The sequence below is a fragment of the Pseudomonas sp. JV449 genome, from assembly GCF_032424295.1.
Taxonomy (GTDB): domain Bacteria; phylum Pseudomonadota; class Gammaproteobacteria; order Pseudomonadales; family Pseudomonadaceae; genus Aquipseudomonas; species Aquipseudomonas marginalis.
Map to the genome: position 1 here is coordinate 1 of NZ_VYKD01000032.1, position 57,671 is coordinate 57,671.

Below are 57,671 nucleotides of genomic sequence, written 5' to 3' on the forward strand. Positions count from 1 at the left end.
TGGCGCGGCGGTTGGCGAACAGATAGGCACAGTGCGGCTTCGCCGCACCGAACACCGCCACGACTCGTGGGAGCGCGGTTTCAGTGCCGGCGCGCATGTCCATGGGCTCGGTGGCGAGCCAGATGGAATCGACGGGGATCATCGCAGGAGGTCTCGTAGGAAAGCAGAACCCGCCGCTGCATTTTCTGCTGGCCAACTCACCACGACTACACCTTTTGGRTGCGGCACTTCGATTCGGATCGTGGCAGGAAGGGCCTGATGCATCGGCACCGGCGGCGAAGTCTTGACCGGGCGGAAGGCAGTTTAAAGTGCCAGGTTTTTCTGCGCATGCACCCGAATCCATTTATGGACGAGGTTTGCATTGAGGTTGTGGGTCAAGGCGACATTGGCAATTGAAGTGTCAGGATGGGCGCACTCAGTAATGACCTGGGCCTTGAAGGACTTGGAATAGGAACGGCGTTCTTGTGGCATGGGCGTCCGCTTAAAAAGGCTAAAAATGGTGTCCACTTAAATTTAGGTGGACACCATCGCCTTAACCGATGGCATCAGGAAGATGTGTTGCTCGGACGGTTACGGAGGGGGCTTGCGCCCGATAGGGCCGTCAAAAACACTGCAAAACCCCAGCCCCAAAAAAAACGGAGTCCGAGGACTCCGCTTTTTTCACACCAGCCGGATCAGGCCAGTTTTTTGTGGCGCACACGGTGCGGCTGGGCAGCCGCTTCGCCCAAACGCTTTTTACGGTCCGCTTCGTACTCGGTGTAGTTGCCTTCGAAGAACACCGCTTGCGAGTCGTCTTCGTACGCCAGGATGTGGGTCGCGACGCGGTCAAGGAACCACCGATCGTGAGAGATCACAATGGCGGCGCCCGGGAAGTCCAGCAGGGCTTCTTCCAGGGAACGCAGGGTTTCAACGTCGAGGTCGTTGGACGGTTCGTCGAGCAGCAGGACGTTGCCGCCCTCTTTCAGGGTCAGGGCCAGGTGTAAGCGACCGCGCTCACCACCGGACAGGTCCTTGACGAACTTCTGCTGGTCGCCGCCCTTGAAGTTGAAACGGCCGACGTAGGTGCGCGACGGGATTTCATAGTTGCCGATGCGGATCTGGTCGGAACCGTCGGAAATTTGCTGGAACACAGTCTTGCTGCCATCCAGGTCTTCGCGGCTCTGGTCCACGCAGGCCAGTTGCACGGTTTCGCCGATTTCGATGCTGCCCGAATCCGGCGTTTCCTTGCCCATCAGCATGCGGAACAGGGTGGATTTACCCGCACCGTTACCACCAATTACGCCGACGATCGCGCCTTTTGGCATGGAGAACGACAGGTTGTCGATCAGCACGCGGTCGCCATAGCCTTTGCACACGTTCTTGAACTCGATGACCTTGTCACCCAGGCGCGGGCCGGCCGGGATGTAGATCTCGTTGGTTTCGCTGCGCTTCTGGAATTCCTGCGACTGCATTTCTTCGAAGCGTTGCAGACGGGCCTTGGATTTGGACTGGCGGGCCTTGGCGCCTTTGCGCACCCACTCCAGTTCTTCCTTCATGGCTTTTTCGTGGGCCGATTGCTGCTTGGATTCGGCGGCCAGACGGTCGGACTTGGCTTCGAGCCAACCGGAGTAGTTGCCCTCGTAAGGGATACCGGCGCCACGGTCGAGCTCGAGGATCCAGCCGGCAACGTTGTCGAGGAAGTAGCGGTCGTGCGTGATCGCAACCACGGTGCCCGGGAAATCGTGCAGGAAGTGCTCCAGCCAGGCGACGGAGTCGGCGTCCAGGTGGTTGGTCGGTTCGTCGAGCAGCAGCATGTCGGGAGCGGACAGCAGCAGGCGGCACAGGGCCACGCGGCGTTTTTCACCACCGGACAGGAACTCGACCTTGGCGTCCCACGCCGGCAGGCGCAGCGCATCGGCGGCGACTTCCAGCTGGCGCTCCAGGTTGTGACCGTCGCCGGCCTGCAGGATGGCTTCGAGCTTGGCTTGTTCAGCGGCCAGCTTGTCGAAGTCGGCGTCCGGTTCAGCGTAGGCGGCGTAGACCTCGTCCAGGCGGGCCTGGGCGTCCTTGATCACGCTGACGGCCTCTTCGACCACTTCACGCACGGTCTTGGTCGGGTCCAGGATCGGCTCCTGGGGCAGGTAACCGATGTTCAGTTCCGGCATCGGGCGGGCTTCGCCTTCGAACTCGGTGTCGACGCCGGCCATGATTTTCAGCAGCGTGGACTTACCCGAACCGTTGAGGCCGAGCACGCCGATCTTGGCGCCGGGGAAGAAGGACAGCGAAATGTTTTTCAGGATTTCCCGCTTCGGAGGGACAACTTTTCCCAGCCGATGCATGGTGAAGACGTATTGAGCCATGGTGAACCTAGCGTCAGTGACTGATGAATTAAGCGGGCGAAGCCCGTGCCAGGCCATGCGCCGCGCGGGCCGTTGACTATCATCAATGCCAGCGAGCGGAAAAAGCCTGAATGTCTGGGGCTGGAACGCCCCCGCGTAACCGGCAAAGCTACCTGAATGCGCTTGGTCAGTCCAGCCAAGCGGGGCTGGCACTTTGCCACAAGTCAAGGCATGCTAGCCGCCCTTCGGGCGTCCGGCTTATAGTGCACGTCGCGCGCCAGTCCAGCCAAACCGCAGGATCACAGCTTGTCCAAAGTCACGCCGCCAACGCCCTTGCGCGCCGCTCATGTAGCGCCGGGAACGCCCCTGCACGGCACCCTCAAAGGCGCATTGGCGACGCTTGTCCTCCTGCTGCTCGCGTTATTGTTCTGGCAACTGCTGGACCAGTTGCAGCAAAACCAGAAAAACCAACAGCAATACACCATCGACTACAGCGCCGACCTGGCTGAACAGATCAGCCTGAGCATGGCCCTGAGCGCAAAAATTGCCCTGAACCTGCTACCGATGGTCGAGCCGCCGCGCGACATCGAACAGCAACAGGCCTTGACGCGCACGTTGCAGCGTTCGCTGCCGGAACTGCGCAGTATCGCCCTGCTCGCGCCCAGCGGCGCGATGATCAGCGACAGCGCCAATGACAGCCAGGACAGCGCCTGGCTGGAAGAGCTGGTGCAGCGCAGCCACGGCCAACCCTACTACCTGAGCAATAACAACGACGGCACCCTCATCTATCTGCTGCTGCACCAGCCCAGCGGCGGCTCAAGGATGTACTGGGCGCTGCGCCTGGCACCCGAGTACCTGGTCAACCTGACCCGCCAGGACAGCCAGGGCCAACGGCCGATGTGGGCCATCGAGAACCGCCTGAACCACCGTGTGGTCAGCCGCGACAGCGGCATGCCGGCGCAATGGGGCGACGCCCTGACCCCGGATGACCTGAATAAAAGCGTGCTGGTCACGCCCCTGAGCAAAAGCGACTGGCAGTTGCGCGGGATGTTCGACCGCGCAGCCGTGCTGGAACAACTGCTGCCGGCGTTTATCGGTAAATGCCTGCTGGGCCTGGCCTTCTCGCTGATCCCCGTGATCGTGTTGCTGAATATGCGTCGCCGCCAGCGCCAGGTGCATGAAGGCCGGCGTCGGTATCAGGATATTTTCGAAGGCACCGGCGTCGCCCTGTGCGTACTTGACCTGTCGGGCCTGAATGCATTCTTTGGCAAGGTGAACTTGCAGACCCGCGAGCAACTGCACGCCTGGCTGCAAAGCTCCCCCGAGGAATGCCGGCAGTTGCTCACCGAACTGCGCATCACCGAGATCAACCAGGTGGCGGTGAGCCTGCTCAGAGTGGGCTCCTGCGAGGAAGCGTGGGAGCGGCTGATCGATGATTGCCCGCGCAACACCACGTCCATCGGACATCAGATACTCGAAGCGGTCCTGACCCAACAGAATCAGCTTGAGTTGGAAATCCAGCTCAAGGATGTAGCCGGCAACGAACAATACCTTTGGATGGTGATGCGCCTGCCGGAACAGCAGGACGACTTCAAGGCGGTGATCCTCAGCATCAGCGACATCACCAGCCGCAAGCTGATCGAACTGTCGTTGGTGGAACGTGAAAGCTTCTGGTCGGATGTGGTGCGTACCGTGCCCGACCACTTGTATGTGCAGGACGTGATCAGCCAGCGGATGATCTTCAGCAACCACCATCTGGGCCACACCCTCGGCTATACCAAGGCCGAACTGCAGCAAATGGGCGAGTATTTCTGGGAAATCCTGCTGCACCCCGAAGACGCCGAGCATTACCACGATTTGCGCCAGCAGCAACGCCAGGCCGGCTACGCGACGCAGTTGCACTGCCAGTTGCGCTTTCGCCATCGCAACAACCAATGGCGGCGCTTTGATATCCGCGAGCAGGCCCTGGCGCGGGACAAGTCGGCGCAAGTCACGCGCATCATCGGTGTGGCCAAGGACATCACCGACCAGATCGAAGCCAGCGAGTCCCTGCGCGACAGCGAAAAGCGCTACCGCATGCTGGCCGAAAGCATCAGCGACGTGATCTGCTCCACCGACAGCCAACTGGCCCTCAACTACATCAGCCCGTCGGTCAACGCCGTGCTGGGTTACGACGTGGACTGGGTATTCAAGAACGGCTGGCAGTCGATCATCGCCAACCCCCAGCAACTGACCGGCATCTATAGCTTGCTGGAACAGGTCAGCCGGGCGCTGGGCGATCCCGACGCGCTGAACAGACTCCGCGATCAAGTGCAGACCCAATTGTTCCTGTTCGACTGCCTGCGCGCCGACGGCCGCAAGGTGCCGATCGAGCTGCGCCTGGTGCTGGTATGGGATGAGCACGGCGCCTTCGAAGGCGTCCTCGGCGTGGGCCGCGATATCAGCCAGCAACGCCGCGCGGAAAAAGACCTGCGCATGGCCGCCACCGTATTCGAACACTCCACGTCGGCGATCCTGATCACCGACCCGGCCGGTTATATCGTGCAGGCCAACGAGGCGTTCAGCCGGGTCAGCGGTTATGCGGTAAGCGATGTACTCGACCAGTTGCCGAACATGCTCACCGTCGACGAACAACAGGAAGCCCACCTGCGCTATGTGCTCAAGCAATTGCACCAGCACAGCACCTGGGAAGGCGAAGTGTGGCTCAAGCGCCGTAACGGCGAGCACTACCCGGCCTGGGTCGGCATTACGGCGGTGTTCGACGACGAAGGCGACCTGGCCAGTTATGTGTGTTTCTTCAGTGATATCAGCGAACGCAAGGCCAGCGAACAGCGCATCCACCGCCTGGCCTATTACGACGCCCTGACCCACCTGCCCAACCGCACGCTGTTCCAGGACCGCCTGCACACCGCGCTGCAATCAGCCGAACGGCAGAAGTCGTGGGTGGTGCTGATGTTCCTTGACCTTGACCGTTTCAAGCCGATCAACGACTCCCTGGGCCACGCGGCCGGCGACCGCATGCTCAAGGAAATGGCGACCCGCCTGCTCGGCTGCGTGGCCGAAGACGACACCGTGGCACGCATGGGCGGCGACGAGTTCACGTTGCTGCTGCAACCGCGGGTCAACCGCGAAATGGCGCTGAACCGCGCGATCCATGTGGCCGAGCAGATCCTCGCCAGCCTGGTGAAGCCCTTCGTGCTGGAGGGTCGCGAGTTCTTTGTAACCGCCAGTATCGGCATCGCACTCAGCCCCCAGGACGGCAACGAGCTGAGCCAGTTGATGAAAAACGCCGACACCGCGATGTATCACGCCAAGGAACGCGGCAAGAACAACTTCCAGTTCTACCAGGCCGATATGAACGCCAGCGCCCTGGAACGCCTGGAACTGGAGAGCGACCTGCGCCACGCCCTGGAGCAGGACGAATTCGTGCTCTATTACCAGCCGCAGTTCAGCGGCGACGGCAAACGCCTGACCGGCGCCGAGGCGTTGCTGCGCTGGCGCCACCCACGCCGTGGCCTGGTGCCGCCGGGGGACTTCATTCCGGTGCTTGAAGAGCTGGGCCTGGTGGTGGACGTGGGCGACTGGGTGATCAGCGAAGCCTGTCGCCAGCTCAAGACCTGGCACCAGAACAAGGTGCGAGTGCCGAAAGTCTCGGTAAACATCTCCGCGCGGCAGTTCTCCGACGGCCAACTGGGCACGCGCATCGCCACCATCCTCAAGGACACCGGCCTGCCGCCGGCGTGCCTGGAGCTGGAGCTGACCGAAAGTATCCTGATGCGCGAAGTCAACGAAGCCATGCACATCCTCGACAGCCTGAAAAACCTGGGCCTGAGCATCGCGGTGGACGACTTCGGCACCGGTTATTCGTCCCTCAACTACCTCAAGCAATTCCCCATCGACGTGCTGAAAATCGACCGCACCTTCGTCGATGGCCTGCCCTCCGGCGAACAGGATGCACAAATCGCCCGCGCCATTATCGCCATGGCCCACAGCCTCAACCTGGCGGTGATTGCCGAAGGTGTGGAAACCCATGAGCAGCTGGACTTCCTGCGCGAGCATGGTTGCGACGAGGTGCAGGGGTATCTGTTCGGGCGGCCGATGCCGGCACATCGGTTCGAGGCGCAGTTCAGCAATGATGCGCTGTTCATGTTCGATTGAGCGGTGTGATGAGGCCGGCACATTCACCACCCATCCCGAGATGAGCCCCGCTTGTCCGCGACATGATGTCCTTTCATATGCCATCTAAAACCCATTGAGTTAGAATGCCCTCCTTTTCTGCCCCCGATCCTTGAGGACCGCCATGTTCAGCCGTGATTTGACTATTGCCAAGTACGACGCCGATCTCTTCGCCGCCATGGAGCAAGAAGCCGTGCGCCAGGAAGAGCACATTGAGCTGATCGCTTCGGAAAACTACACCAGCCCTGCGGTGATGGAGGCTCAAGGTTCGGTTCTGACCAACAAGTACGCCGAAGGCTACCCAGGCAAGCGCTACTACGGTGGCTGCGAGTACGTCGACGTGGTTGAGCAACTGGCCATCGACCGTGCAAAAGAACTGTTCGGCGCCGATTACGCCAACGTCCAGCCACACGCCGGCTCCCAAGCCAACAGCGCCGTGTACCTGGCCCTGCTGCAAGGCGGCGACACCATCCTGGGCATGAGCCTGGCCCACGGTGGTCACCTGACCCACGGCGCCAGCGTTTCCTCCTCCGGCAAGCTGTACAACGCCGTTCAATACGGTATCGATGCCAACGGCCTGATCGACTACGACGAAGTCGAGCGCCTGGCGGTCGAGCACAAGCCAAAAATGATCGTGGCCGGTTTCTCTGCCTACTCGCAGATCCTCGACTTCCCACGCTTCCGCGCCATCGCCGACAAGGTGGGCGCCTACCTGTTCGTCGACATGGCTCACGTAGCCGGTCTGGTCGCCGCTGGCGTCTACCCGAACCCTGTGCCTTTCGCTGACGTGGTGACCACCACCACCCACAAGACCCTGCGCGGTCCACGTGGCGGCCTGATCCTGGCGCGCGCCAACGCCGAGATCGAGAAAAAGCTGAACTCCGCCGTATTCCCGGGCGCCCAGGGCGGCCCACTGGAGCACGTGATCGCTGCCAAGGCGATCTGCTTCAAGGAAGCCCTGCAGCCTGAGTTCAAGACCTACCAGCAACAAGTGGTGAAAAACGCCAAGGCCATGGCCGGCGTGTTCATCGAGCGCGGTTTTGACGTAGTGTCCGGCGGTACTGAAAACCACCTGTTCCTGCTGTCCCTGATCAAGCAGGACATTTCCGGTAAAGATGCTGACGCTGCCTTGGGCAAAGCTTTCATCACCGTGAACAAAAACTCCGTGCCGAACGACCCACGTTCGCCGTTCGTGACTTCCGGCCTGCGCTTCGGCACCCCGGCTGTGACCACTCGTGGCTTCAAGGAAGCAGAGTGCAAGGAACTGGCCGGCTGGATCTGCGACATCCTGGCGGACCTGAACAACGAAGCCGTGATCGACGCGGTGCGTGAGAAGGTCAAGGCCATCTGCAAAAAACTGCCGGTATACGGCGCGTAATACAAAGAAGCCCACTGTAGGAGCGAGCTTGCTCGCGAAAAACGTCAACGATAACGCGTGCATCTTGGGTGCACGCGTTGCCTGTGAGTTCTTCGCGAGCAAGCTCGCTCCTACAGGTGGGCTTTTTTATGCCTGATAGACCCGCTCAAAGCCTTCTCGGATCTTGTCCTCCGGCAACTCATCGGCAATAAACACGATCACACTCTCCCGCGCCTCACCCTCGGCCCACTCGGTATCCCAGTCGAAACCATAGAGCTTGAGCACGCCCTGGAACACCATGCGGCGGTCTTCGCCGGCAATATTGAGCACGCCCTTGTAGCGCAGCAGCTGCTTGCCATGGTCTTCCAGCAGTTCGTTCATGAACTCACTGAGCCGGTCGATATCCAGTGGCTGGTCGGTGCGCAGCACCAGGCTGGATATACGGTCGATGGACGGCGCCTTGCTCACCGGGCGCAGGCTCATGCCGGCGTTGAGATTGAAGCCGCGCACATCGAGCAGTTCGGCCAGATCAATCTTGCCGTGCTCGACCACGCGAATCGGCGCGCGGCGGTTGATGCGTGTGAGGCGTTCACTGAGTGCTTCGAAGGTAGCGTCATCCACCAGGTCTCGCTTGCTCACCAGCAGCCGGTCGGCAAAACCGATCTGCGCCTGGGCGATGGTCTGGGTCAGGTGATGCTCGGCGTGGGCGGCGTCCACCAGGGTGATGATGCCGTCGAGGATGTAGCGTTCGCGCAGCTCCTCATCGATGAAAAAGGTCTGGGCCACCGGCGCCGGGTCGGCCAGGCCGGTGCACTCGATCACCAGGCGGTCGAAGGCGATCTCACCGCTGTCCAGACGCTCGAGCAGCAGATACAGGGCCTTGGTCAGGTCGGTGTGGATGGTGCAGCACACGCAGCCGTTGGACAGGGTCATGACTTGCACCGGTTCTTCGCCCAGCAATTGGGTGTCGATACCGGCGTCGCTGAATTCGTTTTCGATCACGGCAATTTTCAGCCCGTGCTCGGCCTTGAGCAGATGGCGCAGCAAGGTGGTCTTGCCCGCGCCGAGAAAGCCGCTGAGAACGGTGACTGGAATGGGAGAGGACAAAAGAAATTCTCCTTAAAGGAACACAGAAACAAATGTGGGAGGGGGCTTGCATCCGATAGCAGTGTGTCAGGCACTGATCTGTCACTGACACGCCGCTATCGGGGCAAGCCCCCTCCCACAGGGAGTTGCGTTAAATCAACAGCACTTGGGCCCACCCTTGCCGCCGTAACGGGCCTCCTGGCGTTCCCGGAAGAACGCCTTGTAGTCCATCATCGGCTTGTCCGGGTGCTTGGTTTGCATATGCTCGACGTACGTGTCGTAGTCGGGCATGCCGACCATCAGGCGCGCGGCCTGACCGAGGTATTTACCGAGGCGACTGATGTCATTGAACATGCTTGCAATCCTCGGTTAGGCGTCCGGTACTGCCTGGAACGGGGCTTCTTTATCCGTACGCTCTTTGTTGCCCCAGGCGGCGATGCCGACCTTGAGCGCATAGAACAGGATGCTGAACACCACGAACAGGAACAGCACAGTCAGCGTTGCGTTGGTGTAGGCGTTCCAGATCACGTGCTGCATCTGGTCCACGCTCTTGGCCGGGGCCAGGATCTGGCCGTTTGCCAGGGCATCACTGTACTTCTTCGCCAGCGACAGGAAGCCGATCGCCGGGTTGGCGTCGAACAGCTTGATGAAGCCCGCGGTGGTGGTGCAGATCAGCAGCCAGACCGCCGGCAGCATGGTCACCCAGATGTAGCGCTGGCGCTTCATTTTGATCAGCACAACAGTGGCGAGCATCAGCGCGATACCGGCCAGCATCTGGTTGGAGATACCGAACAGCGGCCACAAGGTGTTGATGCCGCCCAGCGGGTCGATCACGCCCTGGTACAGCAGGTAACCCCACATGGCGACGCAACCGGCGGTCGCGATCAGGTTGGCGGTCCAGGATTCGGTGCGCTTGAGCGCCGGTACGAAGGAGCCGAGCAAGTCCTGAAGCATGAAGCGACCGGCACGGGTGCCCGCGTCGACGGCAGTCAGGATAAACAGCGCTTCGAACAGGATCGCAAAGTGGTACCAGAACGCCATGGTGTTTTCACCCGGCAGCACACTGTGCAGAATCTGCGCGATACCCACCGCCAACGTCGGCGCACCACCGGCACGCGCGAGGATGGTGGTTTCACCGATGTCATGGGCCACGGCCGACAGCGCCTCGGGGGTAATTGCAAAACCCCAGCTGCTGACGGTTTGTGCCACGGTCACCACGTCAGTGCCGACGATTGCCGCCGGGCTGTTCATGGCGAAGTACACGCCTGGCTCAATCACCGAAGCGGCAACCATCGCCATGATCGCCACGAAGGACTCCATCAGCATGCCGCCGTAACCGATGTAACGGGCGTGGCTTTCACTGGCCAGCAGCTTGGGCGTGGTGCCCGAGGAAATCAGCGCGTGGAAGCCCGAGACCGCGCCACAGGCAATGGTGATGAACAGGAACGGGAACAGGCCGCCCTTCCATACCGGGCCGGTACCGTCGATGAACTGGGTCAGCGCCGGCATTTTCAGGTCGGGCATGGTCACCAGGATGCCGATCGCCAGGGCGATGATGGTGCCGATTTTCAAGAAGGTAGAGAGGTAGTCACGTGGCGCGAGGATCAGCCACACCGGCAGTACCGCCGCTACGAAACCGTAGCCGATCAGCATCCAGGTGATCTGGATCCCGGTGAAGGTGAAGGCCTTGGCCCAGACCGGATCAGCGGCGATCTGCCCGCCCAGCCAGATCGAACCGAGCAGCAACAGCACGCCGATGATGGAGATTTCACCAATGCGGCCCGGGCGGATGTAGCGCATGTAGATGCCCATGAACATCGCAATCGGGATGGTCGCCATCACCGTGAAGATGCCCCATGGGCTCTCGGCCAGGGCCTTGACCACGATCAGCGCCAGCACCGCGAGGATGATGATCATGATCAGGAAGCAGCCGAACAGCGCGATGGTCCCCGGGATACGCCCCATCTCTTCGCGCACCATGTCGCCCAGGGAACGGCCATTACGACGCGTGGACAGGAACAGGACCATGAAGTCCTGCACCGCACCGGCCAGCACCACGCCGGCAATCAGCCAGAGCGTGCCGGGCAGGTAGCCCATTTGCGCCGCCAGTACCGGGCCGACCAGGGGGCCTGCACCGGCAATCGCCGCAAAGTGGTGACCGAAAAGGATGTGTTTGTTGGTCGGCACATAGTCCAGACCGTCATTGTTGACCACTGCGGGGGTGGCCCGCCGTGGATCGAGTTGCATCACATTATTAGCGATGAACAAGCTGTAGTAGCGATAAGCGACCAGATAGATGGCCACGGCAGCGACCACGATCCACAAGGCGTTGATCGCCTCGCCTCGGCGCAAGGCCACTACGCCCAGGGCACACGCTCCTACGATTGCCAGCACCAGCCAGGGTAGGTGGCGTAGCAGGCTATTATTATTTTTCATTTTTATATTCCAGCCAGGGTGGACAGAAAGGACAGCCATCCGGAGTTTAGCGCTACTGGCCTTAAAGGCCACCCCCCTACGTTGGTCTAGAGCCTTGCAGAGGCAAAAAAAGCAGAAAAAACCACCCGATGATGGCGCAGGGCTACAATCCTTTTATCCACAGAGGGTTTCACCATGACCGAGCAAGCGTCTGATCGCCGTCGTTTTCGCCGGATCGCCTTTGATGCCAAGACCGAACTTCGGCAAAACGGCAACGAATGGCCGGTGCAATTGGTGGATTTGTCGCTCAAGGGCCTGTTGGCGCAACGGCCTGAAGGGTGGAAGGGAAATAAGGCGCTGCCGTTTGCGGTCGACATACGCCTGGATCCCAAGGCGCATATAAAGATGCAAGTACGGCTGACCCACGAAGCTGATGGCCAACTGGGATTTGTGTGCACAGACATCGACCTGGACTCGATCAGCCACTTGCGGCGGCTGATCGAGTTGAACCTGGGCGACCAGGAAGAGCTGGAGCGGGAGTTGGGCGCGTTGCTGGAGGTGTAACGGCTCAGGGAAACGCCGTACGTGCGGGAAATTCGCTTTCCATGTCCCAGTAGCCCTTCTTCTGACTTGAGGCGCCGTGCCACTGCCCGTCGACAAACCGATAAGTCTGATAACGGGTGGCAAAGTCATCCTCACCGTCGCCGTCCATAAATGACGACACCTGCAGCAGTTCATCCGCGCCGCCACTGGTTGGCGTCGCGATCGTCCACGCCGCCTTGCCCGTATGCGCCAGGGTCAGCGCCTGGACTTTGCCGTCGGCGCCCTGGTAACCCAGCGGGTTGAGTTGCTGCTTGCCAGGCAGCAACAGCTGCGTGGCAGGCCCGCTGTAGCTGCCCACGGGGGCGGTCTGGTCGATGGTCAAAAAATACACAGGTTCGGGCAGCCCTTTGATCGGGGCTTTCTCGACCTCGGCCAACGGGTAGCCGAGGTCTTCGTGGGCTATCACCTCGCCAGAGGCCGACACCCAGCGCACCTGGGCTTCGAGCAGTGGGTTGTCGACCAAGTCGCCGGGCTCGTCGAACGAGTCTTCATCCAGCCCGCTGCCCCAACTGTCCTTGTGCAGTTGGGGGCTGATGCGCTGGTCTTCGAGCACCTGCAGCACACTGCCATCTGGCGTCACCAGCGTTTGCGCCAGGCGATAGCCCGTTGGCAGCTCAGCCCAGACCATGGCGGGCAAGCCGGCCAAGGCGACAAACAGGGCGACTACACCCCAGCGATTCGATCGTTGCATGGCGTCCATCCCTGAATTATTCGAAAAGTGCATCCAACGCCTGTTCCAGGCGCGTGACTCCAATTACCTGCAATCCTGGCGGCATTTCCTTCGGCGCATTGCCCTTGGGCACGATCGCGCGTTTGAAGCCATGCTTGGCCGCTTCCTTCAAGCGTTCCTGGCCGCTGGGCACCGGGCGCACTTCGCCCGACAGGCCCACCTCACCGAACACCAGCAGGTCGTGGGGCAATGGCCGGTTGCGCAGGCTGGACATCACTGCCGCCATCAACGCCAGGTCGGACGCGGTTTCCAGCACCTTGACCCCGCCGACCACGTTGAGGAACACGTCCTGGTCGTGGGTCGGGATGCCGCCGTGACGGTGCAGCACCGCCAGCAGCATCGCCAGGCGGTTCTGATCCAGGCCCAGCGTGACGCGGCGTGGGTTGGCCAGATGGCTGTCATCCACCAGCGCCTGGACTTCCACCAGCATCGGCCGGGTACCTTCCCACGTCGCCATGACCACGCTGCCTGGGACTTCTTCCTGGGCACGGGTCAGGAAAATCGCCGATGGGTTGGAGACTTCCTTCAGCCCCCGGTCAGTCATGGCGAACACACCCAGTTCGTTCACCGCGCCGAAGCGGTTCTTCACCGCCCGCAGCAAGCGCAAGCGGCCATCGGACTCGCCTTCGAAATACAGCACGGTGTCGACCATATGCTCCAACACCCGTGGCCCGGCCAGCGCGCCCTCTTTGGTGACGTGGCCGACCAGGAAGATCGCCGTGCCGCTCTGCTTGGCGTAGCGCACCAGCAACGCCGCACTTTCGCGCACCTGGGACACGCCGCCCGGCGCCGACTGCAATTGCTCGGTGAAAATCGTCTGGATCGAGTCGATCACCATGACCTTGGGTTTTTCGATCCGGGCTGTGGCGATGATGCTTTCGATGCAGGTTTCGGTCATGACCCGCAGTTGGTCCTGGGGCAGGCCCAGGCGGCGCGCGCGCATGGCCACCTGTTGCTGGGATTCTTCGCCGGTGACGTACAGCGCCGGCATGCGGCTGGCGATGCTGCACAGGGTTTGCAGCAGGATCGTCGACTTGCCGATGCCGGGGTCGCCGCCGATCAACACCACCGAGCCGTCCACCAGGCCGCCACCCAGAACCCGATCCAGCTCGCCGGAAGCCGTCGAGAAACGCGGGATCTCTTCGACGCTGACTTCGGCCAGGGTCTTGATCTGCGCCTGCTGCCCGGTCCAACCGGCACGCCCGGTAGGGGCAGCGGCGCCGCCGCTTTCGATCATGGTTTCAGTCAGGGTATTCCACGCACCACACTCGGTGCATTGGCCGGCCCACTTGGGAAAGGTCGCGCCGCACTCCGTGCAGCCGTACATGCGCTTGGCCTTTGCCATTTGAGAACCTCCAACCGAAAAACCGCGATGATAGCTCAGCGCGACGCCGGGGTCCGGATTTCACCGCTGGCCAATCGTGAAGCACTATTGCCGACCGGGTCTTCGGCGTTGAGATCGGCGCCCTTGGCCTTGAGTTCGTCGAGCAACTCGATGCGCTTGAACAGCCCGGCATACATGGCCGCCGTCTGACCGGCACCGTTACGCTGGTCGGGGTTGCAGTCGGTGGCCAGCAGGCGCTGGGCGATTTTCAATTCGCCCTTGAAGATCGCGCCCATCAACGCGGTGTTGCCGCGCTTGTCCTGCACACAGGCGTCGGCGCCGGCGGCGAGCAAACGCTCCACGTAGGTACTTTCGCCATGGTAAGCAGCGAGGATCAGCGCGGTGTAGCCCTTGTCGTCCTGGGTGTTGAGGGGGAAGCCGGCGTCGATGAAGGTGTTGAGCATGTCGAGGTCGCCACGGCGGGCGGCGTCGAAGTAATAGTCCTGGAGCTGCGCCTTGAGCGCGACCGGGTCGGGCGACTCGGCATGGGCGACAAAGGCCAGCATGGCCATCAGTAAGCCGATAGAAATACGCATGGGTGCTCTCCTGCCAGAGGTCGACGCCCGCATGGGCATCGACCAAAACCAACATCAGTCAGTGAGTTTTTCGGCCAGCGCCTTCACGCGCGCCAGATCACCCTTGGCGACCTTGGCCACGCCGGTGCCGTACTCCGGATCAGCCTTGTAGAGGAACGACAGGATGATGTGCTTGCTCTCGTCATCGGTCGTGGCCAGGGAGCCGCCGAAGTTGTCGATCAAGTCCTGACGCTCTTTCTTGTTGTAGGAGCGATACAGATCGCCGGCCTGCTTGAAGTTCTGCTCACGCTGGATCTTCGCCTGCTGGGTGCTGCCCGACAGTGCCGTCTGGCTGTAGCGCGCGGTTTGCGGCTCTTCACGGTTTTCCAAGCGGCTTGGCTGGTAGTTCACGCCGCTGGTGGTCTTGCCGAAGTTCAGCGCGCCGTCCTGGTTCCCGTTGTTGACGGTCACCCGTGGGGCGTTGATCGGCAATTGCAGGGCATTGGCGCCCAGGCGATACATCTGCGTGTCGGCATACGAGAACACCCGGCCTTGCAGCAGGCGGTCCTCTGACGGCTCGATGCCCGGTACCAGGTTGGCCGGGGCCATGGCCACTTGTTCGGTTTCCTGGAAGACATTTGCCGGGTTGCGGTTCAGCACCATCTGCCCGACTTTGCGCTCGGGCACATTCGGCCAGATCTTGGTGGCGTCCAGCGGGTCGAAATCAAACTTGGCCAAGTCTTCCGGCTTGAGTACCTGCACATACAAGTCCCACTTGGGGAAGTCGCCCTTGTTGATATGGGTGACCAAGTCGTTGGTCATATGGCTGTAGTCACGCCCCTGCACTTCGCTAACTTGCTTGGGATCGAGGTTCTTGATGCCTTGCAGGCTCTTCCAGTGGAACTTGACGTAGTGCACTTCACCCTTGGCGTTGATCAACTTGTAGGCATGTACGCCATTGCCGTCCATTTCCCGATAACTGGCCGGAGTACCGGAGTCGGAATACAACTCGGTAAGTGTGCGAGTGGCCTCGGGAACATGGGAGAAGAAGTCGAAGCGACGGGAGTCATCATCCAGGTTAGTGCGCGGGTCCGGCTTGAAGGCGTGGACCATGTCGGGGAACTTGATGGCATCGCGGATAAAGAACGTCGGGAAGTTATTACCCACCAAGTCCCAGTTGCCATCGGCGGTATAGAACTTGGTGGCGAAGCCGCGCGGGTCACGCAGGGTTTCCGGGGAATGATTGCCGTGCACCACGGCGGAGAAGCGCACGAACACCGGGGTGGTTTCGCCAGCAGCGAAGACCTTGGCCTTGGTCAGGTCACTGAGGTTATCGGTGACGGTGAAGGTGCCATGGGCGCCGGTGCCACGGGCATGCACCACGCGCTCGGGGATGCGCTCACGGTCGAAGCGCTGCAGTTTCTGGATCAGTTGCACGTCCTGAAGCAGCACCGGGCCATTGGCGCCGGCGGTTTGCGAGTTCTGGTTGTCGCCGACGGCGGCACCGTTGTCACGGGTCAGGTTGGCGGCTTGTACAGAGAGGGAAAGCAGGCTGGCGGTCGCCAGTACCAGCACATGACGCGCCAATACCGGGCCGCGATTGATTGGATTCTTCATCAAGGTTTCCTCTGGTTTTTTTAATGCACATTCAGTTGTGCTTGCCAGAGGCTAGTGACCCGCGAGTCAGAAGATAAATAGAAAAACACCACCAGGTCGATTGAGAAAATAATGTGGTAAGCCGCTGAAATAGCGGGTATTTCGCGCGCGATTGGTGGCACTTTGCAAACTATTTGCGATTTAATGTGTCGATAAAAACTGACAGTGTTAGCAGCTGTATCAGGCAAGCCGGTTACGACTGACTTACACTGAGCGGCACCCTTCTCATCTGTAACAAGGAATAACCTATGGGCGTGATCAGTGAGTTCAAGGCCTTCGCGGTCAAAGGTAATGTGGTCGACATGGCCGTCGGTATCATCATCGGCGCCGCCTTCGGCAAAATTGTTTCCTCGTTTGTAGGCGATGTGGTGATGCCGCCCATTGGTCTATTGATCGGTGGCGTGGACTTTGGTGACCTGGCGATTACGCTCAAGGCGGCACAGGGCGATGTGCCTGCCGTGGTGCTGGCGTACGGCAAGTTCATCCAGAGCGTGATCGACTTTGTGATCGTCGCGTTCGCGATCTTCATGGGCGTCAAGGCCATCAACCGCCTCAAGCGCGAAGAAGCCGTAGCGCCTAGCCTGCCACCGACACCGAGCAAGGAAGAAGTGCTGCTGGGCGAGATTCGCGACCTGCTCAAGGCGCAGAACGACAAGCCGCTTTAACCCGGACCGGCTTGGAAAAAAGGCGCCTCCTTGAGGCGCCTTTTCATTACCAGTAGTTTTCCACTGCCACCTGCCCTGGCCGGCGGCTAAGGCTCAGTTGCATGTCGCGCTGCTTGAGCAACTGGCGAGTGTCATCCACCATCTGCGGGTTGCCGCAAATCAGCACGCGGGAATGTTCCGGGGTCAGCTCGACGCCGGCAGCACGCTCCAATTCTCCGTTTTCGATCGAGGTGGTAATACGCCCACTCAACGCCCCCGGATAATCCTCTCGGGTCACGATGGGGATGTAGGTCAGTTTGTGCGCATATTCTGCCAGGTACTCCCGCTCGCCCAACCCCTTGATCAGCGACTGGTACGCCAGCTCCCGGGCTTCCCGCGCGCTGTATACCAGGAGGATGCGCTCGAATTTCTCCCAGACTTCGAAGTCCTGCAGGATCGACAAAAACGGTGCCACCCCGGTGCCGGTGCCTAACATCCACAAGTCACGGCCATCGACGAAACGGTTCAGGGTCAGGAACCCGGTAGCCTGGCGCTCCACCATCAAGGTATCGCCCACCCGCAATCGGCTGAGCTCACTGGTGAATTCGCCGCCTGGGACAACAATCGAGAAGAAGTCCAAGTATTCATCAAACGGCGAGGACACCACGGAATACGCGCGCCACACCGTGCTGCCATCCGCCTTGCTGACCCCCAGGCGCACGAACTGGCCGGCGGTAAACCGGAACCCTGGGTCACGGGTGGTTCGCAGGGTAAACAGGCTGGGGGTCAGGGATTGCACATCGAGCAAGGTCTGGCGGGTAAATTTCTCAGCACTGGCCGTCATGGGGGACTCCGTTCTACAGGTGCCCTAGTGTCCCTCAAACTCGAGCCCGGAAACACCTATGGTTGGTAGTGGCATTATATAGGCACAAAATAATGGCAACCTAATATCAACTCTGATCAATTTGCTATTAGCCCCTTTATCAGCGCTACAAGCGCGCTCTAAGTTGAGCTGCTACAGGTGCTTCAACTGACTAAAAAATCGAAAAAAACAACTAAGCCCCTAGCTAAGCCCGCCGCGACCTTAGAGAAAATTTCTTAAACGCTGCCCTGCAAGAGCGAAAATTTCATCTCGCGATGTAGCTCATGTCCTACACTAATTTCCGTGCAGTGGGAGTTCAGGACGTATCCCATGTCATGCGGAAACCCATGGAGAGTTACCAATGGTCAACTGGCGCAATACCCGACTTCCCAAACTGGAAGGCGAGAGCGAGGTTACGACTCTTTTTGAGATGGCTGTCAACCACACCTACGCACTTGGCTTCCAATACTGTTCTTTTACGATGAGTTCTCAACTACCTAACAACCAAACGAAGCCTATTCGCCTCAACAACTATCCCGATGAGTGGAACAAACTGTATAACCAGGCCCACTTCTTTGAAGCTGATCCCGTGGTGGAACATTGCAAACGTTGTGTGCTGCCCCTTGTCTGGGAGGAAAAAACCTTTAAAGACTCACCAAGTTTATGGTCTTTAGCCCAATCTTTTGGTGTGCATTTGGGATGGACCCAAGCCGTGCATGATTTCCAGGGTGTGTTCAGCATGCTGACCCTTGGTCGCAGTGCAGGTGAAGTGACCCCGCAGGAGCTTTATGAAAAAGCCGGCCAGGTGCTGTGGCTGTGCCATGCGATGCATGCGGTCGTCGCGAAGACTTACGCACACAAGCCCAGCATTAACCCTGCAAACAAATTAACCCCGCGCGAAACCGAAATCCTCAAGTGGTCAGCCATGGGCAAGACCGCCGCGGACATTGCCGCCATCCTGTGCCTGTCCGAACGTACGGTGGGCTTTCATATCTGCAGTTGCTTCAAAAAGCTGGGAGTCAACAACAAGATCGCCGCCGTGCTCTGCGCTTCGAAAGCGGGGTTGTTTTAATCAGCGTTGAAACACCGCATGTAATCCCTCAGGAAAAAAAGTAACATTTACGACCCATTCTGAGTGCTGGGCTGTCCCCACGGGGTGCCGCCCGCTGTTCACTCAGACGGTTCCGCAGCCGACTGCCGAACACCCATCGATGACCCAGAGCCTCCCTCGCCATGCCCCTGCTCGACAGCCCCTTCGCCCAGCTCGATCTGATCCGCCAGCCAGAGCAACATAACGATCCGCTGCAAGCCTTCGACGCCGCCGACGAGTACCTGCTCAGCTACCTGGCTGAACAGCAACCGAGCGCTGCGACCCGCGTGCTGGTGCTCAATGACAGCTTCGGCGCCCTGGCTGCGAGCCTGGAAGGCCGGGTGCAGGTGACCTCCAGCGGCGACTCGTTCCTGGCCGCCCTGGGCCTGGATAAAAACCTGGTACGCAATGGCAAGGCCTTTGACGCCGTGCCGTTCATCCCCGCCAGCGAGGTGCCCAGCGGGCCGTTCGACCGGGTGCTGATCCGCGTCCCCAAGACCCTGGCATTGCTGGAAGAACAACTGATCCGCCTGCAAGGCCAACTGGCGCCGGGTGCCGAAGTGATCGCCGCAGCGATGGTCAAGCACCTGCCCCGGGCGGCCGGTGAGTTGCTGGAGCGCTATATCGGGCCGATGCACGCCTCCCTGGCGGTGAAGAAGGCGCGGTTGCTGATCGCGACACTGGCCGACCGCCCCACGGCGGTCTCGCCCTACCCGACGCGCTACACCCTGGACGCGCCGGCTATCGAACTGCTCAACCATGCCAACGTGTTCTGCCGTGAAGGCCTGGACATCGGCACCCGCGCCTTCCTGCCGCACCTGCCCGACAACCTGGGCAGTGCCCGCGTGGCGGACCTGGGTTGCGGCAACGGGGTATTGGCGATTGCCAGCGCCCTGCAAAACCCCGACGCCCAGTACACCTTGGTGGACGAGTCCTATATGGCCGTGCAATCGGCCCTTGAGAACTGGCACGCCGCCCTCGGCGATCGGGAGGTGACAGTACGCGCCGGCGACGGCCTGGCCGGCCAGGAGCCGGACTCCCTCGACGTTGTGCTGTGCAACCCGCCGTTCCACCAGCAGCAGGTGGTCGGCGACTTCCTCGCCTGGCGCATGTTCCAGCAGGCGCGGGAGGCATTGGTGGTCGGCGGCGCCCTGTATATCGTCGGCAACCGTCACCTGGGTTATCACAGCAAGTTGGCGCGCTTGTTCCGTGGCGTAGAGCAGGTCGCTGCCACGCCCAAGTTCGTGATTCTCAAAGCGCGCAAATAAAAAAAGCCCTGCCCTTCCAAAAGAAGAGCAGGGCTTGCCCTCAAGTTAACAGGCAGCGGGCCGCGAAGCCCGGATCGGGATGTCAGTGGGTGGTCAGGCCGGCCGCATTCATGAACATGCGCATCAGGCTGGCCACCACGAACAGGGCCAGCACACTGCCGGTCCAGATCATCGCCAACCAGCCGAGGCGCCGCCACAGCGGCTGTTTCTCGGCCTGTTCGATCTCGTGCAACGTAGGTTTGCCGGACATGCAACGACCCTCCTAGTGATAGCCGTCTTCGTGGGTGACCTTGCCGCGGAACACGTAGTAGCTCCAGAAGGTGTAGCCCAGGATGAACGGAATGATGAACAAGGTGCCCACCAGCATGAAGCCTTGGCTCTGCGGCGGCGCAGCGGCATCCCAGATCGACACGGATGGCGGGATGATGTTCGGCCACAGGCTGATCCCCAGGCCGCTGTAGCCGAGGAAGATCAGCACCAGCGTCAGCAGGAACGGCGTGTAGTGGGCATTCCGCGCCACGGCGCGGATCAACCCGTACATGGTCACCAGCACCAGGATCGGTACCGGCAGGAACCAGAACAGGTTCGGCAGGGTGAACCAGCGCGAGGCGATTTCCGGGTGCGACAGTGGCGTCCAGAGACTCACGATGCCGATCACGGCCAACACCACGAAGGCCAATGGCCGCGCCAGGTTGTGCATCTTCTCCTGCAACGGGCCCTCGGTTTTCATGATCAGCCAGGTGCAACCGAGCAAGGCATAGGCCACGATCAGCGCCACGCCGCAGAACATCGTGAACGGCGTGAGCCAGTCCAGCGAGCCGCCGGCAAACTGGCGATTGACCACCGGGATCCCGTCGATAAACGCCCCCAGCGCCACGCCCTGGAAGAACGTGGCCGCCAGCGAACCGCCGATAAACGCCTTGTCCCACAGGTGACGCTTGTGGTCCTTGGCCTTGAAGCGGAACTCGAAAGCCACGCCACGAAAGATCAGCCCCACCAGCATCAGGATCAGCGGCAGGTACAGCGCCGACAACACCACCGAATAGGCCAGCGGGAACGCGCCGAACAACGCCGCGCCGCCCAGCACCAGCCAGGTTTCGTTACCGTCCCAGACCGGGGCCACGGTGTTCATCATCACGTCACGGTCGGTCTTGCCCGGGATAAACGGGAAGAGGATGCCGATGCCCAGGTCGAAGCCGTCCATGACCACGTACATCATGATGCCGAAGATGATGATCACGGCCCAGATCAGCGGAAGATCAATACCCATCTCAATTCCCCTTGTGCTGGATGTGGGCGTGGTCGTCATCGCTGCCATCATCGGCGGCGGACAACGGACGGGCCGGTGTGCGTTTCTGGCCAGGGCCACCGTGGGTCGGTTCCGTGCCTTCGTGGGTCACCGGGCCTTTGCGCACCAGGCGCATCATGTAGCCCAGGCCGGCGCCGAACAGCGCGAAGTACACCACCACGAACAACACCAGGGTGATCGTCATCTGCGCCAGGCTATGCCCGGAAGAAGCATCCGCCGTGCGCATCAACCCGTAGACCACCCACGGCTGGCGGCCGATTTCAGTGGTGAACCAACCGGCGAGAATCGCGATCAGGCCAGACGGCCCCATCCACAGCGCCAGGTACAGGAACGGCCTGGACGTGTACATCTTGTCGCCCCGGCGCAGCCAAAGGCTGAACAGGCCGGTGAAGATCATCAGGAAACCCAGGCCGACCATGACCCGGAACGACCAGAATACGATGGTCGAATTCGGCCGGTCTTCCGGCGGGAATTCCTTGAGCGCTGGCACCTGTTTGTCCAGGGAGTGGGTCAGGATCAGGCTGCCCAGGTACGGAATCTCCACCGCATACTTGGTTTTTTCGGCCTTCATGTCCGGCCAACCAAACAGGATCAGCGGCGTTGGCTCATTGCCTTTGTTTTCCCAGTGGCCTTCAATCGCGGCAATTTTCGCCGGCTGGTGCTCGAGGGTGTTGAGGCCATGGAAGTCGCCGATCACCGCCTGGATAGGCGCCACGATCAGGGCCATCCACATCGCCATCGACAACATTTTGCGGATCGCCGGGTTGTCCTTGCCGCGCAGCAAGTGCCAGGCCGCCGAGGAGCCGACGAAGAACGCGGTGGCCACGAACGCCGCCGTCGCCATGTGCATCAGGCGGTAAGGGAACGACGGGTTGAAGATCACCGCCAGCCAATCGGTAGGAATCACGCGGCCGTCGATGATTTCAAAGCCTTGCGGCGTCTGCATCCAGCTGTTAGACGCCAGGATCCAGAAGGTCGAGATCAACGTACCGACGGCCACCATCACGGTGGAGAAGAAGTGCAGCTTGCGCCCCACCTTGTTCCAGCCGAACAGCATCACGCCGAGGAAACCGGCTTCCAGGAAGAAGGCCGTAAGCACTTCGTACGTCAGGAGCGGCCCGGTCACGGCGCCGGCGAAGTCCGAGAAGCGGCTCCAGTTGGTGCCGAACTGGTAGGCCATGACCAAACCGGAGACCACGCCCATGCCGAAGTTGACGGCAAAGATCTTCGACCAGAAATGGTAGAGGTCACGGTAGGTATCGTTGTGGGTCTTGAGCCACAAGCCTTCCAGCACCGCGAGGTAACTGGCCAGGCCGATGGTGATCGCCGGGAACAGGATGTGGAATGAGATGGTGAACGCGAACTGAATTCGGGCGAGATCTAGCGCCTCCAAACCGAACATAAGTCTTCCTCTGTCAGGTAATACCGGCTGCTGGCGGGAGCCTGCACCCACTGCCCCCACGGATATGGAGTCTGGCGAATTTCAATTCGTTTCTTTTTTTAACCAGCCACGCAGGGAATCGGGCCTTGCGGCCACCAGAACAAATTCTGAAATGACTTTGATCTGGGTCAATCACAGTGAAAAGAGTAGTCCCATTTTCACGGCTGGCCTGTGTGGTCTTTTGCCGCGTGACAGCTTGCCTCAGCCTTCTTCTCGCAACTAATTGTTACAGCTTGATGCTAATCTGCCCCTTCCCTCCGGCCTTGACCTGAATTTCCGATGCCCAGTGAACCCACGTTGCTGTTACGTCACCACCGCCCTTTCATTGCGTTCTGGCTGGCACGGATCTTCACCGCCAGCGGCTTCCAGATGCTTACCGTGGCCATTGGTTGGAACCTCTACCAACTCACCGGCAACGTGCTCGACCTGGGGCTGGTCGGTCTGGTGGAGTTCGTGCCGCGCGTGCTGTTCATGCTGCACACCGGGCATGTGGCCGACCGCTATGAGCGACGCAAAGTCGCGGCCATCTGCCAGACCGTGCAGGCGCTGATTGCCCTTTCCCTGGCCATCGGCGGCCTCACCGGCAACGTGACCCGCGAGATGATCTTTATCCTCGCCTTCCTGCTCGGCGCCGCGCGCTCGTTTGAAATGCCCACCACCCAGGCCCTGCTGCCGAGCATCGTGCCCAGTGCGCTGTTCCCGCGTGCGGTGGCCTCGTCGCAGTCGGCCCAGCAACTGGCAACCATTGTCGCCCCGGCCCTCGGTGGTTTGCTATACGCCTTCGGCAGCGTCTGGGTGTATGGGCCCACGGTGGCGCTGTACCTCATTGCCTGTGTGCTGACCCTCAACCTGCCCGCCCGCCAGACCCCGCTCAACAAAGGCAAGGCCACCCTCGATTCACTGCTGGCCGGCATCCGCTTTATCCGCAGTCGCCCGGACATCCTCGGGGCGATTTCCCTCGACCTGTTCGCCGTGCTGCTGGGCGGCGCCACCGCGTTGCTGCCGGTGTTCGCCAAGGACATCCTGCTGACCGGCGCCTGGGGCCTGGGCCTGTTGCGCTCGGCGCCGGCGGTGGGCGCGTTGTTGATGTCGTTGTGGCTGGCGCGCTTTTCGGTAGATCGGCAGGTGGGCCGGGTGATGTTCACCGCCGTCGGCGTATTCGGCGTGGCAACCATCGCCTTCGGCCTGTCCACCTCGTTCTGGTTTTCCCTGGCGGTGCTGGTGGTGCTGGGCGCGGCGGACATGATCAGCATGGTGATCCGTGCGTCCTTCGTGCAGTTGGAGACGCCGGATGAAATGCGCGGGCGGGTCAGTGCGGTCAATGGTCTGTTTATCGGCGCGTCCAACCAATTGGGCGAGTTCGAATCGGGGATTACCGCCCATTGGTTCGGCACCGTGCCCGCCGTGGTCATGGGCGGGATCGGTACGCTGGTGGTGACCGGGGTGTGGATCAAACTGTTCCCGACCCTGGCGAATCGGGATCGTATGCATGTGCCGGTGGAAGAGAAAAGCACTTAGGCACGGATGCAGGCCGAAGATGGAACGCGTTCTTAAGTTGGGGTCACGTAAGGGTTACAACATTACTGGAATAATCCGGTGCTAACCAAATACCTTTCGACGGGCCCTCAGTTGATGAACAACGTGAATAATGCCAGCGTCCCCATCGGGATGACGACCCCCCACCTATTCCCGACTGCCTCCTGGAACACACCCAACGACAACTACATCCTGATGAACGCCAAGGATCGGTTCACGACAAGCGTCGCAAAGGATCTGAACAGCGGATACATGAGTCCAGAGGTCAGCCAAATAGCCGATGCCGTGATGTGGCCGGGTAAAAAAAACAGCCCTCAAGTGCAAGTCAAGACCTTTGCCGTGGATGGCATCCAAGCCAGGGACATCATATTTATTCAGCGTGTTCCGGCTGTGCCTGACGAGCCGAATATCGTGCTATTTGTTCCAGAAAAGGAAGGTCGTTCACTTCACTCATTCACAACCACCGAAGAAATGAACGCATGGGTGAAAACCCAGGCCAACGAGCCCAAGCGACTGGAGTCCTTCAGCCAGCATTTTGCGGGCGGTGAGTCATCCGAAAAAAAAACACGGGTTATCGATACACTGATTCGGTTCAGAAACAATGATATCAACGCCATCGTCGGCCCCTATGCCAATGAAGGCGACAATATCTTCGGGCGTCTGGATAAAGGCCCCACTGCGCCGCCCACTGCGGTCAATGGCTTGACGAATATTAAAGAGGAAAGCTCTTCACCGAGCGGACGACTGCTTTATTCCGGGCAGCGACCCGACGGAGAAACAGTCTTGTTTACCTATGACGCCTACGGAAACCTTCTGGGCCAAGACAAACAGCACAACTTCTATTTTGTGAAAGATGGCTTGAACAGTCACAAGCCACTGGTGCCAATCACATTCGGCGAGTTCAAGTACAAAGTCCAGAACGAAGCGGCTGAAAATGTCGGAGCAAACGATCTCCGGGGATTCTACGAGGAGTTTCTCAAACACCTTGAGCACCCCTCTGCAGGTATCGCGGATGCCTTGCAAGTATTCGGTGTGAATAAAACCACCGCAGACACCGTAGAGCGCTACCTGGACAACCCATTCAGTGCTCTGTTGGTTGACTTGAATACAAACAATCAGCTTGGCAAGGTATTCGGTCTCGACAAGTCGACGCTGGACGCAGAGCTCAAAAACGTCGGTGATTTCGCACAGGGATTCATCCCTGCCTATGGCCAAGCCAGAATGCTGTCTTCGCTGCTGGCCAAAGCGCTTCGAAATGAGGCGCTGTCTGTTCAGGAGACAAGGGACCTGGCAGATGGGCTTGCGTTGAAACCGAACAGCCCCGCGAGGAAAAACCTGCCCGAGTCTAAACCGTCACTCAAGTCGAACAGCCCCACGTCAGCAACGCCTGCGACCCAGCCAATAAAAGAACCCGTCAGCGCCGTACCCGATCCGGGGCCCACTGCCGACGAAGTCAATCGTCTGCGCCCGTCACAGTGGCTCGATATCAGCAACCACGCCGTCGTGGAGGGAGAACAACTGATCTCGGGGGCTCATGCCAACGCCAAAGGCATGTATCAAGTAAAAGGAAGTGATGGTGCAGACAGGTGGTTTATCCGTTTGACCGATGCTGAAGACATCAGCCGTATCTATGAGATCGACGGTAGGTTCAAACTCAGTGACGGGTATGCCCGCATTATTGATCCCGAGACGAGAAAGCCTGTGATGACGGTGCACTCCACCCAGGACGGCGCCTGGGAGCCGATCAACGGACCGGGAGGAATAAGGTGGCCATGGTGGTCAAGAGGTTCGGCGGAGCAAAGTTTTGACCCCGCCGCGTACGACTACCCTGCACAGGGAGAAGCATCAACGTCGCGGACAAACGAGAAAATCGACAAGCGAATGAAGCAGGACGCTGACACCTTCCATAAAAAGGCCAAGACCAAGGAGCGCCCCGCTCACTCGGATATCCCGGGCAATGCGTCAATGTCAGAGGTCATCAATACCGTCTACCAGAAATCCCTCGGCATGATTATTGGCGAAGACCATTCCCAATCTGCCGGTCTGCGACTGCTGATCGATAATGCAGCCGAGTTTGAGAGAAACAATGTCTCCACACTGTACTCGGAAGGGTTCGAGCATTCGTTGCAGCCCGATCTGGACAGGTTTTTCGAAACCGGTGAATTTTCACCCGCGCTAAGATCGAATTTGCGATTGATTGACCGCGCCCACAGTACACACGGGGCATACACCAATCGAGAGCTTCTGTTGACCATGCGAGCGCATGGTGTTCGAGTCAAAGCGATTGATGTGCCTTCAGTAGAACCGAAGTCCACACGTCTCAAAAACATGAACTACTACGCAACCAAACTGATCGAGCACGACCAAGCCGCGAACCCGCAGTCCAAATGGGTTGCAAGAGTCGGCAGCGACCATGTGTTCACCTATGACGGCGAACCTGCGATTCGAGGCATATCTCAGTTGACAGGCGCCACCGGGGTTAGTGTCGACGATGCAATCCCCGGCAAGGGCCCCTCGCTTATTCAATCCAGAGACAAGACAGAACTCTACATTGACCTGTAAACCGTTGGATAAGGTGCTCTAGAGCACCTTATCCAGGGTGATCGGAAACTCTCGCACCCGCTTGCCGGTGGCATGGTAGACCGCATTCGCCACCGCCGCCGCCACCCCGACAATGCCGATCTCTCCCACGCCCTTGGACCCAAGGGCGTTGACGATCTCGTCATGTTCCTCGACAAACACTACGTCAATCTCGCCGATATCGGCATTTACCGGGATGTGGTACTCGGCCAGGCTGTGGTTCATGTAGCGACCCAACTGATGGTCGATCTGGGTCTCTTCATGCAGGGCCATGCCGATGCCCCACACCACCCCGCCGAGGATCTGGCTGCGGGCCATCTTCGGGTTGACCACCCGCCCGGCCGCAATGACGCTGACCACGCGGCTGACCTTGATCGTGCCCAAGTCTTCATCCACCCGCACTTCGACGAACACCGCCGAATGGGTCGCGGTGGCGTAGCCCTCGCGTTTCTTGTCCGGCTCGCTGTCGACCTGGACTTCCACGCTCTCTTCACCGCTGTCCTTGACCAGCTGTGCCAACGACACGCTCACGTCGCCGGTGTGCAGTTGGCCGTCTTCAAAACGCACGGACTCGGCATCCTTGAACACCGGGTAAGTCTGCCGGGCAATGGTCAGCAGCCTCGCGCTCAACGCTTCGCAGGCTTGCTGCACGGCGGTGCCGACGGACGACACGGTGAACGAGCCGCCTTGCAGCGGCGCGGTGGGCAATGAAGAGTCGCCGAGCAGGAACACCACGTCCTCAACCGCCACGCCACTGGCCTGCGCCGCGATCTGGGTCATCACCGTGTAGGTGCCGGTGCCGATGTCCGTGGTGGCGCTGCTGACGGTCAGCTTGCCCTCGGCGTCGATGCGCGCCTTGGCGCTGGCCTTCATCTGCATGGCCTCCCACACGCCACCGGCCATGCCCCAGCCGATCAACTGGCAGCCGTCGCGCATGCTGCGCGGTTCCGGGTTGCGCTGGCTCCAGCCGAAGCGCTCGGCACCGTCGCTGTAACACTCGCGCAGGGCCTTGCTCGACCAGGGTTTGTCTTCGTTCTGGTTGCGCTCGGCGTAGTTGACCAGCCGCAGTTGCACCGGGTCCATGCCCAAGGCGCTGGCCAATTCGTCCATGGCGCACTCCAGGCCGATCACGCCCAAGGCAGCGCCGGGCGCGCGCATGTCCAGGGGCGTGAATACATCCAGCGGCACCAGTTTGTAGGTCAGTTGCACGTTGTCGCAGTGATAGAGCATGCCGCTCCACTCCACCACGTGCTCGCTGAAGTCTTCGAAGCGCGAGGTCTGGCCAATCGCCGTATGCCCCAATGCCAGCAGGCGACCATTGGCGGCGGCGCCCATCTGCAAACGCTGCAAGGTGCGCGGGCGGTAGCCGAAGGTGAACATCTGCTGGCGGGTCAGGGTGACGCGCACCGAGCGCTTGAGCGCCAGGGACGCCATCACCGCCAGCGGCAATTGATACTGCGGGCGCAAACCCGAGCCGAACGCGCCGCCGACGAATGCGGCGAAGATCCGCACCTGGCTTTTATCCAGGCCGAACACGTCTTGCACATAGGCCTGGCAGTTCTGCGGGCCCTGGGTCTTGTCATGAATATGCAAGGTGCCGTCCGGCTGATACAGCACGGTGCTGGCGTGGGGTTCCATGGGGTTGTGGTGTTCGATGGGGGTGCTGTAGTGCAGGTCGAGGCTGACGGCGGCAGCGGCCCACTCGGCCTGGAAATTGCCACGCGGCTTGGGCGGCGCCTGCGGTGAAGCATGGGCCTGTTCCTGCTGGGCGAGCAGGTCGGTCTCGAAGTCTTCCCGTGCGTAGTCGATCGCTACCAGCGAGCCGGCATGTCGCGCCAGTTCAAGGTTGTCGGCGATCACCAGGGCCAGGGGCTGGCCGCTGTACAGCACACGGTCGTTATACAGCGGGCGAAACGGTGAGCCGTCCGCCGCATCGTCATCCTGGAAGGCATCGTCGTAACGGGCGATTGCCGGCCGGTTGAGGTGATGGATAACCGCCACCACGCCCGGCAGGGCCAGTGCCCTGGACGCATCGATCGCCAGCACACGGCCCTTGGCGATGGTGCTGGACACCACACTGCCGTGGAGCAGGCCGTCCTCGGGAAACTCACCGGCATAACGCGCCTGGCCGGTGACCTTGAGCAGACCGTCGACACGGTCCAGGGGTTTGCCAATAGCGGTCATGGGCGATCTCCTGCGACGGCGGCGTCGCTCAGGGCACGGATGATTGCGCGGCGCGCCAGCTTGATCTTGAAGCCGTTGTGTTCCAGCGGCTCGGCATCTTGCAGCATCGCGTCGGCGGCATTGCTGAAGGTTTCGCGGCTGACCACTTGGCCGATCAACGAGGCTTCCACCGCACGGTCACGCCAGGGTTTATGGGCCACGCCGCCGAGGGCCAGGCGCGCGTCGACGATTCGATCGCCGTCCAACTCGAGAGCGGCGGCCACCGAAACCAAGGCAAACGCGTAAGACGCGCGGTCGCGGATTTTCAGGTAATGGCTGTGACGGGCCAGGTGGTCGGCGGGCAATTCGATGGCGGTGATCAGCTCATCGTCGGCCAGTTGGTTGTCGCGTTGCGGCGCATCACCGGGCAGGCGGTGGAAGTCGGCAAACTCGATAATCCGCGCGCCGCCTCGGCCTTCGACATGCACCCGCGCCTCCAGCGCCGCCAGGGCCACGCACATGTCCGAAGGGTGAGTGGCCACGCACTGTTCGCTGGCGCCAAGGATCGCATGGATACGGTTCAACCCAGTGCGCGCCGGGCAGCCGCTGCCGGGCTCACGCTTGTTGCAGGGCACGCTGGCGTCATAGAAGTAGTAGCAACGGGTGCGCTGCAACAGGTTGCCGCCGGTACTGGCCATATTGCGCAGTTGCGGCGAAGCACCGGCAAGGATCGCCTGGGACAGCAACGGGTAACGCTGTTCGATCAGCGGGTGCCAGGCCAGTTCGGCATTGCTCACCAGCGCGCCGATGCGCAGGCCACCCTCGGCGGTTTGTTCAATCTCATTGAGCGGCAGGCCGGTGATATCGATCAGGTGCTCGGGGCGGCTGATGTTTTCTTTCATCAAGTCCAGCAGGTTGGTGCCGCCGGCAATAAAGCGCGACGCGGCGCTGCTCAGGTGCACGGCTGCGTGGACATCCGCCGGTTTGCTGTACTGGAAGGGATTCATTGCTCACCTCCCTGGGCGCGGCACGCCGGCAAAGCCTCTTCGATGGCATCGCGGATATTGCTGTAGGCGCCGCAGCGGCACAGGTTGCCGCTCATCAGCTCCTGGATCTGTGCACTGTCGTGGGCACGGCCTTCATTGACCAGGCCGACGGCGGAGCAAATCTGCCCGGGCGTGCAGTAGCCGCACTGGAAGGCGTCGTGCTTGATGAAGGCTTGCTGCATCGGGTGCAGTTGGTCGCCGTCGGCCAGGCCTTCGATGGTGGTCAGCTCGGCACCGTCGCACATCACCGCCAGGGTCAGGCAGGCGTTGATGCGTTTGCCGTCGCGCAATACTGTGCACGCACCGCACTGGCCGTGGTCGCAGCCTTTTTTGCTGCCGACCAGGTCCAGTTGCTCGCGCAGCAGGTCCAGCAACGTGGTCCAGGGCAATACATCGAGTTGGCGGTCCTGACCATTGAGGGTCAAGCGTATGGAGTGGGCGACGAACGGCTGGGCCGCCGCGCCATTGGGGGTCGCGCTCATAAACACCTCACGGGTTGGTGTACATCCGCGGCGTTCAGGAAAGTCGCCGTCTCAGGGGTACGACTTCCCGGGGTATTGAGCGTTCAAGATGATTGATCAGCGGATATTGAGCAGGGTCTTCAAGGTATTCCGCGGGCCGTTGATCGACGAGTTGCTGTATTCGAACCAGCCTTGGGCCTGGACATTCAGGTCAAATACATAGATGTAGCCCATCAGCGTGCCCGTCCCGCTGCAGGCTTCGCTGATGCTGCCGACCTGGCACACGGGCGTACGTTGCCCGTTCAGTTCGGCACCATTGAAGCGACCCACCGGGTTGTTACCCAGGCCGACTTCCATCACCGACACTTGGGTGGGCCCACGGTGCGTGCACATCTGGGTGCTTTGCGCGCGCTCCGGGATGGTTTCCGTGCAGTGCGCCGATTCGACCTTGAACACGCGCACCTCGCTCAAGGGCGGTGCAGTCGCGCCCCACACCGGTGCCGCGCCCAACCACAGGCCGAGACAAGGGATCAGGGCTAGACTCCACGCGTTGGCTTTTTTCATGCTGTCGATGACCTGCTGTTGAACGTCGCCGCAGTATGCCTCAAGGCCATGCGCCACACAGCCTCGGCTGCTGGTATGATGCGCCGCTTTTTCCGATCCTCTCTGGAACCACAGGCGCTTGGCGCAGTTTGTGCTTTGACTTAGAGGTCAACAAATAACGACGCAACATAGCGTCACAGGGAGCAGGCATGCTGGAAAAGCTGTTTCAACTCAAGGCACACAACACCAACGTGCGCACCGAGATCCTCGCGGGCATCACGACATTCCTGGCCATGGCCTACATCCTGTTCGTGAACCCGAGCATCCTCGGCGAGACCGGCATGGACAAGGGCGCGGTATTTGTCGCGACCTGCCTGGCGGCGGCCATCGGTTCGACCGTGATGGGCCTGATCGCCAACTACCCGATCGCGCTGGCACCGGGCATGGGCCTCAACGCCTTCTTTACCTACACCGTGGTGTTGCACATGGGCCACACCTGGCAGGTTGCGCTGGGTGCGGTATTCATTTCGGCGGTGCTGTTCTTCCTGCTGTCGATCTTCCGTATCCGTGAGTGGATCATCAACAGCATTCCCCTGCCCCTGCGTTCGGCGATTGCCGCCGGTATCGGCCTGTTCCTGGCACTGATCGCCCTGCACAACGCCGGGATCGTGGTCGGCAACCCCAACACCCTGGTGGGCATGGGCGACCTGACCAAGCCGGCGCCTATCCTGGCCATCCTCGGCTTCATGCTGATCGTTGCGCTGGAAGCCCTGGCCGTACGCGGCGCGGTGCTGATCGGCATCCTGGCGGTGACCATCGTCTCCATTCTGCTGGGCGTCACCGCGTTCGGCGGCGTGATGTCCATGCCGCCGTCCCTGGCCCCGACTTTCCTGCAGCTGGATATCAAGGGCGCGCTGGACATCGGCCTGGTCAGCGTGATCTTCGCCTTCCTGTTCGTCGACCTGTTCGACAACTCCGGCACCCTGATCGGCGTGGCCAAGCGCGCCGGGCTGATGGGCAAGGACGGCCACATGCCGAAAATGGGCCGTGCGCTGATCGCCGACAGTACCGCCGCCATGGCCGGTTCCCTGCTGGGTACGTCGACCACCACCAGCTACATCGAATCCGCTGCGGGCGTAAGCGCCGGTGGCCGTACCGGCTTGACCGCCATCGTGGTGGCGATCCTGTTCCTGCTGGCGCTGTTCTTCTCGCCGCTGGCCGCCAGCGTACCGGCCTTTGCTACCGCGCCGGCGCTGCTGTTCGTCGCCGTATTGATGACCTCAGGCCTGGCCGAAATCGACTGGGATGACATTACCGTTGCAGCGCCGGTGGTGATCACCGCCCTGGCGATGCCCTTCACTTACTCCATCGCCAACGGCATTGCCTTCGGTTTCATCGCCTGGACCGCCATCAAGCTGCTTTCGGGCCGCTACCGTGAGCTCAACCCGGCACTGGTGATTCTGTCGATTCTGTTCGTGATCAAGCTGGGCTGGTTCAACGCATGACTTTTGACGCCACACGCTACACCGCTCAACTGCAAGACAAGGTCACGCGCTTGCGTGACCTGTTGGCACCGTTCGACGCACCCGAGCCGCAGGTCTTCGAGTCGCCTCTGCAGAACTTCCGCCTGCGGGCGGAGTTCCGCTTGTGGCGCGAAGGCGGTGAACGCCACTACGCGATGTTTTCCCAGGACGACAAGCGCACGCCGATCCTGATCGAAGAATTCCCCATCGCCAGCCAGCGCATCAACCAGTTGATGCCGCAGCTCAAGGCCGCCTGGCAAGCCAGCGCCGCCCTGAGCCACAAGCTGTTCCAGGTGGAGTTCCTCACCACCCTGGCCGGCGACGCGATGATCACCCTGTGTTATCACCGCCCGCTGGACGAGCACTGGCACACCGCGGCGAATAAGCTGGCGGCTGATTTGAATGTGAGCATCATCGGCCGCTCCAAGGGCAAGCGCGATGTGATCGGCCACGACTACGTGGTGGAAAAACTCGACGTCGGCGGCCGCACCTTCAGCTACCGTCAACCCGAAGGCGCGTTCACCCAGCCCAACGGCACGGTGAACCAGAAGATGCTCAACTGGGCATACGAAGCCTTGGGCGATCGCCCGGATGACTTGCTGGAGCTGTATTGCGGCAACGGCAACTTCACCCTGCCCCTGGCCACCCGTGTGCGTAAAGTGATGGCTACCGAGATCAGCAAGACCTCGGTGAATGCGGCCCTGAGCAACCTCGATGAAAACGCGGTGGGTAACGTCACCCTGGTGCGCCTCTCCGCCGAAGAACTTACCGAAGCGCTGAACGAAGTGCGCCCATTCCGCCGCCTGCACGGCATCGACCTCAAAAGCTACGAATTCGGTAGCGTGTTCGTCGACCCGCCCCGCGCCGGCATGGACCCGGACACCTGCGAACTGACCCGGCGCTTCGACAACATCCTGTACATCTCCTGCAACCCGGAGACGCTGGCAGCGAATATTGCGCAACTGCATGACACCCACCGCATTACCCAGTGTGCGATGTTTGACCAGTTCCCGTGGACGCACCATATGGAATCCGGGGTGTTATTGACCCGGCGGTAATTCAGCGTCCTCAGGTTCCTTCTTGCGTGGCCGGCCGCCCTTCTTGCCATTGGCGCGGGCGGCGGCGGATTTGGCAGCGCTGCTCTTGCGACCGTTGCGTGATGCTACCAGGCTGGTAGCCAGGTCCATCAGCGGCTGGCTTGTGGCGATCAGGCCCGTGATCGAAACATCCAGATCCTGGGCCTCACAGCTAATGGCCTTGCCACCGAAACTGACTTCCAACTGCTGGAAATCTTCCTCTGAAAACCCTTCGAACTCCGGCAGGCCGGCCACCGGCAACATGACGCGGCTGCCGTCGCTGAAGCCGATGGAGATGCAATCGTTTTCGTAACGCACATTGCTGGCGTTGGCGTACAGGCGCTTTAGCCTGCGGCCACGGGCGATTGCCTTGTCGACGTCGGCGTCAGTGAGAGGTACATAAGGTATGACTTTGGCTTTTACGATTTTCATAAATTAATCCCTACGCAATCTGGCGCTCTTACCAGATTCAAAATGGTCCGTTGCGCTAAGGCATCGTGCCAGGCGCTTGCGATAACGTAGACACCACGTCGAATGACTAACCCTGGAACCAATTCACTGGTGTCCCAGTTCCAGGAATGGTTCTCCAGGCAAACCGTTTGCAGTTTTTCCCACCAAATCCTGCGCGCCCGTGCCAGATAATGTCGCTGCATGATTACCTCGCGTATTTCCTTCAGAACCGCAGTGGGTGGCCGCCTCCGTTCAGGCTCTACATCCCACAACTCAACGTCCCCATCCAAAAAACTGAAACGAAACCGCGCATCCCACCCCTTGCCCCTGACATGTACATGAGGCGGGCAATGCTCGTCCCTGATAAACACCGAGATGACATACCCCTTGTAAGCACCTACTTTCATCGTAACCCATCCGTTAGGTTATTTTCCGCCAGGTAACAATTTCCCTCTACCACCCGACAACCGGCTCCATGGTCTCGAAGCTGTTTCACAGATTAGTAACGACAAAAAACCCGGCGAATGCCGGGTTGTAACCATTCATGCCGAGGGCTGAAAATACCCCGCCAACGCCCGCAAGTCCTGCTCACTCAGCAACCCCGCGTAATACTTCAACTGAATCCTGGCCAGCAAATACGCGTGCCGCGCATTCGCCAGATCACGGCGGGCGGTGAACAGTTGTTGCTCGGCGTCGAGCACGTCGAGGTTGACCCGCTCACCGCCGCTGACGCTCTTTTTGGTCGCAGTGACCAGCGCGGTGGCGGAGCTGACAGCCATCTCGTAGGCACGCACTTTCGCCGCGCCACTGGTGTTGAGGTTGAACTGCTTGCGCAGCTCCACCAGCGTCGCCGAGGTATGTGCGTCCAGCTCGTATTGGGCCTGGGACAGTTGATTGGCCGCCTGGCGCGTAGAGGCCGATACCGACCCGCCGGCAAACAACGGCAGGCTGACCTGGATACCGACGCTGTTGGTGTCGTACTTCTGGTTGTAGCTGCTTTCCGAATCGGAGCTGGTCTGGCGGCTGCTGGCGTACAGGCTGACCTTGGGCATGTGCCCGGCGCGTTTGCGCTCGACTTCGTAAGAGGCCACGTCCAGCGCGTGGTGCTGGGACTTGAGTTCTGGATTATTGGCCATGGCCAGTTCGCGCCAGGTTTCGAAGCGGTTGGGCTCCAGGGGCGGGATGTCGAATGGACGGGCCAGGGGTGCCGGCGCTTCGATCTGCAACGGTTGGCCGACAATCGCTTCCAGCTCGCGCAAGGCGCTGTCCTGGGCGTCCAGCGACTCGATTTCCTCTGCCTGGGCCAGGCTCAAGCGCGCCTGGGTTTCCAGTACATCGGTGCGCGTGCCTTCACCGCCTTTGAGCAGACGATCATTGAGTTGCAGGCGTTCGGCATACGCACGTTTCTGCGCACGGCTCAACTCGATGCGTTCCTGCGCCAGCAGCGCCTGGCTGTAGGCGCTGAGCACGCGCACGGCCAGTTCCTGGCTCTTGCTGCGAAAACGCTCATCGGCCATCAGCGCCTGAGCCGTGCCTTGACGAAAGCGCGCATAGGCTTCGTAGTCCAGCAACGGTTGCTGCAAAGTCAGGGTCGAGGCATAGCTGCGGTAATCACGGTCGCTGGTGACATCGCCGACGGCGGTGCTTTGGGTAACTTCGGATTCGTTGCGCGAGTTGTTATAGCTCCAGGACAGGTTCGGCAATAACGCTGCACGGCCGATCACGCGGTTCTCTTCACCGGCCTCGCGCTCCTGGATGGCGGCCTGGAAGGTCGGGTCATTGCGCAGGGCGAGGTCGTAGGCGTCGAGCAAACCCAAGGCATGTGCCGCCGGTGTAACGCTCAGGCACAGGGTAAAAAACAGTGCCTTCATTCTTCCACCAGGGCCATGTGGGTACGGTCCAGCAAGGGTTTGAACAGGTAGTTGAGCATCGAACGCTCACCGGTCTTGATGAAGGTTTCCACCGGCATGCCCGGACGAATCCGCACGCCGTCCAGTTGTTGCATGCCCGCCGCACTGACCTGGGCGCGCACGGTGTAATAAGGCTCGTCGGTGCGCTCATCGACCTGGCGGTCGGCGGAGACCAGCGTCACCTCACCGGCCACCCGTGGGGTGGTGGCCTGGTTGAAGGCCGAGAACAGCAACTCCACCGGTAGGCCCGGATGCACTTTGTCGATCATTTGCACCGGCACCCGCGCTTCCACCCACAACGCTTCGCCCTGGGGCACGATGTCCATCAGCGCCTGGCCGGGCTTGATCACCCCGCCTTCGGTGTACACCTCCAACCCCACCACCACCCCCGAGGCCGGCGCCCGCACCAGGCTGTTGGCCAGTTCGAACTCGGCCGAGGCCAGGCGGTTGCGCAGGTCGTCGCTGCGGGTGCGGGTCTCGGCCAACTGACCGCGCAGGTCTTTCTGGAAGTCTTCGCCGAGCTGGCGGATGCGCAGGCGCAGTTCCAGAACCTGGCGCTGCAACTGGCCGATGCGTCCGTAGTCTTCGGCAATCGCGCCGTCGACCTGGGCGTACAGGCGCTCGCTGTCGAGCAGGCGATTGCGCGGGATATAGCCATCGCGCGCCAGCTCGCGCAGCCCTTGCAGTTGCTCATTCAATGCCGCGCGTTGCTGCAGCTTGCTCGCCTGGGAATCCCGCGTGCCACGCAACTGCGCCTCGGCGCCGGCGATGGTTTCGCGCAGGCCTTGCTGCTCGGTGGCCAGCGCCTGGGCGCGGCTGGTGAACAGTTGCCGTTGCAGATTCAGGGTGTTGGCGGCCTCCGGCTCGTTGAGCAATTCAGGACCGAAGGTGATGGCGGGCAGACCTTCGCTTTCCGCACTCAAGCGCGCCTCACTGGCCAGGGACGCCAGGTACTGGCTGCGCAGCGACTGCATCTGCCCGCGCAAGGGCGTCTCCTTCAAGCGCAACAGCACCTGGCCGGCGTTGACCACATCACCGTCACGCACCTCGATACGCTCGACGATGCCCCCGGCAGGATGCTGCACGGTCTTGCGATGGCCAGAGACCATGACCTTGCCCGACACCGCCACGCCCTTGTCCAGCGGCGCCAACGCGGCCCAGCCGATAAATCCGGCAAAGCCGCCGAGCACCAGCCACCAGCCCAGGCGCGAATAGTTTTTGTCATCCAGCGCCAACACCGTGTGAGGGCGGTCGCTGACCAGCACCGGCTTACTCATACTCATGCCTGTTTTCCTTCACCGAGGCGGTAGCTCATGCTCAGGGTCGACACCGGTTTGGAGGCTGCCGGTTTCTGCCGCGCCTCCAGCACCCGCGCCGTCGGACCAAAGGCCTGCAACTGGCCGTCCTTGAGGATCAGCAACTGGTCGGTCAGGCTCAGTACATTGGCTTTGTGGGTAATCAGGATCACCGTGCGGCGCTGCTGCTTAAGCTGGGTGATGGCCTGGAGCAGGGCCTGCTCGCCCACTTCGTCGAGGTTGGCGTTGGGCTCATCCAACACGATCAACGCCGGCAGGCCGTACAGCGCACGGGCCAGGGCCACGCGTTGCTTTTGCCCACCGGACAACCCCGCACCGCCCTCCCCCAATTGCGTGTCATAGCCTTGGGGCAGTTGCAGGATCAGGTCATGTACGCCGGCCATTTGCGCGGCGGCCAGGACGTTGTCGGTATCCAGTTCGGCAAACCGTGCGATGTTGTCGGCGATGCTGCCGGCGAACAATTGAATGTCCTGGGGCAGGTAGCCGATGTGCGGGCCGAGTTGCTGTTTGTCCCACTGGGCCAGGTCGGCGCCGTCCAGCCGCACCTTGCCGGCCAGCGGTGCCCAGGCGCCCACCAGCACCCGCGCCAGGGTGGATTTGCCGCAGCCGGAAGGTCCGATCACGCCGAGCACGTCCCCCGCTGGCAGGTTGAACCCCAGGTTCACCAGCGCCGGCCGACGGCTGCCGGGGGCGCAGGCGCTGATGTGCTCGACGCTCAACTGGCCCTTGGGCACCGGCAGGCTCATGCGCGGCGGTCGCGCCGGGTTGGCCGCCAGCAACTGCGACAAGCGCTCGTAGGCCAGGCGCGCCGAGCCCCATTGCTTCCAGACGCCGATCAGTTGGTCGATGGGGCTCAGCACCCGCCCCATCAGGATCGAGCCGGCAATCATCATCCCCGGCGTGATATCGCCCTGCACCGCCAGCAACGCGCCCAGGCCGAGTACCAGCGATTGCAACGCCAGGCGCACGCCCTTGGACCAGGCGGTGACGGCGGCGGTCTTTTCACTGGCCAGGTTTTGCTCGGCGAGGAACGCCTGGTGCTGGTGGAACCAACGCCCGCGCAAGGTGGCGAGCATGCCCATGGCTTCGATGCTGTCGGCATTGCGCAGGTTGGCCGTGGCCTGCTGGCTGGCGTGGATGGACAGTTGGCTGGCCTCGGCCATCGGCGCCTGGCTGACATGGTGGTTGATCCACGCCAACGCGATCAGCATCACCGCGCCGCCCAGCGCCAGCAGGCCAAGCCAGGGGTGGAACAGGAAGATCACCAGCAGGTACACCGGAAACCACGGCGCATCGAAAAACGCGAACAGCGCCTGGCCGGTGGCAAACTGGCGCAAGGTGGTCAGGTCATGCAACGCCTGGCCCGCCGCCTGGGTGCCGCCCTTGAGTTGCGCTTCGAACGCGGCGTCGTAGACCCGCTGGTTCAGGCGCATGTCCATCTGCGTGCCGAGGCGGATCACCACCTGGCTGCGCACCCACTCCAGCGCGCCCATCAGGCCGAACAGGCCGAGGATCATCAACGTCAGCATGAGCAGGGTCATCTGATTGCCCGAGGCCAGCACCCGGTCGTACACCTGCAGCATGTACAACGCCGGGGCCAGCATCAGCAGGTTGATCACCGCCGAGAACAGGCCGATGTTGAAGAAGCCACTTTTATAGGCCGTGAGGGCGGCCAGGGTTTCGTTGCCGGCGTGGCGCATCTGGGGATTCTCGTGGGGTTGAACGTGCAGCGTCGCCGCGTTGACAGCCGATACGACGCTGCGCAGAATTCGGCACCGCCGTCGCCGGAAGAGTTAGAAGGCTTGGGCGACGGCGGTGTAATGCAGCGAATGGGAGAGCGATCTTCCATTCGCTTTTTCATGCAGCAGCAGGTTCAGGCAGCGAGTGCCCAGTCCTGTGCCACGTCCTGCACGCCCACCAGGGCAACATCGGTGGACACTGCGCTGGCGTGTGCCGCCAGGCCCGCAGACACTTCGTCGAAGGTGCTGGCAGTGGACAGGCCGAAGTCGTCGAGCAGGTTGTTGAGCACGGTTTCCAGCGCGGCGGTGTTGCCCTGCATCAAACCGTAGATCACGCTCTGTACGTCGTTGCCAGCCCGGCCGGCGCCCTCGGCGGCGCTCAGGTCGAGGCCGTTGAACGCGACCTTGAAGTCGCTCAGGGAGAAGTCGCTGCCACTGCCGCCGCCCAGGCCTGTACCCAGTTGCACGTTATCCAGGTCGCCCCACAGGTAGTGGTTCAGGTTGCTGCTGGCGGGCAACGACGGGTTGAACACATAGTGCAGGCCATTGCTGGTGTCGCTGTCGGCGATGAACGCGTACTCGGAGTTGTTGGCGCCGTGGGTCGAATACTGGTCGCCGCTGAGGGTGCCGTTGCTGAAACCGCCGGTGTTGCTGGTGCCGTGCCCTGCAGTGTTGAACCCCACTGCCCAGGAGCTCAGGTAGTCCGATACCGACAGAGAACCCAGGCCCGAATCGTAGCTAACAGAAATAGTCATCGCTAAACCTCGTTAAACAACGTTGTTGATGAGCACGCCGGTGCGGCGCGCCTTTTTGCCCACCCATGGGCAAAACCGTTGATCAGGTGCCTGCGCACGCTGATCAGAATTTGTATTCCAACATGCCGCTCAGGGTTCGCCCGCGCGCCAGGCTGAGGTTGTTGGCGTCGCCCATGGCGACGAAATAGGCTTCATCGGTGGCGTTTTCCAACGCCAGTGCAATGTTCAGTTGATCCGTCATCCAGTAACTGGCGTACAGGTCATAGAGCGTGTACTTGGGCCACATCGCCTGATCCATCAGCTCGTAGCCCTGCTGATTGAGGTTTTCGCCGTTGCCCGAGCTGTAGCGCACACGCACACCCGTATCCAGGCGTTTTTCCATGAAGCGCGTACCCAGGGTCAGCGAGCCGCGATCGGCCGGCATGTACGTGGCGTTACCCATGATTCGCCCGCAGCTTTCCTTGTTGTTGGCGACGTCGTCATCCAACACCTCATAGGTGGTGACCGGCCGTATGCCGATGCGCCCATCCGGCAGGGTGAAACGCTCCAGGCGAGTAGTCCTTGGCCCGGTGGTCTTGGCACCGCCCATGTAATAGTTCTTCGAGCAGAACTCATTGCTGCCGATCATGTGGGTGTAGCTGAGGTTGGCGTACGCGCGGCCCATGTCGTAATTGAGCTGGTATTCAACCCCGCGAAAACGTGTCGGGTTGGTGTTATTGACGTAAGCCATGGTCCCGAGGAATCCACCCACCTGGGTTTCCGGCAAGCTGACGCTGGTGTTGAGGAAAGAGAAGTTTTCGATCCGGGTATCGAAGTACGCCACCTTCATGCCGAGGCGATCGTCACTGAAAAACAAGCCTTCCTTGAAAACATTCATGCCCACTTCCCAATCCCGTGACTCTTCAGGCTTGAGGTAGGGGTTGGGAAATACGCGCTCTCCCGAACCGCCACCGTGGGGTCGGCCGGTCATGAAGGTTTCGGTCACCGCCGGTGGCCGCCAGCCCTTGCCCCACCGGGTATAGAGCTGCAGCCAGTCGACGCCCGGTTTCACCGCGAGACCGAAGGTGGGGGAAAACTGGCCTTCTTCACGGTCGACCTCCATCACTTCCGAGACACGCCTGGCGCCGACAAGGCTGTTGTAGAAGCGATCACGCCGGTACAGGGTCATGCCGGTTTCGCCTTCGAGCCGATAGCGGTCATAACGCAAGCCCGCATCCAGGGCCAGCCAGCCGCCATATTCGTACTGCGCGTTGTTGAACAGGCTGGCGATGGTGCGTTTGCCCCCTGGCGTGCTGCCCTCTGCGTAAGGCAACAAGCCCAGGTTGTTGGTGGCTTCAACTTTGTTGGTGCGGGGCTTGAACTCGTCCTGATACAGCTCCACCCCGTAGTTCCAGGTGACATGCCCCTGTTCGCCGAAATCAAACCGCGAGGTGTTGTCACCCTGCAGGCCCCAGGTGTCGGTCTGAAAGTGATCGGTGTAGGCGCCGACGTAGTTACCGGTACCTGGCGACGACAGGTTGGGGGCGTTGCTGCGATCCATCTGGGTGGTGACGTAATAGAGCTTGGCCTTGAGATCGATCAGCGGGTTGTCCGGGCTGTAGCTGTAGTCCAGCGCGACGTTTTTGGCGTTGAGGTTGTTTTTGCTGGTGCGTACGTAGTAGGTGCTCTGAAGGTCGTTGGCGATATAGCCCCAGGCATCGTTACTGTCGGTGTCGGTTTCCAGGTAGCTCAACTGCACGCGCTGGTCGTTGGGCAGGTTCAGGCCGAACTTGACGATCTGCGAGCGGGTCACGCTGCCGGTGTCGCCGACTTCGCTGTTCAACCAGTCGTCGAAGGCCGCAGGGGCAGATGACCTGGCGCGCAGGTTGGTGCCCAGGTTGTCGTCGTTGTGCCTGCCGGCGCGGTAGTTACCGAAATGCCGCTCGCTGTAGCCCAGCACGACATCGCCGCGCTCATCACCAAAGGCAAACACGCCACTGCCGTTGAAGTCGGTGCCGTTACCCAGCTCACCGATGCCGCTGCCGGCGCGAAGGCGGCCGCCGTAGTCCTTGCCGTCCTTGAGGAACTCACTGGCATCCAGGGTCTTGAACGAAGCAATGCCGCCCAGCACGGCCGCACCGCCTTGCCCCGACTGGCTGCCCTTGTCGATCTCGATGCTGGAGATGAACTCCGGGTCGATCAGCATGGTGCCGTTGCGCTGCTGGTGGCCGTTGACGTTGAAGTTCTGGCGCATGCCGTCGATGTTCATGTTCACCCGGCCATAGTCCTGCACACCGCGGATATTCACCGACAGACCAGGGTCGCGCTGGTTGACGGCGGTGTAGACGCCGGCGGTTTCTTCGAGCATGTCGGCGGCATGACGGGGCGGACGTTTATCGATCATGTCGCGGCTGATCACCGCCACGGACTTTGGGGTCTGGTACACCCAGTCGCTGGCCTGGCCGTTGGTGTTGCCGGTGATGGTGGTGGTGCCCACGGTCATGGCGCCGTCGTGGTCGTCGCTGACACGGTTGAGGGTGACCTGGCGCTCACCGGTAAAGCGATATTCCACCGGCGTGGCACCGAGCAAACGGCCAAGCCCTTCCTGCACGCTGAAGCTGCCTTTGAGCGCGGTGCTGCTCAAGCCTTGCAGGCGCGGGCTGTCGAACAGCACCTGCAGACCGGCCTGGTCGGCAAAGGCCAATACGGCACTGCCCAAGGATTGCGCCGGGACATCGAACACCCGCACCGCCGACTGGGAAGCGTCCACCTGAGGCTGCACCGCATACACGGGAGCGGCGGCGGCGAACAGCCCCAAGTGGATGGCCAGGGCTAACCGGCTACCGGTGATACGCCCCTTGGTGAGTGCTGACATTTCTGGTTTCCCTGCGCTGATCGTATGTTTGTTTATGCGAATGCTTCTCACCTATCAAGACGTACGAGGCGCAGGAAGTCAGTAAGGTTTTTTAAAAAGTTTTTGCGCAGGGGGTTTTAAGCGGGTGAGAGCAGGCCTCCCACCGGGTCATCAATAGATCAGGCTGAGGCCTGCCAGGTCCAAGCGTTGCACTTGGAGTTCCTGGGTGAGCGTTCCGAGGGCGCTGTCGAGCATGTCGAGACGGAAGACGCCGCTGACTTCGCGCTCGCCCAAATCGGAATGGGTCAACACCACCCGCCCCGGACGGTAGCGATTGAGCTGCTCAATAACCTTGGCCAGGGGCTGGCGATCAAAGATCAGCACGCCGCGTCGCCAACTGGTGGCACGGTCTACATCGAATTGATCCAGGGGCACCACCCCCTCCTGGGCGTTGTAGCTAGCAGCCTGGCCCTCCTGGAGCACCCGATCGCTCGGGCCTTTTTTCGGCGAAGCGTGCAAAGACACCTCGACGCTGTGCTGCAACACGCCCACCCAAGCACGGCGGTCGGCCTCGCGCTCCACCACAAACCGCGTGCCCAGCGCCCGCGTCTGCCCGCCGGCGCTCTGTACCACGAACGGACGGGTCTCCTGACCCACCATCGGCGCCACATCAAAAATCGCCGAGCCCTGGATCAGGCTGATACGCCGCTGCACGCCGTCGTAATCCAGGCGGATGGCACTGGCGGAATCCAGCTCCACCGTGCTGCCATCGGCCAAGTGCACGGTGCGTACCTCGCCCTTTTGGGTGACATAGTCGGCCTGCATGCGCAGCCAGGCGTCCGGCCCGCGCAGCCAGCCGACGCCGGCCACCATCACGACCAGCGCGACCGCCGCCGCACGCTGCCACGGCCTGCGCCGCAGGGAGCGACGCACAGGCAGCGCTGCGGTCGCGGGGCGCTGGCGGTGAACGGTCTCGTCCTTATGCACCTCGCCCAACGCCGCCCAGGTCTGTTCGGCAAAGCGCAGCGCCGCTTCGTGGCGGCTGTCGCAGGCGATCCACTGGCGCAGTTCGGCCTGCTCCTGGTCGGTCAGGGCACCGGCGTGCAGGCGCACCGCCCACTCGGCGGCCTCCTCGGTAATGCTGTGCTGTTGCGGACCCTGGCTATTCACGTGTGAATCTCGAATTTTTCGTTATATGACGCTGTGACGTCTGAGCTGAGGTTTTTCCGTAATTCATTCGTCGGCTGGCTCCACCTCGCCGTCCTGCAAGCGCTGCATCACATATGCCAGCGCCTTGGCCAGGTGCTTTTGCACGGAGCTGTCGGAGATATCCAAATGCCGGGCGACCTGGGCGTGGGTCATGCCCTCTATACGGTTCAGACGGAAGATCTGCTGGGTGCGTTCCGGCAATTCCGCCAACGCCTGCTTCAATGCCTGTCGCTGTTGCTGCGCCATTGCCTGAGCCTCCAACCCGGCCACTTCATCTTCAATCTCGGCCAGCGCCTCATGGGGCACGGAGTCTGTCTTGCGCCGCGCTTCCTGGCGAATATGGTCGATCAGCAGATTGCTCGCCGTTCGATAGAGATAGCCCTGGGAGTTGTCGATACGCTCGCCGGCGGGTTTTTCCGCCAGGCGCAGGAAGCTCTCCTGCACCAGGTCGGCCGCCAACTGCGGGTCCCGTACCTTGCGCGCCAGATACCCGCGCAGGGTATCGGCGTGCTTGAGAAACAGGCCTTTGAGATCCACGTCCGACAAACCGACTCCCTGGAATGTAAAGGAAACAGGCGGGCATCTTAAGCGTTGTCGAGAATGATTTTCAATTGATATCTAATCTGATTCGAACGCCGGACACGCCTGATTAACGGTTCGGTAATCGAACACATCTGCCGTCATCAATTGACCAAATTAACTAACCAGTACATTTTATCCCCACAACCAACAAGAACTGTGGAGATCCCCCGTATGCCGCCCATCGTGCTGGTGCTCAACGGCCCCAACCTCAACCTGCTCGGCACCCGCGAGCCTGCGACCTACGGCCACGAAACCCTGGCCGACGTCGCTGCCCTGTGCGGCCGCAGCGCCGAACAACTGGGGCTCAAAATCGAATTCCGCCAGACCAACCACGAAGGCGAACTGCTGGACTGGATCCACGGCGCCCGCGCCCGCTGCGCCGGTATCGTGATCAACCCGGCAGCCTGGACCCACACCTCGGTGGCGATTCGCGATGCCCTGGTGGCCAGTGAAGTGCCGGTGATCGAGGTGCACTTATCCAATGTGCATGCGCGCGAGGCGTTTCGGCATCACTCGTTTGTGTCGCCCATCGCCAAGGCGGTGCTCGCGGGCTTTGGCAGCCATGGCTACCACTTGGCCCTGGAACATTTCAGCCAGTTGTTGAAGGGGTCGGCCCGATGAAACCGCGCATCCTCGCCGGCCTGATCGGCGCCGGCATCCAGGCTTCCCGCACCCCTGCGCTGCATGAGCAGGAAGGCGACGCCCAAGGCTTGCGCTACCTGTATCGCCTGATTGACCTTGAGCCCCTGCACCTGGACATCAACGCCCTGCCCGACCTGCTGGAGGCTGCCGAGTTGATGCACTTCACCGGGTTGAACATTACTTACCCGTGCAAGCAGGCAATCCTGCCGTTGCTCGATGATTTGTCCGACGAGGCCCGAGGCATCGGCGCGGTCAACACCGTGGTGTTCAAGGACGGCAAGCGCATCGGCCATAACACCGACTGCCTGGGATTTGCCGAAGGCTTTCGCCGCAACCTCAACGATGTGCCGCGCCAACGCGTGGTGCAGATGGGCGCGGGCGGTGCCGGCGCAGCGGTGGCACATGCGCTATTGGCAGAAGGTGTGGAACACTTGAGTATTTTCGACGTGGACGCCAGCCGCGCCCGCGACCTTGTGGATAACCTCGCCCAGCGTTTCGGCGCCGGCCGCGCCCAGGTCGGCACCCACCTTGAAAACGCCATGGCCGAAGCCGATGGCTTGGTCAACACCACGCCCATGGGCATGGCCAAGCTGCCCGGCACACCGGTGCCCGCGGCCCTGCTGAGAGCCGAACTGTGGGTGGCTGAAATTGTGTACTTCCCGCTGGAAACCGAACTGCTGCGCGATGCCCGCGCCTTGGGCTGCCGCACCCTGGATGGCGGCAACATGGCGGTGTTCCAGGCGGTGAAGGCGTTTGAACTGTTCAGTGGCGAGGTGCCGGATGCGCAGCGGATGCTCGCGCACTTCAAGAGCATGAACAGCTGAAATGTGGGAGGGCAAGCGCCCTCCCCCATTGGGTCAGGCGGTGTACTCAGGCCTGCAGGTAGCGCAGCACCGATTCGCAAATCATCTCGCGATGCCGTTGTTTAACCGCCTCATCCGACAGGTCGATCTGAAAGATCTCACTGAACGTATGGCGGTTGGACACCCGGTAAAAGCTGAATGAGTTGATCAGCAGGTGCACGTCCAACGGTTCCAGCCCTTCGCGAAACAGCCCCATCTCGGCGCCCCGGCGCAACGTCACCCCTAGCCCCTCGAGGATTTTGCTGTTCATCGCCTTGATGGTTTCGGTGCGTTTCACGTACTCGGCATTGTGGATATTTTCGATGCTGACGATTCGCACGAAATCGACGTTCTGATCGTGGTGATCGAAGGTGAACTCCACCAGCCGCCGGATCGCCTCACGCGGTTCCAGGGCGGTGAGGTTCATCCGCGTTTCGGTGTTGCGAATATCGCCGTAGAGCTTCTCCAGCACCTCGACGTACAACTGCTCCTTGCTGCCGAAGTAGTAATAGATCATGCGTTTGGAGGTATGGATGCGCTCGGCGATGGCATCCACGCGAGCGCCGGACAGGCCCTGCTGAACAAACTCGACGATGGCTTCCTGGAGAATGTTCTCGCGGGTCTTTTCCGGGTTGTTCTTACGACTCTTGCGCGGTGCGTCTGACACCGCGGGGAGTTCGGGACTTGAGGTCATGGTGCGCTCACGGCCATTTTTATTGTGCAGGCCGCGATTATGGGCCGAGGCGTCTTACGAAGGAAGCACCTGGCCCACCGTTATAAACGCGCCTGGCGCACCGCGCCGCTGCGGGATTTGGCCATCGCCGCCAGGCGCACCGCTACGTTGGCCGCGCCGTAGCCGGCGTAACCGTTCTTGCGTTGGATGATCTCGAAGAAAAACCGTCCTTCGAAGGGCTCGGTGTACACATGAAACAACTCACCGCCCTGGGCGTCACGGTCGTACAACACGTTGTAGTACGCCAGTTCGCTGAGGAACTCATCATCGAAATCAAAGCGCGCGGCCAGGTCATCGTAGTAGTTGAGCGGAATATCCAGCAGCGGCACCCCGGCCTCCTTGGCACGGCGCACTTCGGCAAAAATATCCGCGCAGTCAAAGGCAATGTGATGCACACCCGAGCCGCGATAGCTCGACAGCGCGTGGGAAATCGCGGTGTTGCGGTTCTCGGAAATATTCAGCGGCAAGCGAATCGAGCTGCAACGGCTGCGCAGCGCACGGCTCTTCACCAGGCCGTAAGGGTCGGGCAGCACCACTTCGTCATCGGCTTCGAAATCCAGCAGGCTCTTGTAGAACAGCACCCAGCTGTCGAGGCTGTCGGCCGGCAAGGCCATGGCCATGTGGTCGATGCGCAGCAAACCACCGCCGGCAGCGCTGGACGCTTGCAGATTGAAGTCGGTGTCGTAGATCCCCCCCTCACTCTGATCCACCAGGTAAATCAGGCTACCGTCCGGCGCACGTACTGCCGCCAGCTCCAACTCGTTGGGCCCGACCAGGCCGCGATAGGGCTGGCCCTTGTAGGCCACCGCCCGTTCCAGGGCCTTGGCGCTGTCCTTGACCCGAATCGCCGTGGCGCACAACGACGGCCCATGGGCCTCGAAAAAGTTATGCGCGAAGGAATAGGGTTCGCAGTTGAGGATCAGGTTGATGTCGCCCTGGCGCAGCAGGCTCACGCTCTTGGAGCGGTGCTGGCCGGCCTTGACGAAACCCAGGCGTTCCAGCCAATGGGTGAGCTTGGCGCCGAGGTTTTCATCCACGGCGAACTCAAGGAACTCAATACCGTCGTATTCGCTGGCCGCCGGGGTATCAAACAGAATCTCGACAGGTTGCGCGGGGGCCTCCTGTTGCAGGCGCTCGCGGGTTTTCTCTTCCAGGTACAGCAGGGAGCGCAGGCCATCCGCCGCATTCGCGCGGGTTGGGGCGGCGCGAAAGCCATCGTTGAAAATTTCCAGGGACAACGGCCCGGTGTAGCCGCTCTTGATGATCGGCGCGAGGAACCCCGCCAAGTCGAATTCACCCTGGCCGGGGAAGCAGCGAAAATGCCGGCTCCACTCCAGCACATCCATGGCCAGGATCGGCGCGTCGGCCATTTGCACAAAGAAGATCTTGTCGCCGGGGATCTGCGCGATGGCACTCGGGTCGCCCTTGAGCGACAGCGTGTGGAAGCTGTCGAGCAACACCCCAAGGCTCGGGTGATCGACCTGGCGCACCAGGTTCCACACCTGCTGCCAGGTGTTCACATGCTTGCCCCAGGCCAACGCTTCATAACCAATGCGCAGGCCGCGACGGCCGGCGTGTTCGGCCAACAGGCCGAGGTCGTCGAGCAGGATGCGTTCATCCCCGACGCAATCGGCCGAAGCGTTACTGCACACCAGCACCAGGTCGGTGCCCAGTTCCTGCATCAGGTCGAACTTGCGCTCGGCGCGCTCCAGGTTGCGCGCCAAGCGATCGCGGCGGCAGCCTTCAAAGTCGCGAAACGGCTGGAACAAGGTGATGGCAATGCCGAGGTCGGCGCACATCTGCCTAACTTCCCGAGGGCTGCCGTCGTAATACAACAGGTCGTTCTCGAAGATCTCAACCCCATCGAACCCGGCGGCGGCAATGGCTTCGAGCTTCTCCGGCAGGGTACCGCTCAAAGACACGGTGGCGATGGAACGTTGCATGGGTGACTCCCGGCAATTGTTGTTTATGGCAAATTATTCGCCCCCAGACTACCCGCAGCAATTAAAATGTACGAACCGGTTAGTTTTTGGTGCGATTATCGAACACTAAGCCTCTTTGGCGAATTGACGATTTTTTAGCCACTGCGCACCATCAATCACGCAGCGACACCCAAAAGAAGACCCACAACACCTCATAAAAATTTCAAAAAACGGGTACAACCACATGCCTTCGCAAAATTCCGCCCTGGCCGCGCGCCCGGGCACCCCGCACGCCGGCATCGGCGACAAGATCCGCGGCGCCATGGCCGTGGGTAAAACCCGCTGGGGCATGCTGGCCCTGGTGTTCTTTGCCACCACCCTCAACTACATCGACCGCGCCGCCCTGGGCGTGATGCAACCGATCCTGGCCAAGGAAATGAGCTGGACGGCGATGGACTACGCCAACATCAACTTCTGGTTCCAGGTCGGCTACGCCATCGGCTTTGTGCTGCAAGGCCGGCTGATCGACCGCGTGGGCGTCAAGCGCGTGTTCTTCTGCGCCGTACTGTTGTGGAGCCTGGCCACTGGCGCCCATGGCTTGGCCACTTCGGCGGTCGGTTTTATGGTCTGCCGCTTTATCCTCGGGCTGACCGAAGCCGCCAACTACCCGGCCTGCGTGAAGACCACCCGCCTGTGGTTCCCCGCCGGTGAGCGTGCGGTGGCCACCGGTATCTTCAACGCCGGTACCAACGTCGGCGCGATGATGACGCCGATGCTGCTGCCGTTGATCCTGCACGTGTGGGGCTGGCAGGCGGCGTTCCTGTGCATGGCGTCGCTGGGCGCGATCTGGCTGGTGTTCTGGGGCTTGAAGTACTACAACCCGGAAGACCACCCGAGCGTTAAACAATCCGAACTGGACTACGTGCAACGGGAAGTCGAACCGGAACAACCCGGCGTACCGTTCAGCCGCATCCTGCGCATGCGCGGCACCTGGGCCTTTGCCATCGCTTATGCACTCACCGCACCGGTGTTCTGGTTCTACCTGTATTGGCTGCCGCCGTTCCTGAACCAGCAATACAACCTGGGCATCAACGTGACCCAGATGGGTATCCCGCTGATCATCATCTATCTGACCGCCGACTTCGGCAGTGTGGGCGGGGGGATTCTGTCTTCGTTCCTGATCGGTCGGGGGATGAACTCGATCAAGGCGCGGTTGCTGTCAATGCTGCTGTTTGCCTGCTGCATCGTCGGCGTGATCATGGCGGCCGGTTCCAGCCAGCTGTGGGTCGCGGTGTTTGCCATTTCCCTGGCCATCGGTGCGCACCAGGCGTGGACCGCCAACATCTGGAGCCTGGTGATGGACTACACGCCCAAGCACATGATGAGCACGGTGTTCGGTTTCGGCGGCATGTGTGCAGCCATCGGCGGCATGTTCATGACCCAGATCGTCGGTCACATCCTCACCGTCACCAACAACAACTACACCGTGTTGTTCACCCTGATCCCGGCGATGTACTTCATTGCGCTGACCTGGATGTACTTCATGGCACCGCGCAAGATTCCGACCGTAGACGCCTGATCACCTGCGCCGCTGCTGCCAGGCAGCGGCCAGACCGCTCATGCAGATCACCCCGATGCCGACCACCGTGGTCACATCGGGGGTATGGTTGAACACCAGCCAGCCCAACAACCCCGCGAAGACGATCTGGCAATAGCCGAACGGCGCCAGCAAGGCCGGTGCCGCGAAGCGAAACGCCTGGGTCAGCATCAAGTGCGCGGTCATCCCACAGGTGCCCAGCGCCAGCATCAACACGCCATGCCACAGCGTGGGAACCTGCCAGAAGAACGGCACCATCGCACTCATCACCAAGGTATTGCACAGCCCGGCGAAGAAGTTGCTGGTGGTGGGCGTGTCGTATTGGCTGAGGATGCGCGTGAGCAGTTGGTAGAAGCAGAAGAACAGCGCCGAACACAGCGGCAGCAACACCGCCGGCGTAAACAACTCACCGCCTGGGTGAATGATCACCAGCACGCCGACGAAACCGCAGATCACCGCCAGCCATTGGCCGCGTGTCACGTGTTCGCCAAGCAGCGGCACCGACAGTGCCGTCACCAGGATCGGCGCGAGGAAGTTCACCGCCGTGGCTTCCGCCAACGGGATGTAATGCAACGCCGTGGTGAAAAACAGGCTGGTGCCCAACAGGCACAAGGCCCGCACCACCTGCATCCCCGGGCGTTTACTGCGCAGCACGCGCAGCCCTGATTGCGGCAGGAAAATCCCGGCCATCAGCAAGGTGTGCACCACGTAGCGCACCCACACCACCATCACGATCGGGTAAAACCCGGCCAGGTATTTGGACAAGGCATCGTGGCTGGAGAACAGGAATGTCGCCAACACGATCAGCAAAATGCCTTTGAAAGGATGGTTGACGCCGGAAAGGGGGGTGCTGACAGTCATGGAATTCTCTTGCGTGGCGAGCGGAACGCTGAGCACTGAACGAAACAGCGCTCAACCCGGTAATCTAGCAGCCGGGCTGGAGCCTGCCCCAAGAGCATAACCAAACACCGGGCGAACAGCGCACTAAATCACTGGATTCGAGTCCAACGCAGCACCTTAGCCTGCGCATTGCATACTTTTTAACCAAGGCCTTGCCGCGATGAAAAAAATTCTTTTTGTTCTTTCTGCCCTTGCCCTGCTGACCGCCTGCAACCAGGCGTCCACGCCAGCGCCCAAACCTGCGCCGCCTTCCGTGCAGGCCACCCTGGTACCCGAAACCCCGCCCACGGATAAATGGGTCGGCAAATGGATCGGCGTCGAAGGCCTGCACCTGACCATCGTCAAGGACGACAGCGTCGGCCGTGGCCATTACCTCCTGACCATGCAATACGGCCTCGACGCCGACGACTCGGGCACCTTCAAGGGTGAAGCGGCCGAAGACGGCATCGCCTTCACCCGTCCGGACGGCCCGCAACTCCTACGCGCCGGCGACGGAGAAGCGACCGGGCTGAAATGGCTGGCGGACAAAAAAGACTGCCTGATCGTCGCCACCGGCGAAGGCTATTGCCGTTAATACCGACCATACTCAATCACGGTTAGCACACAGAGGATTGCCCCATGCTATGGAAAAAAGGCCGACGCAGCGACAACGTGGTGGATGCCCGCGATGACAGTGGCGGCGGCGGTGGCGGGATGCGCTTTGGCGGCGGCAAGGGCCTGAGCCTGACCGCGATTGTGCTGATCGTCGGCATCGGCTGGCTGACCGGCCAGGACCCGATGCAGATCCTCGGCCAGTTGACCGGCCAGATGGAACAGGCGCCCTCGGTGAGTACGCAGTCACGCCAGGCGCCGCCGGCCAACGATGAGCAGGCCGACTTCGTACGCGCGGTGCTGGGCGATACCGAAGACACCTGGGGCCAGGTGTTCCAGGAAAACGGCCTGGTCTACAAAAACCCGAAACTGATCCTGTTCCGTGGCCGGGTCAATTCCGCCTGTGGTGGCGCCACCTCGGCCAGCGGCCCGTTCTATTGCCCGGCGGATCAGCAGGTTTATCTGGACCTGGATTTCTTCCGGGAAATGTCCCAACGCTTCCAGGCGGCCGGCGATTTCGCCCAGGCCTATGTGATCGCCCACGAAGTCGGGCACCACGTACAAACGTTGCTGGGCATTTCGTCGAAGATCCAGGCCGCACGCCAGCAAGGCCGGCAGATGCAAGGCGACGGTGGCCTGCTGGTGCGCCAGGAGCTGCAAGCCGACTGCTTCGCCGGTGTGTGGGCCAACCGTGCGCAAAAGCGCCTGAACTGGCTGGAACCGGGCGATATTGAAGAAGCACTGAACGCCGCCAACGCCATCGGCGATGACCGTTTGCAGCAACAGGGCCAGGGGCGCGTGGTGCCGGACTCGTTTACCCACGGCACCTCGGCACAGCGGGTGCGCTGGTTCAAGACCGGCTTCGCCCAGGGCCAGATCACTCAATGCGACACGTTCGCTGCCAAGAGCCTATAAATGAATCAACGATTGGGACTGCTGTTGGGCCTGTTGCTCATCTCATCATCCGCCTGGGCCGCCGAGCATGGCGTCAAGGTGGTCAGCCCCGAGCGTTTTCATCTGGAGGCCGGCGATCTCAGCCTCGGCCTGAGCCAGGACTGGCGCCAGCCACTGCCCGACGTCACCCGCGCGTTGATCATCGTGCACGGGCGCCTGCGTAATGCGCAGACCTACCTGCAAAGCGGAATGGATGCCGCCGAACACGCCGGCGTCGCCGCCAACACCCTGGTAATCGCGCCGCAGTTTCTGAACGGGTCCGACATGCAGCGCAACCACCTGGACAACCAAGTGCTGCGCTGGAAAGGCAATGACTGGATGGCCGGCGACGCCTCGACCGGCCCGGGCCAGATCAGCTCTTTCGGCGCCCTCGACCAGATCATCAAGCACCTGGGCAACCGCACGCTGTTCCCGGCGCTGAAGGAAATCGTGGTCGCCGGCCATTCCGGCGGCGGCCAGGTGGTGCAGCGCTTCGCCCTCACTGGCCACGCGCACCCGACCCTGCAAACCGAGGGCATCCGCCTGCGTTATGTGGTGGCCAACCCCTCGTCCTATGCCTACTTCAGCCCACAGCGGCCGGTGAAGTTCGAGACCGCCAGTTGCCCAAGCTTCAACGCCTGGAAGTACGGCATGCAGCACCTGCCGGCCTACGCCAACGGCCAAAGCGCCGAGCAGCTGGAACAGGCCTACGTATCACGCACCATCACTTACCTGCTGGGCCAACAGGACACCGACCCAAACCACCCGGCACTGGATAAAAGCTGCGAAGCCGAGACCCAGGGCGCGTATCGGCTGATTCGCGGGCACAACTACTTTGACTACCTCAAGCAGCGCCATCCGCAGTTGCGCCAGACGCTGGTGGAAGTGCCGGGGGTGGGGCATGACGGGGATGGGATGTTTACGTCGCCCGAGGGCCAGAAGGTACTGTTTTCCCAGCATTAACTGAAGAAACCGCACCTCCCACATTTGATCTCTATTGCCTGGCCTAAATCATCCGGCGCAGTACCGCGCAATCTGCAGCATGCCAATCCGCCAGCTCCGGCCACGGGTTCTCCGGCAGGTTGACCAACACCGTCCGCGCCCCTGCCGCCCGGCCGCAGTCCAGGTCAAAACGGTAATCGCCGACCATCACCATCTCGCTCGGCGATACATCCCACGCCGCCGCCAATTTCAACAACCCACCCGGATCGGGCTTGGGCGGCGCATCGTCGCGCCCCAGCACATCGTCCACGGCAAAGCAGTCCGCCAGGCCAATCGCCTCCAGGGTGATATGCGCCAACTCCCGCGCATTGCGGGTCAAAATGCCCAGGCGATAACCGCGCCCGGCCAGCTCGCGCACCAGTTCCACCGCACCGTCCGCCGCGACGGAGCCCAGCGCCAGCTCGCGCTCATGTTCCAGCAACCAGGCGTGCTTGGCCGCTGCGATGTCCGCCGGTAATGCGGCAAGGTGAGTGAGGATGTCGTCCTCGGGGGGAATGTCCAGGGCCACGCGAATCGCCGCAAAGTCATGCACCGCCACCGTCAGGGTGCCGTCCATGTCGAACACCCAGTGCTTAACGTCCGTCAGGCTCATGCCCAATCCTTGCGATGGCGGATCAAACCTTCCTGGGTCACCGACGCCACCAGTTGCCCGGCGCGGTTGTACACGCTGCCGCGGGAGAACCCACGGGAATTGCCGGCCCATGGGCTGTCCATGGCGTACAGCAACCAGTCATCGGCACGCAGGTCGGCGTGGAACCACAACGCGTGGTCGAGGCTGGCGACCTGCATGTCTTTCTGCCAAACAGTCTTGCCGTGGGGCAGCAACGAGGTGGTCAGCAGGCCGAAGTCGGAGGCGTAGGCCAGCAGGTATTTGTGCAGCGCCGGCGTATCCGCCAGGGCACCATCGGCGCGAAACCACACGTATTTGACCGGGTCGGACGGCTGCGGGTTGAACGGGTCTTTTTCGGTGACCGGGCGCACTTCGATGGGCTTGGGGCACAGCAGCTTGTCGCGCATATGCTCGGGGATCAGGTGCGCGCGCTGCTGGGTCAGCTCCAGCTCCGACGGCAGGTTTTCCGGGCCGACCACCACGGGCATGGTGGTCTGGTGCTCGAAGCCGGCCTCGTCGTACTGGAACGAAGCGCTGCAGGTGAAGATCGGGTGGCCCTTCTGGATCGCCGTCACGCGGCGGGTGCTGAAACTGCCGCCATCGCGTACACGGTCCACCGAGTACACCACCGGCAACTTCGCATCGCCGGGGCGCAGGAAATAGCCATGCAGGGAATGCACATGCCGCGCTTCTTCGACGGTCTGGCTGGCGGCCGACAGCGACTGGCCGAGCACCTGGCCACCGAACAGTTGGCGAAAACCCAGGTCCTGGCTGCGGCCGCGAAAGAGGTTTTCCTCGATCGGCTCCAGGGTCAGCAAGTCCACCAGATCTTCCAATACTTGGCTCATAGAGCAACTCCTACAACAATCGATAGGGCATTCCGGGCTGCTTATCCGTGCAGCGTGTCCAACCATTGGGCGCGGGTGATGCGGTACAAAACGTGGGGGCGCAGCGGGTCATCGGCTGCGACCTTGGGGTGTGCAAAATCTGCCTGGGGATCGTAATGCATACCGATGGCCTGCATGACTTTTTGTGATGGCAGATTGGCTTGAGTGGTGAAGGCGACGATTTCGTCCAACTGCAAACGGTCGAAACCACAGCGCAGCGCGGTCCAGGCCGCCTCACTGGCATAACCCAGGCCCCAATGCTCACGGGCCAGGCGCCAGCCGATTTCCACTGCGGGGGTAAAGCCCGCTTCGAAACTGACGTTCTGCAACCCGGTCAGGCCGATGAACTCACCCGTGTCCTTGCGTTGCAGGGCCCACAGGCCAAAACCGTATTCGGCGAAGTGGCCGCGAATCCGGCCGATCAGGGCGGCGCTTTCCAGGTGGCTCAATCTGGCCGGGAAATAGCGCATCACCTGCGGGTCGGCACACATGCGCGCGAATTCCGTCAGGTCTGCATCGCGCCACTGGCGCATGACCAGGCGCGCGCTTTCCAATTGCAATATCTCCTCCATGGGTCCCCTCCCCTTGCCATGTGCGTGAGTGTACAGCGCTGTTAAGATCCTTCGCAGATCCCCGTCAGAAAATCCCATGCCTTTGCCATTGATCTACCACGATGACTACAGCCCTGAGTTCCCGGCAGACCACCGGTTCCCCATGGACAAGTTCCGCCTGCTGCGTGACCACCTGGTGGCCAGCGGCCTGACCGAGGACAGCCAATTGCTGCGCCCATCGTTGTGCCCACCGGAGATTCTGGCCCTCGCCCATGAACCTGGGTATATCGAACGCTACATGAGCGGCGAGTTGTCCCGCGAAGACCAACGGCGCCTTGGCCTGCCCTGGAGCGAAGCCCTGGCCCGGCGCACCGTGCGCGCGGTCGGCGGCTCGATCCTGGCGGCGGAGCAGGCGCTGGAACATGGCCTGGCCTGCCACCTGGCGGGCGGTACCCACCACGCCCACTACGACTACCCGGCGGGCTTTTGCATCTTCAATGACCTGGCGGTGATCAGCCATTACCTGCTGGCCAGCGGCCGGGTCAACCGCGTGCTGATCTTCGACTGCGACGTGCACCAGGGCGACGGCACCGCGCGCATCCTCCACGACATGCCGGATGCAATCACCGTGTCCCTGCACTGCGAAAAGAACTTCCCTGCGCGCAAAGCCCAGAGCGATTGGGACATCCCGCTGCCCATGGGCATGGGCGATGCCGACTACCTCACGGTGGTGGACGACGCCCTCAACTACCTGCTGCCGCTCTACCAGCCGGACCTGGTGCTCTACGACGCCGGCGTCGATGTGCACAAGGATGACGCCCTCGGTTACCTCAAGCTGACAGACGCAGGCGTGGCCGCCCGCGATGAAAGCGTGATGCGCCATTGCCTGGGCCGCGACATCCCGGTGATGGGCGTGATCGGTGGCGGCTACAGCAAGGATCGCCCGGCCCTGGCCCGCCGCCACGGGATCCTGCACCACAGCGCGCAGCGGGTGTGGACGTCATCAGGGTGTCATTGAAGTGTGGGCGTTACCCACAATGCCTGTGGAACGGCCTGTGGATAACTTGAGCGTAAGCGTCTGAAAGCCTGCATCCGTATAGCCTGTAGGAAGCTGTACGTTTTTTGATCAGGCAGCGCCGCGCGCCTCGGGTAGAATGCTCGGCCTATTTCCGCGATCGTAGCCCTGCCCATGCCCGATATTTCCTCTCGACACGTCACCATCATCGGCGGTGGCCCTGCCGGGCTGATGGCCGCCGAAGTCTTGAGCCTGGCCGGGGTGCGAGTAGACCTGTACGACGGCATGCCCTCGGTGGGGCGCAAATTCCTGCTGGCGGGCGTGGGCGGCATGAACATCACCCACTCCGAAGCGTACCCCGCGTTCCTGTCGCGCTACGCCGAGCGTGCCGCGAATATGGCGCCGATGCTGCGCGGGTTTGGGGCCGAGGCGTTGTGCGAGTGGATTCATGGTCTGGGTATTCAAACCTTTGTCGGCACCTCCGGTCGTGTATTTCCTACCGATATGAAAGCCGCCCCGCTATTACGTGCCTGGCTCAAACGCCTGCGCGACCAGGGTGTGGTTATCCACACCCGGCACCGTTGGGTGGGCTGGAATGCCGAGGGTGATTTACTTATCCACAGCCCGGACGGCGAAAAAGTTGTTCACAGCGATGCTGTGCTGTTGGCCTTGGGCGGCGGCAGTTGGTCGCGCCTGGGTTCCGACGGCGCCTGGCTCAAGCTGCTGGAGGATAAAGGCGTGCCTTACGTGGCACTGCAACCCAGCAATTGCGGCTTCGAGGTGTCGGCCTGGAGTGAATTGATGGTCAGCAAATTCGCCGGCGCACCGTTGAAAAACGTCGCCATTGGCCTGGGGGATGACAAGCCGCGA

The 57,671-nt window shown here is 61.4% G+C and carries 50 protein-coding genes (1 of these 50 running past the window's edge); 18 read left to right on the top strand and 32 right to left on the bottom strand.

Annotation, left to right across the window (positions count from 1 at the left end; genetic code table 11):
- Window positions 1–303: 303 nt before the first annotated feature.
- Both F6S08_RS31645 and ettA read right to left on the bottom strand, forming a co-directional pair.
- On the bottom strand, window positions 304–471 hold the full coding sequence (locus F6S08_RS31645) for a transposase (RefSeq protein WP_409999781.1): 168 nt from the start codon (window positions 469–471) through the stop codon (window positions 304–306).
- 203 nt (window positions 472–674) lie between these two features.
- Window positions 675–2,339, bottom strand: coding sequence for an energy-dependent translational throttle protein EttA (gene ettA, locus F6S08_RS27715; RefSeq protein ID WP_065925348.1), 1,665 nt, complete (start codon window positions 2,337–2,339; stop codon window positions 675–677).
- A 285-nt stretch (window positions 2,340–2,624) separates the two neighbouring features.
- On the opposite strand from ettA, the gene F6S08_RS27720 reads away from it, so the two are divergent.
- Together F6S08_RS27720 and glyA are read left to right on the top strand one after the other, a co-directional pair.
- Entirely contained in the window at window positions 2,625–6,476 is a 3,852-nt protein-coding gene (locus tag F6S08_RS27720; RefSeq protein ID WP_065925349.1) for a bifunctional diguanylate cyclase/phosphodiesterase, read from the top strand.
- 142 nt (window positions 6,477–6,618) lie between these two features.
- The gene (glyA, locus tag F6S08_RS27725) at window positions 6,619–7,872 is read left to right on the top strand and encodes a serine hydroxymethyltransferase (protein WP_017528864.1); all 1,254 of its coding nucleotides are present in this window, start codon (window positions 6,619–6,621) and stop codon (window positions 7,870–7,872) included.
- A 126-nt stretch (window positions 7,873–7,998) separates the two neighbouring features.
- On the opposite strand, the gene yjiA is transcribed toward glyA, so the two are convergent.
- From yjiA to F6S08_RS27740, 3 genes are all read right to left on the bottom strand, one after another.
- Entirely contained in the window at window positions 7,999–8,958 is a 960-nt protein-coding gene (gene yjiA / locus F6S08_RS27730) for a GTPase (protein WP_065924175.1), read from the bottom strand.
- Between the two features lie 135 nt (window positions 8,959–9,093).
- Entirely contained in the window at window positions 9,094–9,291 is a 198-nt protein-coding gene (locus tag F6S08_RS27735; RefSeq protein ID WP_003176208.1) for a YbdD/YjiX family protein, read from the bottom strand.
- 15 nt (window positions 9,292–9,306) lie between these two features.
- Window positions 9,307–11,373 (bottom strand): carbon starvation CstA family protein, encoded by a 2,067-nt coding sequence (locus tag F6S08_RS27740; protein ID WP_315872635.1) that lies wholly within the window; start codon window positions 11,371–11,373, stop codon window positions 9,307–9,309.
- A gap of 174 nt (window positions 11,374–11,547) precedes the next feature.
- Here F6S08_RS27740 and F6S08_RS27745 point away from each other — a divergent pair, with 174 nt between their 5' ends.
- The gene (locus F6S08_RS27745; protein WP_065924174.1) at window positions 11,548–11,916 is read left to right on the top strand and encodes a PilZ domain-containing protein; all 369 of its coding nucleotides are present in this window, start codon (window positions 11,548–11,550) and stop codon (window positions 11,914–11,916) included.
- A gap of 4 nt (window positions 11,917–11,920) precedes the next feature.
- On the opposite strand, the gene F6S08_RS27750 is transcribed toward F6S08_RS27745, so the two are convergent.
- Genes F6S08_RS27750 through katB form a run of 4 tightly spaced genes read right to left on the bottom strand, consistent with a single transcriptional unit; the run spans window position 11,921 to window position 16,201 of the window.
- A complete protein-coding gene (locus tag F6S08_RS27750; protein WP_315872636.1) occupies window positions 11,921–12,646 on the bottom strand; it encodes a hypothetical protein in 726 nt (241 codons plus the stop codon).
- Window positions 12,647–12,662: 16 nt separating this feature from the next.
- Window positions 12,663–14,030, bottom strand: coding sequence for a DNA repair protein RadA (gene radA / locus F6S08_RS27755; RefSeq protein ID WP_053137919.1), 1,368 nt, complete (start codon window positions 14,028–14,030; stop codon window positions 12,663–12,665).
- A 35-nt stretch (window positions 14,031–14,065) separates the two neighbouring features.
- Window positions 14,066–14,605, bottom strand: coding sequence for an ankyrin repeat domain-containing protein (locus tag F6S08_RS27760; RefSeq protein ID WP_065947670.1), 540 nt, complete (start codon window positions 14,603–14,605; stop codon window positions 14,066–14,068).
- Window positions 14,606–14,659: 54 nt separating this feature from the next.
- Window positions 14,660–16,201, bottom strand: coding sequence for a catalase KatB (gene katB, locus F6S08_RS27765; protein WP_065947669.1), 1,542 nt, complete (start codon window positions 16,199–16,201; stop codon window positions 14,660–14,662).
- Between the two features lie 287 nt (window positions 16,202–16,488).
- On the opposite strand from katB, the gene mscL reads away from it, so the two are divergent.
- Entirely contained in the window at window positions 16,489–16,905 is a 417-nt protein-coding gene (mscL, locus tag F6S08_RS27770; protein WP_053137928.1) for a large-conductance mechanosensitive channel protein MscL, read from the top strand.
- A 46-nt stretch (window positions 16,906–16,951) separates the two neighbouring features.
- Here mscL and F6S08_RS27775 read toward each other — a convergent pair whose 3' ends face one another.
- Complete coding sequence (locus F6S08_RS27775) at window positions 16,952–17,728, bottom strand: ferredoxin--NADP reductase (RefSeq protein WP_065924171.1); 777 nt, start codon at window positions 17,726–17,728, stop codon at window positions 16,952–16,954.
- 379 nt (window positions 17,729–18,107) lie between these two features.
- Here F6S08_RS27775 and F6S08_RS27780 point away from each other — a divergent pair, with 379 nt between their 5' ends.
- Together F6S08_RS27780 and F6S08_RS27785 are read left to right on the top strand one after the other, a co-directional pair.
- The gene (locus tag F6S08_RS27780) at window positions 18,108–18,818 is read left to right on the top strand and encodes a LuxR family transcriptional regulator (protein WP_315872637.1); all 711 of its coding nucleotides are present in this window, start codon (window positions 18,108–18,110) and stop codon (window positions 18,816–18,818) included.
- A gap of 161 nt (window positions 18,819–18,979) precedes the next feature.
- The gene (locus F6S08_RS27785) at window positions 18,980–20,104 is read left to right on the top strand and encodes a methyltransferase (RefSeq protein ID WP_065924169.1); all 1,125 of its coding nucleotides are present in this window, start codon (window positions 18,980–18,982) and stop codon (window positions 20,102–20,104) included.
- Between the two features lie 82 nt (window positions 20,105–20,186).
- Here F6S08_RS27785 and F6S08_RS27790 read toward each other — a convergent pair whose 3' ends face one another.
- From F6S08_RS27790 to F6S08_RS27800, 3 genes are read right to left on the bottom strand one after another with little or no spacing between them, the layout of a single operon-like run.
- Window positions 20,187–20,354: a DUF2474 domain-containing protein gene (locus F6S08_RS27790; protein WP_010562540.1), complete on the bottom strand. Its 168-nt coding sequence runs from the start codon at window positions 20,352–20,354 to the stop codon at window positions 20,187–20,189.
- 12 nt (window positions 20,355–20,366) lie between these two features.
- Entirely contained in the window at window positions 20,367–21,374 is a 1,008-nt protein-coding gene (gene cydB / locus F6S08_RS27795) for a cytochrome d ubiquinol oxidase subunit II (protein WP_027605307.1), read from the bottom strand.
- A 1-nt stretch (window position 21,375) separates the two neighbouring features.
- Window positions 21,376–22,815, bottom strand: coding sequence for a cytochrome ubiquinol oxidase subunit I (locus F6S08_RS27800; RefSeq protein WP_027605306.1), 1,440 nt, complete (start codon window positions 22,813–22,815; stop codon window positions 21,376–21,378).
- 318 nt (window positions 22,816–23,133) lie between these two features.
- Here F6S08_RS27800 and F6S08_RS27805 point away from each other — a divergent pair, with 318 nt between their 5' ends.
- Complete coding sequence (locus tag F6S08_RS27805) at window positions 23,134–24,372, top strand: MFS transporter (protein WP_065924168.1); 1,239 nt, start codon at window positions 23,134–23,136, stop codon at window positions 24,370–24,372.
- 114 nt (window positions 24,373–24,486) lie between these two features.
- Complete coding sequence (locus F6S08_RS27810; protein ID WP_242001063.1) at window positions 24,487–26,952, top strand: membrane-targeted effector domain-containing toxin; 2,466 nt, start codon at window positions 24,487–24,489, stop codon at window positions 26,950–26,952.
- Window positions 26,953–26,970: 18 nt separating this feature from the next.
- On the opposite strand, the gene F6S08_RS27815 is transcribed toward F6S08_RS27810, so the two are convergent.
- The 4 genes from F6S08_RS27815 to F6S08_RS27830 form a co-directional block, all read right to left on the bottom strand.
- Window positions 26,971–29,154, bottom strand: a complete 2,184-nt coding sequence (locus F6S08_RS27815; RefSeq protein WP_315872638.1) for a xanthine dehydrogenase family protein molybdopterin-binding subunit — start codon at window positions 29,152–29,154, stop codon at window positions 26,971–26,973.
- Window positions 29,151–30,140, bottom strand: coding sequence for a xanthine dehydrogenase family protein subunit M (locus tag F6S08_RS27820; RefSeq protein WP_315872639.1), 990 nt, complete (start codon window positions 30,138–30,140; stop codon window positions 29,151–29,153). Before F6S08_RS27820 ends, F6S08_RS27815 begins: the two co-directional genes overlap by 4 nt.
- Complete coding sequence (locus F6S08_RS27825) at window positions 30,137–30,661, bottom strand: (2Fe-2S)-binding protein (RefSeq protein WP_092488498.1); 525 nt, start codon at window positions 30,659–30,661, stop codon at window positions 30,137–30,139. Before F6S08_RS27825 ends, F6S08_RS27820 begins: the two co-directional genes overlap by 4 nt.
- Window positions 30,662–30,757: 96 nt before the next feature.
- Entirely contained in the window at window positions 30,758–31,204 is a 447-nt protein-coding gene (locus F6S08_RS27830; protein ID WP_065924176.1) for a DUF4879 domain-containing protein, read from the bottom strand.
- A 188-nt stretch (window positions 31,205–31,392) separates the two neighbouring features.
- Between F6S08_RS27830 and F6S08_RS27835 the strand changes: the two genes are divergently transcribed.
- Complete coding sequence (locus F6S08_RS27835; RefSeq protein ID WP_053137959.1) at window positions 31,393–32,688, top strand: NCS2 family permease; 1,296 nt, start codon at window positions 31,393–31,395, stop codon at window positions 32,686–32,688.
- Window positions 32,685–33,764 (top strand): tRNA (uridine(54)-C5)-methyltransferase TrmA, encoded by a 1,080-nt coding sequence (gene trmA / locus F6S08_RS27840; RefSeq protein ID WP_315872640.1) that lies wholly within the window; start codon window positions 32,685–32,687, stop codon window positions 33,762–33,764. The genes F6S08_RS27835 and trmA overlap by 4 nt, the downstream gene beginning before the upstream one ends.
- Here trmA and F6S08_RS27845 read toward each other — a convergent pair.
- From F6S08_RS27845 to F6S08_RS27885, 9 genes are all read right to left on the bottom strand, one after another.
- On the bottom strand, window positions 33,747–34,214 hold the full coding sequence (locus F6S08_RS27845) for a DUF2442 domain-containing protein (RefSeq protein ID WP_065924162.1): 468 nt from the start codon (window positions 34,212–34,214) through the stop codon (window positions 33,747–33,749). The genes trmA and F6S08_RS27845 overlap by 18 nt on opposite strands.
- Window positions 34,211–34,639 (bottom strand): DUF4160 domain-containing protein, encoded by a 429-nt coding sequence (locus F6S08_RS27850; protein ID WP_065924161.1) that lies wholly within the window; start codon window positions 34,637–34,639, stop codon window positions 34,211–34,213. The genes F6S08_RS27845 and F6S08_RS27850 overlap by 4 nt, the downstream gene beginning before the upstream one ends.
- Window positions 34,640–34,774: 135 nt before the next feature.
- Window positions 34,775–36,103, bottom strand: coding sequence for a TolC family outer membrane protein (locus tag F6S08_RS27855; protein WP_315872641.1), 1,329 nt, complete (start codon window positions 36,101–36,103; stop codon window positions 34,775–34,777).
- Window positions 36,100–37,425 carry an HlyD family type I secretion periplasmic adaptor subunit gene (locus tag F6S08_RS27860; RefSeq protein WP_315872642.1) on the bottom strand — a complete coding sequence of 442 codons (1,326 nt, stop codon included), beginning with the start codon at window positions 37,423–37,425 and terminating at the stop codon, window positions 36,100–36,102. Before F6S08_RS27860 ends, F6S08_RS27855 begins: the two co-directional genes overlap by 4 nt.
- Window positions 37,422–39,158 (bottom strand): type I secretion system permease/ATPase, encoded by a 1,737-nt coding sequence (locus F6S08_RS27865; RefSeq protein ID WP_137212007.1) that lies wholly within the window; start codon window positions 39,156–39,158, stop codon window positions 37,422–37,424. The genes F6S08_RS27860 and F6S08_RS27865 overlap by 4 nt, the downstream gene beginning before the upstream one ends.
- Window positions 39,159–39,331: 173 nt before the next feature.
- Window positions 39,332–39,952: a heme acquisition protein HasA gene (locus F6S08_RS27870; RefSeq protein WP_065924157.1), complete on the bottom strand. Its 621-nt coding sequence runs from the start codon at window positions 39,950–39,952 to the stop codon at window positions 39,332–39,334.
- A 103-nt stretch (window positions 39,953–40,055) separates the two neighbouring features.
- Window positions 40,056–42,806: a TonB-dependent receptor gene (locus tag F6S08_RS27875; RefSeq protein WP_315872643.1), complete on the bottom strand. Its 2,751-nt coding sequence runs from the start codon at window positions 42,804–42,806 to the stop codon at window positions 40,056–40,058.
- A gap of 150 nt (window positions 42,807–42,956) precedes the next feature.
- A complete protein-coding gene (locus tag F6S08_RS27880) occupies window positions 42,957–43,955 on the bottom strand; it encodes a FecR family protein (RefSeq protein WP_315872644.1) in 999 nt (332 codons plus the stop codon).
- A gap of 63 nt (window positions 43,956–44,018) precedes the next feature.
- Window positions 44,019–44,540, bottom strand: coding sequence for an RNA polymerase sigma factor (locus F6S08_RS27885; protein WP_065925006.1), 522 nt, complete (start codon window positions 44,538–44,540; stop codon window positions 44,019–44,021).
- A 207-nt stretch (window positions 44,541–44,747) separates the two neighbouring features.
- On the opposite strand from F6S08_RS27885, the gene aroQ reads away from it, so the two are divergent.
- Both aroQ and F6S08_RS27895 read left to right on the top strand, forming a co-directional pair.
- On the top strand, window positions 44,748–45,197 hold the full coding sequence (gene aroQ / locus F6S08_RS27890) for a type II 3-dehydroquinate dehydratase (RefSeq protein ID WP_010206717.1): 450 nt from the start codon (window positions 44,748–44,750) through the stop codon (window positions 45,195–45,197).
- Window positions 45,194–46,042 (top strand): shikimate dehydrogenase, encoded by an 849-nt coding sequence (locus F6S08_RS27895; protein ID WP_065925005.1) that lies wholly within the window; start codon window positions 45,194–45,196, stop codon window positions 46,040–46,042. Before aroQ ends, F6S08_RS27895 begins: the two co-directional genes overlap by 4 nt.
- Window positions 46,043–46,088: 46 nt before the next feature.
- Here the strand turns inward: F6S08_RS27895 and F6S08_RS27900 are convergent, their stop codons facing one another.
- Complete coding sequence (locus tag F6S08_RS27900; protein WP_027605289.1) at window positions 46,089–46,754, bottom strand: TetR/AcrR family transcriptional regulator; 666 nt, start codon at window positions 46,752–46,754, stop codon at window positions 46,089–46,091.
- Window positions 46,755–46,834: 80 nt separating this feature from the next.
- Window positions 46,835–48,736: a 3-dehydroshikimate dehydratase QuiC gene (quiC, locus tag F6S08_RS27905; RefSeq protein ID WP_027605288.1), complete on the bottom strand. Its 1,902-nt coding sequence runs from the start codon at window positions 48,734–48,736 to the stop codon at window positions 46,835–46,837.
- A 223-nt stretch (window positions 48,737–48,959) separates the two neighbouring features.
- On the opposite strand from quiC, the gene F6S08_RS27910 reads away from it, so the two are divergent.
- The gene (locus tag F6S08_RS27910; RefSeq protein WP_065925004.1) at window positions 48,960–50,294 is read left to right on the top strand and encodes an MFS transporter; all 1,335 of its coding nucleotides are present in this window, start codon (window positions 48,960–48,962) and stop codon (window positions 50,292–50,294) included.
- Here the strand turns inward: F6S08_RS27910 and F6S08_RS27915 are convergent, their stop codons facing one another.
- The gene (locus tag F6S08_RS27915; protein ID WP_065925003.1) at window positions 50,295–51,173 is read right to left on the bottom strand and encodes a DMT family transporter; all 879 of its coding nucleotides are present in this window, start codon (window positions 51,171–51,173) and stop codon (window positions 50,295–50,297) included.
- Between the two features lie 199 nt (window positions 51,174–51,372).
- Here F6S08_RS27915 and F6S08_RS27920 point away from each other — a divergent pair, with 199 nt between their 5' ends.
- Genes F6S08_RS27920 through F6S08_RS27930 form a run of 3 tightly spaced genes read left to right on the top strand, consistent with a single transcriptional unit; the run spans window position 51,373 to window position 53,699 of the window.
- Window positions 51,373–51,786, top strand: coding sequence for a membrane lipoprotein lipid attachment site-containing protein (locus F6S08_RS27920; RefSeq protein ID WP_065925002.1), 414 nt, complete (start codon window positions 51,373–51,375; stop codon window positions 51,784–51,786).
- Between the two features lie 44 nt (window positions 51,787–51,830).
- Window positions 51,831–52,718: a neutral zinc metallopeptidase gene (locus F6S08_RS27925; protein WP_065946562.1), complete on the top strand. Its 888-nt coding sequence runs from the start codon at window positions 51,831–51,833 to the stop codon at window positions 52,716–52,718.
- On the top strand, window positions 52,719–53,699 hold the full coding sequence (locus tag F6S08_RS27930) for a hypothetical protein (RefSeq protein WP_074847721.1): 981 nt from the start codon (window positions 52,719–52,721) through the stop codon (window positions 53,697–53,699).
- Between the two features lie 43 nt (window positions 53,700–53,742).
- Here F6S08_RS27930 and F6S08_RS27935 read toward each other — a convergent pair whose 3' ends face one another.
- The 3 genes from F6S08_RS27935 to F6S08_RS27945 are packed head-to-tail and all read right to left on the bottom strand — an operon-like array spanning window position 53,743 to window position 55,807.
- A complete protein-coding gene (locus F6S08_RS27935) occupies window positions 53,743–54,330 on the bottom strand; it encodes an HAD family hydrolase (protein WP_065924999.1) in 588 nt (195 codons plus the stop codon).
- Window positions 54,327–55,196: an acyl-CoA thioesterase II gene (tesB, locus tag F6S08_RS27940; RefSeq protein WP_027605282.1), complete on the bottom strand. Its 870-nt coding sequence runs from the start codon at window positions 55,194–55,196 to the stop codon at window positions 54,327–54,329. The genes F6S08_RS27935 and tesB overlap by 4 nt, the downstream gene beginning before the upstream one ends.
- 41 nt (window positions 55,197–55,237) lie before the next feature.
- Window positions 55,238–55,807, bottom strand: coding sequence for a GNAT family N-acetyltransferase (locus F6S08_RS27945; RefSeq protein ID WP_065924998.1), 570 nt, complete (start codon window positions 55,805–55,807; stop codon window positions 55,238–55,240).
- 76 nt (window positions 55,808–55,883) lie between these two features.
- On the opposite strand from F6S08_RS27945, the gene F6S08_RS27950 reads away from it, so the two are divergent.
- Window positions 55,884–56,804 carry a histone deacetylase gene (locus F6S08_RS27950; RefSeq protein WP_065924997.1) on the top strand — a complete coding sequence of 307 codons (921 nt, stop codon included), beginning with the start codon at window positions 55,884–55,886 and terminating at the stop codon, window positions 56,802–56,804.
- Window positions 56,805–56,975: 171 nt separating this feature from the next.
- On the top strand, window positions 56,976–57,671 hold the 5' portion of the coding sequence (locus F6S08_RS27955) for a TIGR03862 family flavoprotein (protein ID WP_074847722.1). 531 nt of this gene lie beyond the right edge of the window; the window shows 696 of its 1,227 coding nt (coding positions 1–696); its start codon is at window positions 56,976–56,978; the stop codon falls past the right edge of the window.

Coding starts and splice junctions, on each gene's coding strand:
- F6S08_RS31645 (WP_409999781.1), bottom strand. CDS start 471: ATGCCACAAGAACGCCGTTCCTATTCCAAGTCCTTCAAGGCCCAGGTC.
- ettA (WP_065925348.1), bottom strand. CDS start 2,339: ATGGCTCAATACGTCTTCACCATGCATCGGCTGGGAAAAGTTGTCCCT.
- glyA (WP_017528864.1), top strand. CDS start 6,619: ATGTTCAGCCGTGATTTGACTATTGCCAAGTACGACGCCGATCTCTTC.
- F6S08_RS27735 (WP_003176208.1), bottom strand. CDS start 9,291: ATGTTCAATGACATCAGTCGCCTCGGTAAATACCTCGGTCAGGCCGCG.
- F6S08_RS27740 (WP_315872635.1), bottom strand. CDS start 11,373: ATGAAAAATAATAATAGCCTGCTACGCCACCTACCCTGGCTGGTGCTG.
- F6S08_RS27745 (WP_065924174.1), top strand. CDS start 11,548: ATGACCGAGCAAGCGTCTGATCGCCGTCGTTTTCGCCGGATCGCCTTT.
- F6S08_RS27750 (WP_315872636.1), bottom strand. CDS start 12,646: ATGCAACGATCGAATCGCTGGGGTGTAGTCGCCCTGTTTGTCGCCTTG.
- radA (WP_053137919.1), bottom strand. CDS start 14,030: ATGGCAAAGGCCAAGCGCATGTACGGCTGCACGGAGTGCGGCGCGACC.
- F6S08_RS27760 (WP_065947670.1), bottom strand. CDS start 14,605: ATGCGTATTTCTATCGGCTTACTGATGGCCATGCTGGCCTTTGTCGCC.
- katB (WP_065947669.1), bottom strand. CDS start 16,201: ATGAAGAATCCAATCAATCGCGGCCCGGTATTGGCGCGTCATGTGCTG.
- mscL (WP_053137928.1), top strand. CDS start 16,489: ATGGGCGTGATCAGTGAGTTCAAGGCCTTCGCGGTCAAAGGTAATGTG.
- F6S08_RS27775 (WP_065924171.1), bottom strand. CDS start 17,728: ATGACGGCCAGTGCTGAGAAATTTACCCGCCAGACCTTGCTCGATGTG.
- F6S08_RS27780 (WP_315872637.1), top strand. CDS start 18,108: ATGGTCAACTGGCGCAATACCCGACTTCCCAAACTGGAAGGCGAGAGC.
- F6S08_RS27785 (WP_065924169.1), top strand. CDS start 18,980: ATGCCCCTGCTCGACAGCCCCTTCGCCCAGCTCGATCTGATCCGCCAG.
- F6S08_RS27790 (WP_010562540.1), bottom strand. CDS start 20,354: ATGTCCGGCAAACCTACGTTGCACGAGATCGAACAGGCCGAGAAACAG.
- cydB (WP_027605307.1), bottom strand. CDS start 21,374: ATGGGTATTGATCTTCCGCTGATCTGGGCCGTGATCATCATCTTCGGC.
- F6S08_RS27800 (WP_027605306.1), bottom strand. CDS start 22,815: ATGTTCGGTTTGGAGGCGCTAGATCTCGCCCGAATTCAGTTCGCGTTC.
- F6S08_RS27805 (WP_065924168.1), top strand. CDS start 23,134: ATGCCCAGTGAACCCACGTTGCTGTTACGTCACCACCGCCCTTTCATT.
- F6S08_RS27810 (WP_242001063.1), top strand. CDS start 24,487: ATGAACAACGTGAATAATGCCAGCGTCCCCATCGGGATGACGACCCCC.
- F6S08_RS27815 (WP_315872638.1), bottom strand. CDS start 29,154: ATGACCGCTATTGGCAAACCCCTGGACCGTGTCGACGGTCTGCTCAAG.
- F6S08_RS27820 (WP_315872639.1), bottom strand. CDS start 30,140: ATGAATCCCTTCCAGTACAGCAAACCGGCGGATGTCCACGCAGCCGTG.
- F6S08_RS27825 (WP_092488498.1), bottom strand. CDS start 30,661: ATGAGCGCGACCCCCAATGGCGCGGCGGCCCAGCCGTTCGTCGCCCAC.
- F6S08_RS27830 (WP_065924176.1), bottom strand. CDS start 31,204: ATGAAAAAAGCCAACGCGTGGAGTCTAGCCCTGATCCCTTGTCTCGGC.
- F6S08_RS27835 (WP_053137959.1), top strand. CDS start 31,393: ATGCTGGAAAAGCTGTTTCAACTCAAGGCACACAACACCAACGTGCGC.
- trmA (WP_315872640.1), top strand. CDS start 32,685: ATGACTTTTGACGCCACACGCTACACCGCTCAACTGCAAGACAAGGTC.
- F6S08_RS27845 (WP_065924162.1), bottom strand. CDS start 34,214: ATGAAAATCGTAAAAGCCAAAGTCATACCTTATGTACCTCTCACTGAC.
- F6S08_RS27850 (WP_065924161.1), bottom strand. CDS start 34,639: ATGAAAGTAGGTGCTTACAAGGGGTATGTCATCTCGGTGTTTATCAGG.
- F6S08_RS27855 (WP_315872641.1), bottom strand. CDS start 36,103: ATGAAGGCACTGTTTTTTACCCTGTGCCTGAGCGTTACACCGGCGGCA.
- F6S08_RS27860 (WP_315872642.1), bottom strand. CDS start 37,425: ATGAGTATGAGTAAGCCGGTGCTGGTCAGCGACCGCCCTCACACGGTG.
- F6S08_RS27865 (WP_137212007.1), bottom strand. CDS start 39,158: ATGCGCCACGCCGGCAACGAAACCCTGGCCGCCCTCACGGCCTATAAA.
- F6S08_RS27870 (WP_065924157.1), bottom strand. CDS start 39,952: ATGACTATTTCTGTTAGCTACGATTCGGGCCTGGGTTCTCTGTCGGTA.
- F6S08_RS27875 (WP_315872643.1), bottom strand. CDS start 42,806: ATGTCAGCACTCACCAAGGGGCGTATCACCGGTAGCCGGTTAGCCCTG.
- aroQ (WP_010206717.1), top strand. CDS start 44,748: ATGCCGCCCATCGTGCTGGTGCTCAACGGCCCCAACCTCAACCTGCTC.
- F6S08_RS27895 (WP_065925005.1), top strand. CDS start 45,194: ATGAAACCGCGCATCCTCGCCGGCCTGATCGGCGCCGGCATCCAGGCT.
- F6S08_RS27900 (WP_027605289.1), bottom strand. CDS start 46,754: ATGACCTCAAGTCCCGAACTCCCCGCGGTGTCAGACGCACCGCGCAAG.
- quiC (WP_027605288.1), bottom strand. CDS start 48,736: ATGCAACGTTCCATCGCCACCGTGTCTTTGAGCGGTACCCTGCCGGAG.
- F6S08_RS27910 (WP_065925004.1), top strand. CDS start 48,960: ATGCCTTCGCAAAATTCCGCCCTGGCCGCGCGCCCGGGCACCCCGCAC.
- F6S08_RS27915 (WP_065925003.1), bottom strand. CDS start 51,173: ATGACTGTCAGCACCCCCCTTTCCGGCGTCAACCATCCTTTCAAAGGC.
- F6S08_RS27920 (WP_065925002.1), top strand. CDS start 51,373: ATGAAAAAAATTCTTTTTGTTCTTTCTGCCCTTGCCCTGCTGACCGCC.
- F6S08_RS27925 (WP_065946562.1), top strand. CDS start 51,831: ATGCTATGGAAAAAAGGCCGACGCAGCGACAACGTGGTGGATGCCCGC.
- F6S08_RS27930 (WP_074847721.1), top strand. CDS start 52,719: ATGAATCAACGATTGGGACTGCTGTTGGGCCTGTTGCTCATCTCATCA.
- F6S08_RS27935 (WP_065924999.1), bottom strand. CDS start 54,330: ATGAGCCTGACGGACGTTAAGCACTGGGTGTTCGACATGGACGGCACC.
- tesB (WP_027605282.1), bottom strand. CDS start 55,196: ATGAGCCAAGTATTGGAAGATCTGGTGGACTTGCTGACCCTGGAGCCG.
- F6S08_RS27945 (WP_065924998.1), bottom strand. CDS start 55,807: ATGGAGGAGATATTGCAATTGGAAAGCGCGCGCCTGGTCATGCGCCAG.
- F6S08_RS27950 (WP_065924997.1), top strand. CDS start 55,884: ATGCCTTTGCCATTGATCTACCACGATGACTACAGCCCTGAGTTCCCG.